The following is a 56,910-nucleotide window of genomic DNA, read 5'->3' as shown; positions in this document are numbered from 1 at the left end:
TCTGATCGGCACTCACAAGCTGCTGCAAAGCGACGTGAAGTGGAAAGATCTGGGGCTGCTGATCGTGGATGAAGAGCACCGCTTCGGGGTGCGCCATAAAGAGCGCATCAAAGCGATGCGCGCCGACGTCGACATTCTGACCCTGACCGCAACGCCGATCCCGCGCACCCTGAACATGGCGATGAGCGGCATGCGCGATCTGTCGATAATCGCCACCCCACCGGCGCGCCGTCTGGCGGTGAAAACCTTTGTTCGCGAGTACGACAATCTGGTGGTGCGCGAGGCGATCCTGCGCGAAGTGCTGCGCGGCGGCCAGGTGTATTACCTGTATAACGACGTTGAAAATATTCAGAAAGCCGCCGACAGGCTGGCAGAACTGGTACCGGAAGCGCGCATCGCCATTGGTCACGGCCAGATGCGCGAGCGCGAGCTGGAGCGGGTGATGAACGATTTCCACCACCAGCGTTTCAACGTGCTGGTGTGTACCACCATCATTGAGACCGGGATCGACATTCCGACGGCGAACACCATCATCATCGAACGTGCGGATCACTTCGGCCTGGCCCAGCTGCACCAGCTGCGCGGGCGCGTCGGGCGCTCGCACCATCAGGCCTACGCCTGGCTGCTGACGCCGCATCCGAAGGCGATGACCACCGACGCGCAAAAGCGTCTGGAAGCTATCGCCTCACTGGAAGATCTGGGTGCTGGCTTTGCGCTGGCGACCCACGACCTGGAGATCCGCGGCGCCGGTGAGCTGCTGGGTGAAGACCAGAGCGGCTCCATGGAAACCATCGGTTTCTCGCTGTATATGGAGCTGCTGGAAAATGCCGTCGACGCGCTTAAAGCCGGACGTGAACCGTCTCTGGAAGATCTCACCAGCCAGCAGACCGAAGTGGAACTGCGCATGCCTTCTCTGCTGCCGGATGATTTTATTCCTGACGTGAATACCCGTCTGTCGTTCTACAAACGCATTGCCAGCGCGAAAAGCGAAGGCGAGCTGGAAGAGATCAAAGTCGAACTGATTGACCGTTTTGGGATATTGCCCGATGCGGCGCGCAACCTGCTGGATATTGCCCGCCTGCGTCAGCAGGCGCAGAAGCTGGGCATTCGCAAGCTTGAAGGCAATGAGAAAGGCGGCGTCATTGAGTTTGCCGAGAAGAACCACGTCGATCCGATGTGGCTGATTGGCCTCCTGCAAAAACAGCCGCAGCATTTCCGTCTTGATGGCCCGACGCGTCTGAAATTCACTCAGGATCTGACGGAACGTAAAACCCGCATGGACTGGGTGCGTAACTTTATGCGTCAGCTGGAAGAGAACGCCATCGCATAACGGTTTCCCCCGCCAGCGCCCGGCTGGCGGGGGGACAATTTACAAACTCTTTGCACTTCGCCCGAACTTCCCGACTATACATTCGCCATAATTATCATTAACGCCTTATAAAACAATAACCTTATCATTTGTATGGATTATGATAATGATGATTTCTTCGCGTTTTACCCGCTGGTTAACTCTGTTTGCGCTGGCCGCGACGGTTGCCGTCGCGCTCCCTGCTCGCGCCAATACCTGGCCTCTTCCGCCTGCCGGCAGCAACGTCGTAGGTGAAAACCGCTTTCACGTGGTTGAAAACGATGGCGGTTCGCTGGAAGCGATTGCCAAAAAATATAACGTCGGGTTCCTGGCGCTGTTGCAGGCCAACCCGGGCGTAGATCCATACGTGCCCCGGGCAGGCAGCGTACTGACGATTCCGCTGCAAACCATCCTGCCGGACGCTCCGCGTCAGGGCATTGTGATTAACCTCGCCGAGCTGCGTCTGTATTACTACCCGCCGGACAAGAACGAAGTGACCGTCTACCCTATCGGTATTGGTCAGCTGGGGGGCGATACGCTCACGCCTACCATGATCACCACCGTCTCTGATAAGCGCGCTAATCCAACCTGGACCCCGACGGCAAACATTCGCGCCCGTTATAAAGCTCAAGGTATCGACCTGCCTGCCGTGGTGCCTGCTGGCCCGGATAATCCGATGGGGCACCATGCGATTCGCCTGGCGGCATACGGTGGGGTTTATCTTCTGCACGGAACGAATGCGGATTTCGGGATCGGGATGCGCGTCAGCTCCGGCTGCATTCGCCTGCGCGATGACGATATCAAAACGCTCTACCGCGTGATCGCCCCTGGCACGAAAGTGAATATCATTAATACGCCGATTAAAGTGTCTGAAGAGCCGGGTGGCGTCCGTCTGGTTGAGATCCACCAGCCGCTATCGAAAAACATCAATGACGATCCGCAGACGCTGCCGATTAATCTGAATGCCTCGATGGTGAGCTTTAAAACGAATGCCAATACCGATGGCGCGGTGATGGAGCGGGCGATGGAAGCGCGCTCGGGGATGCCAACCGATGTCACGCGGCATCATGAGGTTGCTCAGCAATCAATGTAAAGCAGTAATAACGACAAACGCCCTGCATCAGCAGGGCGTTTTTTATTGCAGTGGCATAACGGAGGGTTGCGTTACGCTTATTTGTAGATAACAGCGGTACCGTGCAGGGTGTTAGGACCGGTCACAGAGGTGATGCGGAATGATTTCGCACCCATTTCGTCAGCTTTTTGTGCCAGCTGATCTTCCAGAGAGCCCAGATTAGTCCCGGCAGTGGCAGAGATGGTACCGACTTTCTGCTGGTCTGCTGGCGTGGATTGCACTTCAACAGCAGCGAAGCTTGCGAAAGAGAGTGAACTCAGAACGGCGGCAGCGATGAGGGTTTTAACGTTTTTCATGATTTTATACCTTTAGGCAGATGATGTAGTGGTCGTTAGTTATTTAGTTAACGATCGATAGGTAAATAATAGATGTGATCCAGGTCACACGTCAACCCATTTTTATAATGGTCGTTAAATTAATTTCATTTGCCTTATATTTCATAAAGATAAAATTAAATTATTTTTCAGAAATCACCGCTGGTCGTTGCAGACGTTTATTTTTATAATGACTATTCAACAAAACAACAGAGGACCAACGGCACATGACAACCGATGTCACGCGTTGCGCGAAGAAAAGCCGTGGCCGACCAAAAGTGTTCGACAGGGATGCGGCGCTCGATAAGGCCATGACGCTCTTCTGGCAGCATGGGTATGAAGCCACGTCGCTTTCCGATCTCGTGGAAGCAACGGGCGCGAAAGCCCCTACCCTGTACGCAGAGTTCACCAACAAAGAAGGCTTATTCCGGGCCGTTCTGGACAGATACATCGCGCGCTTCGCGGCAAAACATGAAGCCCAGCTGTTCTGCGAAGAAAAAACGGTTGAGCAGGCATTGCAGGATTATTTCACGGCAATCGCGACCTGCTATACCAGCAAGGACACGCCTGCGGGCTGTTTTATGATCAACACCTCCGCGACCCTCGCGGCATCGTCTAAAGAGATTGCCAACACGGTCAAATCGCGACATGCGATGCAGGAGGAGACGCTCAGCACGTTTCTGGCTCAGCGTCAGCAGCGCGGCGAAATACCGGCGCATTGCCGTCCGCAGGAGCTTTCCCAGTATCTGAGCTGTATTTTACAGGGGATGTCCATCAGCGCCCGTGAAGGCGCGACGCTGGAAAAATTGCAGGGGATTACGCAAACAACGCTGCGCCTGTGGCCTGAACTTCTTAAACTCTGACGCAAAAAAAAAGCTCCTCAGCCTGAGCGCATGAGGAGCTAAGTTCAGAGAACATCTTTTTTACACTTTGTTATTCAGTATCAGCTGACCGTTGCTGTCGAGAGGGATCTGCGTGCCAGGATCTTTATCCATGCGGATTTTGCCCTGCTGATCGCCAATTTTGTAGGTTACGTCGTAGCCCAACATTTTTTCAGACTTGTCATACACGGTTTTACAGCGCTGCTGCGTTGTGGTGTAGGTATCATTTTCCTGCATCGCGCCCTGTACCTGGTTACCGGCATAACCGCCACCCAGCGCACCAACCACCGTCGCGACATCCTTACCACGGCCGCCACCAAACTGATGACCAATCACCCCACCAGCAACCGCGCCCAGCACGGAGCCAGCGATACGGTTTTCATCCTGAACCGGACGACGGTGGGTGACAGAAACATTACGGCACTCCTGACGAGGCGTCTTGACCGTCTCTTTGATCGGTGTAGCGGAAACCACCTGCGCATACTGCGGGCCACGATCAAGTACGTTCAGACTGGCAACGGCAGCCACACCTAACGCAGCTGCGACGCCAATCCCTATACCCGCCAACATTGATTTATTCACGGGACTTCCTCCTTTGTTGCAATTGGTAGCAATTTTGCAGCGCAATAAACGCTTCGCCAATAAGATAAAGGATCAAAATCAGGGCTGTTGACCGGGACAACGTGGGTTTAAGAGAACTCTTAAGCGTCAGGAGGGAAATGCACAGCATGATGTGCTAAGAATTCCCTCCGGAGGGCCCGGAGGGAGAGAGAAATTAGTGCAGCTTCAGGCGTGGACGGATCACGCGGTTGATGCGGCCAACCAGCATCATCAGGCCGGTTTTGAAGTAGCCGTGCAGCGCAATCTGGTGCATACGGTACAGAGAAATGTACACGAAGCGGGCGATGCGCCCTTCCACCATCATGGAGCCGCGCATCAGGTTACCCATCAGGCTGCCCACGGTGGAGAAGTTTGAGAGCGACACCAGAGAGCCGTGGTCTTTGTAGACATAGGCTTTCATCGGTTTGCCTTTCATCTGCGCCAGGATGTTATGCAGCACGAGGCTTGCCATCTGGTGCGCGGCCTGGGCGCGAGGCGGTACAAATCCGCCTTCCGGACGTGCGCAGGAGGCACAGTCGCCAATGGCGAAGATGTCCGGATCGCGCGTGGTTTGCAGCGTCGGCTCTGTCACCAGCTGGTTAATGCGGTTCGTCTCCAGCCCACCGATATCTTTCATGAAATCAGGCGCTTTGATCCCCGCAGCCCAAACCATCAGGTCGGCCTGGATATATTCGCCGTCTTTGGTATGCAGGCCGCCCTCATCCGCGCTGGTCACCATGGTCTGGGTCAGCACGCGCACGCCCAGTTTGGTCAGCTCGTTGTGCGCCGCGCCGGAAATACGCGGCGGCAGCGCAGGCAGAATACGTTCACCTGCTTCCACCAGCGTCACATTCAGCGCTTCGTTAGTCAGCCCTTTGTAGCCGTAGCTGTGCAGCTGTTTGACCGCATTGTGCAACTCCGCCGATAATTCAACGCCCGTTGCGCCGCCGCCCACGATAGCAATGTTGACCTTGCCGTTAGCACCCATGTTATTGGTGTACTTCAGGAACAGGTTAAGCATCTCCTGATGGAAACGACGCGCCTGATGCGGGTTATCCAGGAAGATGCAGTGCTCTTTTACGCCTGGGGTGTTGAAATCATTGGAGGTACTGCCCAGGGCCATCACCAGCGTGTCATAGGCCAGCTTGCGCTCAGGAACCAGCAACTCGCCTTTATCATCACGCAGCTCAGCCAGCGTGATGGTTTTGTTTTCACGATTGATATCCACCACCGAACCCAGCTGGAACTGGAAGTGGTGGTTACGCGCATGCGCCAGATAGCTCAGCGCATCCACGCCCTCATCCAGCGACCCGGTCGCCACTTCGTGCAGTAACGGCTTCCACAGATGACTGTGGTTACGATCCACCAGCGTGATTTTGGCTTTCTTACCGCGACCCAGCTTCTTACCCAGCTGTGTCGCCAGCTCCAGTCCGCCAGCACCACCGCCGACAATCACTATCTTTTTCAATGGCGTAGTCAACGTGACCCCCTCAAATTATTAACCAATTGTTAATTAAAAGTTATATAAATAACCCTTAATTAACAACAGGTTACTGCGCTGAAACCATTCAGATTCATTGAGAATAGCACGTCAGGCGCATTGGTCATACCAAAATTGATATGTATCAAGTTTTGATGGTTTAAAAGTAGACAACTCTGACAAAAAAGAGGCCCGGTACGCTTTCACGTACCGGGCCTTTATCAGGTTCAGGGAGATCAGCCCAGCGTTTTAAAGGCTTTAATACGCTGCAAGTGCGGGGAAATGTTTTTGAACTTGTGGGTCTGCTCTTCGTCCCAGACAATTTCGTAGTAATGGTGCAGAAGCTCGGCGGCGCGGGAGCTGTTCAGCGCTTCATCGTTGCGGGAGAGGATCACCAGACACCGATCGCGGTTCTTTTCACGGAAATTGCTCACGCATTTAGTTGCGATGTCGGCGTACTCCTCCGGGCGATCGATTTTGCCTTCCATGTTTTCGTTCGGAAAGAGGTTAGGATTAAAAATGACCTGACGGATATCGCACAAAAAACCGATGCGCTCTGCCCAGTATCCTCCTAACCCCACGCCGCAGATCAGCGGGCGATCGTCGATATTGAGCTGCAACATTTTATCCACTTCTTTAAGCAGATGCTGCATGTCATGCTTCGGATGACGTGTGCTGTAACTGATCAGCCGGACATCCGGATCGATAAACTGCAATTGCAGCACTTTCTCATGATTACCAGGACTGTTTGAGTCAAAACCGTGTAAATAAATGATCATCGTCTCACCACGCTACGCCTTCCGGGATGAATTAAAGGGCTGCTTTATGTGCCTGCCAGCGCTCGTTCAGGGCTTCAAGCCGGGCGTTTACCGTTTTCCAGCGCGCCGAGTCCATCAGCTCCTGACGACTAAATGAACCTTTATGATACAATTGTGTAACACGTTCAGCATTGATCGGCGACAGGTTATCCAGCACGCTCACCGCCCCTTTACGATTATTGCAGACGAGGATCATATCGCAACCCGCATCCAGCGAAGCCTGCCCACGTTCGGCATAGCTACCCATAATTGCCGCCCCCTCCATGGATAAATCGTCAGAGAAAATTACGCCATTGAAGCCTAATTCCTGACGCAGTACGGTTTTCAGCCAGTGCGGAGAGCCGCTGGCCGGACGCGGATCGATCTCACTGTAGATGACGTGCGCAGGCATGATGGCATCCAGCTTGTTATCAGCGATCAGCGAGCGGAAAACCGACATGTCTTTAGCGCGAATGTCTGCTTCCGGGCGCGGATCGCGCGGGGTTTCTTTATGGGAATCCGCCGTCACCGCCCCGTGGCCCGGGAAATGTTTGCCGGTGGTTTTCATGCCCGCAGCGTGCATACCGTCGATGAAGCGCGTCGCCATCGCCAGCGCAATACGCGGATCGTCATGATACGAACGCTCACCAATTGCCGCGCTAATGTGTCCTACGTCCAGCACCGGGGCGAAGCTGATGTCGATATCCATGGCGATCATCTCGCTGGCCATCAGCCAGCCGGCGTCCTGCGCCAGTTGACCGCCCTCTTCGATCCCCAGCAGCGCAGCAAAAGATTGCGCGGCGGGTAAACGGGTAAACCCTTCGCGGAAACGCTGCACACGCCCACCTTCCTGGTCTACGGCCACCACCAGGTGATTGCGCGACGCCGCACGGATCTGGCGAACCAGCTCACGCAACTGCTCCGGATCATGATAATTGCGGGTGAAAAGAATCAGCCCCCCTACCAGCGGATGCGCCAGAATTTCGCGCTCTTCCGCATCCAGCTCAAACCCTTCGACATCCAACATTACTGGACCCACACCTACCTCTCTTATCCTTTCGTTTGTAACTGACGCCAGGCATCATTTGCCAGCGCAATAAATTGTTTGTCATCTGTCTGCTGAAGGCGCATTTCAAACCATCCCGCCATCAGCATCAACACCCACGGACGCCAGCGCGCGACCTGCCGCGCAAGGGTGAGCGCATTGATGTTGGCGTTTCGGGCATAGGCGGTTATCAGCTGCTCGCGCGACGCCTCATCAGGCATCCAGACCGCAGCGAGTTCGAGCGCCACGTCACCGTCTCCGGCATATTCCCAGTCGATAAGTTTCTCGCCTGCCGTGGTATGAACGATATTACCCGCGTGGACATCCATATGCAGCGGCGCCAGACGTAACGCCTGCGGCTCTCCCGCTCTGCGTAGCCGCTTAAGCTGCGCCAGCCAGTAGGGCGTGCGTCGTCCAGGCGCAGCCTGCTGCCAGTAGTGATCCAGCAAAGGAAGTAACGTTACCCGCCAGCCCAGACGCGGCTGGCGATGCAGATGATACAGCATGGCTGCAAGCGCAGGCGTATCGGGAAGCTCGCTTTTGATCTCACCCGTAATAAACGCCACCGCCATCCAGTCTCTGATAAAGAGATGAGGTTGTGGCGCAAGGTCGGCGGGCAGGCGCTTCAGGGCGCGGAACTGGCGACGAAAATGGGAGGCAGGCGCGGCGGCATCGTGATGCTGACGTAAAACCAGCCGATGGTCGCCACGCTCAATAATGCAACTCGCGCCGCCAAGCCCGGCGGGGGGTTGCGGCGCGATAACACGGTACTGAGGGAAATAACGCGTCAGGACGTCATGACGCGTGCGCTTATTGTTGCGTAACGGCACCTTTACCTGACCAGATAATTTCGCCGGTCTGAACCAGCATTAACTGCATCTGCAACGACGGCGTGTTCACGTTGCCTGTCGCGTTAGAATAAAGGACATACTGCGCGCCAACGTTGCGGGCAATACCCATCGCTTTACTGCGCGAACCCAGGCTGTCCTGAGGCGACAGACCAAGCTGCTGCTTGGCGACCGCGAGCTGCTGAGCTGAGACCAGCGTAAATTTACCGTTGTTTGCCAGCGCGTTGCGCAGGGTTTCCGTCGCTTCTCCCGCATTCAGGGAACCGTTTGTACGGTTGTTCACGCTGTCCACCAGCAGCACGCTGCCGGGCGTAACGCCCTGTGCCTGCAACATTTTGCCCACCATCGGCTGCATCGCGCCGTTCCAGTCATAGTGGCGTACTCGCGGCGCAGGCTGTGCGGTGTCGTCCGGATGTTCGATCGGGCCAGGCTGCGCCGGAATGGTCGGTACAGACGGCACGGTTGGAACAGGCTGCGCTGGTGTTGTTGGCTGTTCCGTTCCCGGCTTCGCCTGATCTACCGGTGCTGGTTCTTCCGTTCGCGTCACACAACCCGCCAGAAAGAGTGCAAAAGCACTCAGGAGCGCATAACGGCTCATTGTTTTAATCAAGGTTCACTCCTTACAAATAAAGATAAAGTCTCACCTTATGTGCACCCAGATAGCTGGCGCTGCCGTAGAGCGTGACTGACGATCTTGCCGGGATGGTCACGCTGCGCGGCGCCTCAAGCGGGTGCATCTCAAGACCTCTCACGTCATACCAGTAGAAGCGATAATGCACCGTCACTGGCTCTTGCCTTTCGTTATAGAGCGTAGAGGAGGCTGAAGACTGGATTTCGCTTATGGTCAGCGAAGGTTTCTCCGCCGTGATGCCCGCAGCAAGCACTGAGGACTCCATCACCAGCGTCTGTTCTTCACTGACCGGGATGGCGGGACGCGCGCTGCACCCAACCATTACCAGCGTCACGATCAGCGCTGCAATACGCCCAGTTAACATATTAAAGACCTTTATGTGCCAGCATCGGTCCCAGTGGACGTCCACCCAGCAGATGCATATGAATATGATAGACTTCCTGGCCGCCATGGCGATTACAGTTCATGATCAGACGGTATCCGTCTTCAGCAATCCCTTCCTGCTCTGCGATTTTCGCGGCTACCGTAAGCATACGGCCCAGCGCCACTTCATGCTCGGTTTTAACGTCATTGACGGTCGGGATCAGAAGATTGGGAATAATAAGGATGTGCGTCGGCGCCTGGGGAGAAATGTCGCGGAAAGCCGTGACCAGTTCATCCTGATAGACAATATCCGACGGAATTTCGCGGCGGATAATTTTACTGAAAATCGTTTCTTCAGCCATGACCTTTTCCTTTTAAGTTTAATCTGGCGTCGTGCGTCCGTTGTTAACACACATTGTCTGATTTACTGCGTGACACAAGACAAGAGTATGAGCGAGTTTCTCCTGTCCTTTCAACCTTCTCCCGTGATTTCTTTCCTGATTGTCCGCCATCTGGCTTAAGAGGCATCGCTTTAGGACATTTCTTTTCAGAAACCTTATTTCAGTTCATCCCGAAACATCTGTTTACAGCGTTAATCACAATGCGTATATTTCGCATTTGCATTTTCATGCGCATTTTTAACATAGAAAACGACGTCAGCCCGTGCTAGCGGGACTGTCGCGAATTACCTTCACCATTCACTAAGGGTTTGATGATGTCTTTCATTAATCACACCAGGGATGGGCAACATCAGCCTGCCGCAACACCTTCGTTGCTGGCCGCCTGCATTGCTATGGCATTGACGCCAACCGCTGCTTTCGCTGCTTCAACCACCGAAGATACCGTCGTCGTAGACGGGGGTTTTGACAACACACAGGATCTTTCTGCCAGCCAGGATCAGGATTACAGCGTAAAAACCACCACCACCGGCACCAAACTGTTGCTGGTTCCCCGCGACATCCCACAGTCCGTCAGCGTTATCAGCCAGCAACGTATGGCTGACCAGAATCTGCAATCCATCGGACAGGTGCTGACGAATACCACGGGCATTACGGCCCAGGTGCAGGACAGCGACCGTACCGTGTTTTACTCACGCGGCTTTTTCGTCAGCAACTACGCCTATGACGACCTGCCAACCTCCATCAGTGAAGTGTGGAACTTTGGTGATACCGCCGCGGATACCGCGATTTATGACCGCATCGAAGTGGTTCGCGGCGCCACCGGCCTGATGTCCGGCACGGGCAACCCGGCGGCGTACGTTAATATGGTGCGTAAGCACGCGGACAGCCCGGAATTTAAAGGTAACGTCTCCGCCAGTTACGGCAGCTGGGACAAGCAGCGCTACGTGCTGGATCTCCAGGCGCCGCTGGTAGAGTCAGGTAAGGTACGAGGCCGTCTGATCACCGGTTATCAGGACAACGACAGCTTCGTGGATAACTACCACTACCGGAAGAAATTCCTCTACGGCGTGATGGACGCGGATGTCACCGACAGCACCACCCTCTCGGTAGGGTATGAATATCAGGAAAGCCATACCGCCGACCCGACCTGGGGCGGGCTGCCGACCTGGTACAGCGACGGAAGTAAGACCCACTACAATCGTAGCCAGACTGTCGCACCTGACTGGGCTTATTCAGATAAAGACAGCACCCGCATCTTCGCTAACCTGACTCAGCGTTTCGATAATGGCTGGGAAGCGCACATCAACGGCATGCATGCTGAAACCAATTTCGACTCCAAACTGATGTATATGTCCGGCTATCCGGATAAAGAGACCGGTGCGGGCCTGGTAGGTTACGGCGGCTGGAACCGTGGGGAACGTAAACAGGATGCGGTTGACGCCTTCCTGCGCGGCGGCTTCGATCTCTTTGGCCGTCAGCACGAAATGATGTTCGGCGGCAGCTTCAGCCGTCAGCGTAACCATTACGACAACTCCATGCCGGATGCGGTATACGGCATGGTTGATGTCGGCAACTTTAAGAACTGGAACGGGAACATCGCCGATCCCCAGTGGACGCCGTGGAAACTCTACAGCAAGGATGATATTCGCCAGTCTTCAGCCTATTCGTCGGCTCGTTTCTCGCTGGCCGATCCGCTGCACCTGATCCTGGGCGCGCGCTACACCCAATATAACATTCGTTATAACCCGGCAGGATCGCCGAATACCCGTCTGGAAAGCACCAAAGATGATGTCACGCCGTACGCCGGCCTGGTGTATGACATCAATGAGGACTGGTCGACCTACGTCAGCTATACCTCTATCTTCCAGCCGCAGGATAAGCGCGATGCCAGCGGACGTTATCTTGACCCTACCACGGGTAAAAGCTACGAAGCCGGGGTGAAGGCGGACTGGTTTAATACCCGCCTCACCACCTCGCTGGCGATTTTCCGCATTGAGCAGGATAACGTCGCCAGCAACACCTATACCTACATGCCGAGCGGTGAGTCGATCTATGAATCGCTGGACGGGGTGGTCAGCAAAGGGGTCGAGTTCGAGCTCAACGGTGCCCTGACCGATAACTGGCAGCTGACCTTTGGCGCGACGCGTTACATCGCAGAAGATAAGAATGGCAACGCCGTCAGCTCCGATCAGCCGCGCACAACCATGAAGCTCTTCACCCGCTATCAGTTGCCAATGCTGCCGGAACTGACCGTGGGCGGTGGCGTAAACTGGCAGAACAAAGTGTGGACGGACGTGGAAGGCGGCCCGGCAGGACGTTCCCGCGCGGATCAAGGCAGCTATGGGCTGGTGAACCTGTTCAGCCGTTATCAGGTCACCAAAGATTTTGCGGTGCAGGCTAACGTCAACAACCTGTTCGACAAAGAGTATTACGATTACGTCGGCTCTTATGTAGTGTATGGCGCGCCGCTGAACGTCTCGGTGAGCGCGAGCTACGATTTCTGAGTGACAGAAGCCCGGTGGCGCTGCGCTTACCGGCCCTACCCATCACGTAGGCCGGGTAAGACGCAGCCGCCACCCGGCACCACAAACCGCAGTAATAAAAAAGGCAGCCATTCGGCTGCCTTAGTCTCCCCAGGTCACAGCTTAGTTGTTGCGGATGTACTCATCCATTTCGGTTTTCAGGTTATCGGATTTCGTACCGAAGATTGCCTGAACACCAGAACCTGCAACAACGACGCCCGCTGCGCCCAGTTTTTTCAGACCCGGCTGGTCTACTTTCGCAACGTCGGCAACGCTCACACGCAGACGAGTGATACACGCGTCCAGGTTAGTGATGTTCTCTTTACCACCGAAGGCAGCTACCAGAGCAGGCGCCATTTCGCTGGTCACACCGGCTTTGCTGTCTTCCGTAGCATCTTCACGACCCGGCGTTTTCAGGTCCAGTGCTTTGATCAGCACGCGGAAGACGGTGTAGTACACCACTGCGTAGCCCGCACCCACAATTGGGAACAGCCACAGCTTGCTGCTGTTACCGGACAGAACGATGAAGTCGATCAGACCGTGAGAGAAGGACGTACCGTCACGCATACCCAGCAGGATACAGATTGGGAATGCCAGACCTGCCAGTACCGCGTGGATGATGTACAGGATCGGCGCAACGAACATGAAGGAGAACTCGATCGGCTCGGTGATACCGGTCAGGAACGAGGTCAGCGCTGCGGAGATCATGATACCGCCCACTTTTGCACGGTTCTCTGGTTTAGCAGAGTGCCAGATCGCAATTGCGGCGGCCGGCAGACCGTACATTTTGAACAGGAAGCCACCAGACAGTTTACCTGCCGTTGGGTCACCCGCCATGTAGCGTGGGATGTCGCCGTGGAACACCTGGCCTGCTGCGTTGGTGTATTCACCAATCTGCATCTGGAATGGAACGTTCCAGATGTGGTGCAGACCAAATGGTACCAGGCAGCGCTCAATGAAGCCGTAGATACCGAACGCCACAACCGGGTTCTGGTAAGCCGCCCACTGAGAGAAGGTCTGGATTGCTGTACCGATTGGTGGCCAGATGAAAGACAGAACCACACCGGTGAAAATCGCGGCCAGACCAGAAATGATCGGCACAAAACGTTTACCCGCGAAGAAGCCCAGATACTCAGGCAGCTTGATGCGATAGAAGCGGTTAAACATATACGCTGCAATCGCACCGGAGATGATACCACCGAGAACACCGGTGTCCGCCAGATGCTTAGCGGCAATCTCTTCAGCAGGTAAGTGCAGTACCAGCGGCGCAACCACAGCCATGGTTTTCACCATGATGCCGTAAGCAACAACGGACGCCAGCGCGGATACACCGTCGTTATTGGTGAAGCCCAGAGCAACACCGATAGCGAAGATCAGCGGCATGTTAGCAAAAACAGAACCGCCTGCTTCGGCCATCACGTGGGAAACTACGGCTGGCAGCCAGCTGAAGTTTGCAGAACCGACACCCAGCAGGATACCTGCGATAGGCAGTACGGATACTGGCAGCATCAGCGATTTACCGACCTTTTGCAGGTTAGCAAATGCATTCTTAAACATAATTGAGAGTGCTCCTGAGTATTTGTGCTTTTTTTACGTTTTCACGCATTGGCCCGGGGGGAGTACCGCGCCGTGGACAGGACATCTAAGCGCCCTTTATTTATTACACAGAGTAAAATAATTCCCTCTGAGTTTGTTTGACGGCTATCACGTTTCAGTTCAAGACGGCCAAAAAACTTGCAGATATTTACATAAAGCATGTCTGGATGTGTCTAAAAACGCCATCACCGCCCCAAATGAGGCGGTGAACTTTACTCGTTTTACTTATTAATTACGAGCCTAAAAATAACAGGCGTATCAGACAGATTGCAGGTGGGCGGGGTCGATATGGAACAGACTGGCGAAGTTTTCCGTTGTCACGCGAGCCAGCTCTTCAATACTGACACCTTTCAGAACGGCCATATACTCAGCGACATCCCGGGTCATCGCTGGCTGATTTTCTTTGCCGCGATGAGGCACCGGTGCCAGGTACGGGGAATCGGTTTCCACCAGAATACGATCCAGCGGAACATATCGCGCCGCATCACGCAGTTGCTCAGCATTCCGGAACGTTACAATCCCCGAGAACGAGATATAAAAGCCTAAATCAAGCAGCTTACCCGCCGTTTCTCTGCCTTCAGTGAAACAGTGTAGTACGCCACCGCAATCCGTCACCTTTTCTTCCCGCAGGATCGCCAGCGTGTCGGCGCGCGCATCGCGGGTATGAACGATAACAGGCTTATTCAGTTCACGGCCAATACGGATGTGGTTGCGGAAGGATTCCTGCTGGCGAGGTTTCGTTTCCGGGGTGTAGAAATAGTCGAGACCGGTCTCGCCCATCGCCACTACGCCCTCTTCTGCGGCAAGACGGCGTAAATCCTCAACGTCGTACGCTTCATCCTGATTCAGCGGATGCACGCCGCAGGAGAAGACGACATTATCGCGCTCGCCTACCAGTTCACGCATGGCGCGGTAACCCGGCAACGTGGTCGCCACGGCCAGGCAAAATTTCACATCGCGCGCGGCGGCTTTCGCCAGCACGTCGTCCACATTTTTATGCAGGGACTGATAATCCAGGCCATCGAGATGGCAGTGTGAGTCGACTAAAAACATAATGTCTCTCTCAGAGGTGGGAAACCGGCGGTATGACGCCCGGTTGCAGGTAGTGTTCGATACGCAGTAACTGGTCGGTCAGTAAAAGCTCGCGATTGAGACCGGTCACTGTCAAAAGTTGTTCACGGCTCTGGCAGATATCATGAAGGATAGCGTGCAGCGACTGCCCTGACAGGCGATTCGCCAGCGTGGTGACCAGCGCCCACACGTCAGGGTTAGTCAGAAGCGTCGCCCCCTGCTGGATTTTGAGCGCATCCAGCAGCAGTGCGGCCAGCCAGTGCAGCCGTTCCGGTGCCTGATCGCTGTTCAGCGCTGGCAGCACGCTCAGCCAGTCATGGCTATCGAGGGCTGATTCAACCGCACGACATAGCGTTTCACGCTGGGACCACACCTCCGGCTGCAATAAGGCCAGCGCAGCCGCAGGCGCACCGCTGCACAGGCGCAACGCCGAGCGCGCCGCATCTTGTGACACCGTCACTTCTCGCTCAAGCCAGGCGAGCGCCCAGGATTCCTGAGGGACAGCGAGGTGGTGAAGAAGGCAGCGACTGCGCAGCGTCGCCAGCAAGCGTTCCGGCTCGCGGCAGGAGAGGAAAAACCAGGTATTCTCTGGCGGCTCTTCCAGGGTTTTTAACAGGGCGTTGGCTGCGGCTTCCGTGAGTAGCGCGGCGTCATTCAGCCACACCACTTTCGCCCCCCCCAGACGCGCATATTCGTACAGTTTCTCACTGACCTCACGCACCGCGTCGATACCGAGCGTATTTTTGCCCTTCTCGGGTTCGAGGGTGTAATAGTCAGGATGCGTGCCCGCCTGCATGAGCTGGCAACCCCGGCATTTACCGCAGCTTTTATGTCCTTCCGGCTGTTGGCACATCAGAAAGCGGGTGATGGCGTAAATCAACGCATCATCACCCATTCCCGGCAGCGCCTGGATCAGTAACGCATGATGCCCCCGACCAACCTGATAGCTGCCGATCAGCTGTTCAAAGTGTGGGCGCAACCATGGATACCATTTCATGCCTGCTGCTCCTGTAGCCACTGCGTAACGGTCTGCTGAATATCACGCGTAACGTCTTCAAGGGATTGCGTCGCATCGATGGTACGAATGGTCTTGTCCTGCCCGGCCAGTTCCAGATAACGCGCACGGGTGCGGTTAAAGAAATCAAAAGACTCCTGTTCAATGCGGTCCAGTTCGCCGCGGGCACGGGCGCGCTTCAGGCCCACCTCAGGAGTTACGTCCAGATACAGCGTCAGGTCAGGACGGAAATCGCCCAGAACCGCGTCGCGAAGCGTAGCCAGCATGGCCTGATCGATACCCCGGCCCCCGCCCTGATACGCCTGGGTTGAGAGATCGTGGCGATCGCCAATCACCCATTTCCCTTCTGCCAGAGCGGGTTTGATCACCGTCTCCACCAGCTGAACGCGCGCAGCATAGAACATCAGCACTTCCGCTTTGTCGGTAATAACTTCATCGCCAACGGATTTGATATCCAGAACCAGGCTGCGCAGTTTTTCCGCCAGCTGCGTACCGCCCGGCTCGCGGGTAAAGACCATGTCGGCAACGCCAAGCGACGTAAGCGTATCCACCACCACGTTACGGGCAGTTGTTTTGCCCGCCCCTTCGAGTCCCTCAATGACAATGTATTTACTGCGCATTTTTTTCCTTAAGTGCCTTCAGATAGTCCTGAACGGAGCGATTGTGGCTGGCCAGGTTGGTATTAAACGTATGCCCCCCTTTTCCGTCAGCCACAAAATAGAGATACGGCGTTTTGGCCGGGTGCGCGGCGGCCTTCAACGATGCTTCACTCGGCGTCGCGATCGGTCCAGGCGGCAGGCCGCTAATCACGTAGGTATTATACGCCGTTGGCGTCTCCAGATCTTTTCTGGAAATCCTGCCGTTGTAGTTTTCGCCCATGCCGTAGATGACGGTAGGATCGGTTTGCAAACGCATGCCGATGCGCAGACGGTTAATAAACACCGAGGCAACCTGGTCACGTTCGGCAGCAACGGCCGTCTCTTTCTCGATGATCGAGGCCATCGTCATGAACTGGTTTTGATCTTTATAAGGCAGGCCCTCTGCTCGCCCTTTCCAGGCAGCGTCTACCGCCGCGACCATTTTGTTGTGCGCGCGCTTCAGAATGGCCACATCCGTCGTGCCTGCCGTATACATCCACGTATCGGGCCAGAACCAGCCTTCCACCCACTCGGGATGTTCGAATTTTAAGGCGTCTGCCACGGTCTGGTAGCGGTCATCTTTCAGCGTATGCTTAATGTATGGCGCGTCCCGCAGCTGCCTGAGGTAATCGCTCAGACGCATACCTTCCACAAAACGCAGCGGGAACTGGGCTTCTTTACCACTCTCCAGCAGTTGCAGCATCTCGCGCACGGTCATGCCAGGGGTAAAGCGATAGGTGCCGGCCTTGAAATGGGACAGGTCCGGTTCAATACGCAGCAGCCACTGGAATACGCGTGGGCGATTGATAATTTTGTCGTCATACAGCTGCTGACCAAGCGCCTGCCGCCCGGTACCCGCTTTCAGGGTAAAAATCGTCTCGTCTTTAATCAGGATCTGACTCTCCGCCAGCTGACGGACTTTCCACACTCCCGCTCCGCCAGCGATACCGAACGCAACGATAAGAAGGAGGACAAAGCGTAACATTTTCTTCATGACTACCTGGTTTGCTCACATAACGGGGCCAGAAACTGGAACAGCTCGCGGGATGACCAGCATTTGCGGCCATAAGCGCGAACGGGGACAACGGGCATCAGCGCATTGCAGATAACAACTTCATCGGCAGACAGCAGCGCCTCTTCCTTAGCGTTGACTTCGACAACGCGAAAGCCTGCACGTGCCAGCTGGTGCATACAAAACTGCCGCATAATGCCGTTGACGCCGGCCTGCTCCAGCGAAGGCGTGAACACATCACTGCCCTTCCGCCAGAGTAAATTAGCCGCACAGCATTCCGTAATGTACCCTTCGCTGTCAAGAACCAGCGCCTCCCCGGCCTCCGTCTGCTCAAGATGAGTACGAATAAGCACCTGTTCAAGGCGGTTGAGATGTTTTATGCCAGCGAGCATCGGGTTTCGCCCCAGACGTACCGGACTTAACGCCAGGGCTACGCCCTCTTCACGCCAGTGCGCATAATGGGAAGGATAATCTGAAACGGAAAGGATCCGCGTAGGATGCAGACAGGCAGAACCGCTATAGCCCCGGCCACCGCTCCCGCGGCTAATAATGACTTTCAGGACGCCGCTTGCTTTATCTGACGCCAGCCGACGCATTTCACTTTCAAGAATGTCCCACTGCGAGAAGGGGATCAGTAATGCTTCGCAGGCTTTTTGTAAACGAAGGATATGGGCCCCGAGCAGACACACGCCACCGTCGAGAATACGCGCAGTCGTGAAACAGCCATCGCCAAACTGGGTCGCCCTGTCGCTTGCCGGCAGCGTGTCTTGCTCAAGGCCATTAATTAAAAACATGGTGGCTCCTTATGCGTGGAGGCTCAGTCTGGCAGGATGTGGACAGCCGGACAAGGGGATTTCACCTAATAAAAAAGGCCCGGCAAGCGGACCTTTTTTATCGTCAGCGACTAACCAGACTCAGACCTTTTTGAAGATCAGAGAACCGTTAGTCCCACCGAAGCCGAAGGAGTTACACAGGGTATACTCCATACCGCTAACCTGGCGTGCTTCGTGAGGAACGAAGTCCAGATCGCAACCTTCATCCGGATTATCCAGGTTGATGGTTGGCGGTACCGCCTGATCGCGCAGCGCGAGAATTGAGTAGATCGACTCTACCGCCCCCGCAGCACCCAGCAGGTGACCGGTCATGGATTTCGTGGAGCTTACCATTACGCGGCTGGCAGATTCGCCGAAGATAGACTTAACAGCCTGCGCTTCTGCTTTATCGCCCGCAGGTGTAGACGTCCCATGCGCGTTAACGTAGCCAATCTGTGCCGGCGTAATGCCCGCATCGCGAATGGCGTTTTCCATCGCCAGCGCAGCGCCTGCGCCGTTCTCTGGAGGAGACGTCATGTGATAAGCATCGCTGCTCATGCCAAAGCCAACAACTTCAGCATAAATTTTCGCGCCACGTTTTTTCGCGTGTTCGTACTCTTCCAGTACGATCATACCTGCACCGTCACCCAGCACGAAACCATCACGGTCTTTATCCCACGGACGGCTCGCCGCCTGAGGATTATCGTTTCGGGTAGAGAGCGCACGCGCTGCACCGAAGCCACCGACGCCCAGCGGGGTACTGGCTTTTTCAGCGCCGCCCGCAACCATAGCATCTGCATCGCCGTACGCAATGATACGCGCGGCCTGGCCGATGTTATGCACGCCAGACGTACAGGCTGTCGCGATTGAGATGCTTGGGCCACGCAGGCCGAACATAATGGTCAGGTGACCTGCCACCATGTTGACAATCGTAGACGGAACGAAGAACGGGCTGATTTTACGCGGGCCGCCATTCATCAGAGATGTATGGTTTTCTTCAATCAGACCAAGACCGCCAATCCCGGAGCCGATAGCGGCGCCGATACGGGTCGCGTTCTCTTCCGTAATCTCAAGGCCAGAATCCTGCATGGCCTGAACGCCAGCGACAATTCCATATTGAATGAAGGCATCCATCTTGCGCTGTTCTTTGCGCGAGATGATCTCTTCACAGTTAAAATCCTTTACTAAGCCAGCAAATTTCGTTGCATAGGCGCTAGTATCGAAATGGTCGATTAGGCTGATGCCGCTCTGACCGGCAAGGAGAGCTTTCCAGGTGGACTCTACGGTATTGCCGACAGGAGACAACATGCCAAGTCCGGTCACAACTACACGACGCTTAGACACGCTTGTCCTCCAGGGAGGGATAAAAAAAGAGATTCGTGGGACAACAAAAGATAAAACTCAGGCGGTCGAATGACCGCCTGGAGATGTTCACTTACGCCTGGTGACCGTTGATGTAATCAATGGCAGCCTGAACGGTGGTGATTTTCTCAGCTTCTTCGTCCGGAATCTCAGTATCAAACTCTTCTTCCAGAGCCATTACCAGCTCAACGGTGTCAAGAGAATCTGCGCCCAGGTCTTCAACAAAGGAAGCGGAGTTCACAACTTCTTCCTGCTTAACGCCCAGCTGTTCGCCGATAATTTTCTTAACGCGTTCTTCGATAGTGCTCATACTCTTAAATTTCCTATCAAAACTCGCTTTCGCGATGGTTTTCGTAGTGTATAAAATGTTGAAAAATTTGCAACTAAATCCCGGCAGGTCTTACCACGATTTTACGTTATTTTGAGGCCATTTGCCCAAATAACGCAAATATTTTCGATCGTGATTAAACCATGTACATCCCGCCGTTGACGTGGAGGGTTTCACCAGTGATGTAACCCGCTTCGTCAGAGGCTAAAAATGCAACCGCGCTGGCGATTTCTTTAGGGTCGCCAAGACGACCCGCCGGAACTGCCGCCAGCGTACCCGCACGCTGCTCATCAGTCAGCGCACGCGTCATGTCCGTTTCAATAAAGCCCGGAGCAACAACGTTTACAGTAATTCCGCGGGACGCGACTTCACGCGCCAGCGACTTACTGAAACCGATCAGACCTGCTTTCGCCGCAGCGTAGTTAGCCTGACCAGCATTTCCCATGGTACCAACCACAGAACCTACAGTGATAATACGACCATGACGCTTTTTCATCATAGCGCGCATTACCGCTTTTGACAGACGGAATACAGATGACAGGTTGGTTTCGATAATATCGTTCCACTCGTCGTCTTTCATTCGCATCAGCAGGTTGTCGCGAGTGATCCCGGCATTATTGACCAGAATATCCACTTCGCCAAACTCTGCGCGAATATTTTCCAGAACAGATTCGATAGATGCTGGTTCAGTCACATTCAGTACCAGACCTTTACCGTTCGCACCCAGATAGTCGCTGATGGCCTGTGCGCCATTCTCACTGGTCGCAGTCCCGATCACCGTCGCGCCGCGCGCAACCAGTGTTTCAGCAATAGCGCGCCCAATACCGCGGCTTGCGCCGGTCACCAGGGCAATTTTTCCTTCAAAACTCATGGTATTCCTCTTTTATTGCGAGAGTGCCGCTTTCATGGCTTCCGGCTCGTTAATCGCCGAGGCAGTCAGGGTGTCTACAATACGTTTTGTCAGACCGGTAAGTACCTTACCTGGACCAACTTCATACAGATGTTCAACGCCCTGAGACGCCATAAATTCAACGGTTTTAGTCCACTGAACCGGGCTGTAGAGCTGGCGAACCAGCGCGTTACGGATAGCCTCCGGCGCGGTTTCGCACTGCACATCGACGTTATTCACAACGGAAATCGTCGGTGCGTTAAAGGTCATTTTTTCCAGCTCAACCGCCAGCTTATCGGCAGCGGGCTTCATCAGCGCGCAGTGAGACGGTACGCTCACCGGCAGGGGCAGTGCACGTTTTGCGCCCGCAGCTTTACAGGCAGCACCTGCACGCTCAACCGCTTCTTTATGACCCGCGATAACCACCTGACCTGGCGAGTTATAGTTTACCGGAGAAACGACCTGACCTTCAGCAGATTCTTCACAGGCTTTAGCGATAGACGCATCATCCAGACCGATGATGGCAGACATGCCGCCCGTGCCCTCTGGCACCGCTTCCTGCATGAATTTACCACGCAATTCAACCAGGCGTACCGCGTCAGCGAAGGCAATCACCCCTGCGCAGACCAGCGCAGAGTATTCACCCAGGCTATGACCCGCCATCAGCGTCGGCGCTTTGCCGCCCTGCTGCTGCCATACGCGCCACAATGCGACGGAGGCTGCCAGCAGTGCCGGTTGAGTCTGCCAGGTTTTGTTCAGCTCTTCAGCGGGGCCCTGTTGGGTCAGCGCCCACAGATCATAACCCAGCGCGTCAGAGGCTTCACGGAAAGTCTCTTCAATAACCGGATAATTTGCTGCCATTTCAGACAACATCCCAACAGTTTGCGAGCCCTGTCCCGGGAACACAAAAGCAAATTGCGTCATTTTTTAATCCTTATCCTAGAAACGAACCAGCGCGGAACCCCAGGTGAACCCGCCACCAAAGGCTTCAAGCAAGACCAGTTGGCCCCGTTTAATTCGTCCATCGCGTACCGCTTCGTCAAATGCGCACGGTACCGATGCCGCAGAGGTGTTGCCGTGGCGATCAAGCGTCACCACAACGTTATCCATAGACATGCCCAGCTTCTTCGCCGTCGCGCTGATGATACGCAGGTTCGCCTGATGCGGCACCAGCCAGTCGAGTGCGGTGCGTTCAAGGTTATTGGCTTCCAGCGTCTCATCGACAATATGCGCAAGCTCAGTCACCGCCACCTTGAATACTTCATTACCTGCCATGGTGAGGTAAATGGAGTTATCAGGATTAACGCGATCGGCGTTAGGCAGCGTTAACAGCTCGCCGTAGCGGCCATCGGCATGCAAGTGCGTGGAGATGATGCCCGGCTCTTCGGACTGCCCCAGCAGCACCGCGCCCGCGCCATCGCCAAAAATAATGATCGTGCCGCGATCGGTTGGATCGCAGGTACGCGCCAGCACATCAGCGCCGATCACCAGCGCATATTTTACGGCGCCCGATTTTACATACTGATCGGCGATGCTCAGCGCATAGGTGAAACCCGCGCACGCTGCTGCAACATCAAATGCCGGGCAGCCTTTGATGCCGAGCATGTTCTGCACCTGGCACGCTGCGCTTGGGAAGGCATGCGTGGCAGAGGTTGTCGCCACCACAATAAGCCCGATCTGTTCTTTATCAATGCCAGCCATCTCAAGCGCTCGCTGAGCGGCTTCGTAGCCCATGGTGGACACAGTTTCGTCTGGCGCGGCGATACGACGTTCACGGATACCTGTGCGCGTGACAATCCACTCGTCAGACGTATCTACCATTTTTTCAAGATCGGCGTTGGTACGCACTTGTTTTGGCAGGTAGCTGCCGGTACCTAAAATCTTCGTATACATGTACGCTCAGTCACTTTTAGCTAATACAGATCCCAGGCGAGCGGCAATCCTCTGAGGGACTTGTCGCTGCACCGCCTGCACTGCCTGTTCAATCGCGACGGTAAATGCTCGCTGATTGGCGGCGCCATGACTCTTAATCACGATGCCGCGCAATCCTAACAGACAGGCGCCATTATACTGGTCGGGGTTGAGGTGACTGAATCGCCGCGTCAGGCTTTTTTGTAACCAACGCTTTAATAAAATCAGCCACCAGGACCTTTTTTTACCTTCTCCCTGCGATTTCAGCAGAGAAAGGAACATTCGTACGACCCCTTCCATGGTCTTCAACGTCACGTTTCCGGTGAAGCCATCACACACTAATACATCCGTTTTGCCCGTCAGCAACTCATTGGCTTCGAGATAACCAATATAGTTGATGGAGGGGACCTGTTTGAGTATTTCCGCAGCGTCGCGGATACTGTCCAGGCCTTTAGTCTCTTCTTCACCAATATTCAGTAAAGCAACGCGGGGATTGTTAATCCCGACCACGTCTTCAGCCAGCACCGACCCCATAACGGCAAACTGAGCCAGCATTGTACTATCACAATCCACGTTAGCGCCCAGATCCAGCACCACCGTTTTGCCCTTCTGCTGATGCGGTAATACCGTCACCAGCGCCGGACGCTCAATGCCCTCAATCGGCTTGAGCAATAATTTCGACAGCCCCATCAGCGCGCCAGTATTTCCCGCGCTGACGCAAGCCTGCGCTCGCCCTTCTTTCACCAGCTCCAGCGCCATTCGCATAGAGCTGCCACGGCTATTACGAATAGCCTGCGATGGCCGGGCATCACTGGCAATAACTGACTGCGCAGGAATAATCTGCAGACGCGAACGTTGTTCAAAGTCAGCTTTTGCAAGTAATGGCGTGATTGTGTCGGGATTACCGACTAAAAGAAGTGTGAGTTGCGAATTAGAATTCAGTGCCTGCAATGCTGCAGGCACTGTCACGGTAGGGCCAAAATCTCCCCCCATGACATCTAACGCCAGGGTTAGACGTGTCAAGGTATCGTCGCAGCCTGGTTCGGTAAACTCCCCGTTTGCACGGGGAAGTTCCTCACTAAGCCTAATCACGCTGACGCGTGATTACTTAGTGATAACCTTGCGGCCGCGGTAGAAACCGTCAGCGGTGATGTGGTGACGCAGGTGTTTCTCACCAGAAGTCTTGTCTACAGACAGGCTGGTAACTGCGGTCAGCGCGTCATGGGAACGACGCATGCCACGTTTGGAACGGGTTGGTTTATTCTGTTGTACGGCCATGGACCTTACTCCTCAATTACTTACGCTTTAAGCTGGCTAATACGGCAAATGGGTTTGGTTTTTGCGCTTCATCAGGCAGTTCCCCAAAGACCATGTCCGCCTCGGACACTTCACAGTGTTCAGAATCATGCACCGGAACGACTGGCAGGGAGAGGATGACTTCATCTTCAACCAGCGCCAGAAGATCGATTTCACCGAATTCGTTAACCTCAATCGGCTCATACGCTTCCGGGAGTGCTTCAGCCTGTTCGTCAGAACGAACCGGACTAAAACAATACGTTGTGTGAACATGCTGTACAAACGGTTTCCCGCAACGCTGACATTCGAGCGTTACCGTCACCTTTGCATCACCGGTTAACACGGCGAGACGCTGGTTGTCGATAGCGAACGACATGGAGCATTCTACATCACTGTCCACACTGACTACAGATTCGGCAATACGCTCAGCCTGATCGGAAGAATAGATTCCTTCGTAATCGAGGCGTTTTTGAGCCGTACGAACCGGATCAAGAGTCAGGGGTAATTTTACCTTTTGCATAGGGCGCGCATATTAACTTTGTAACGTCATAGAGTCAAAGAAAAAGGCAACCAGAGCTGCCTTTTGCCAATTATTCGCACACATTGCGGCCTGTAGTTTAAAATGGCTGGCATCGATACGCTATATCTGGTGATAAAAATATGCCAAATCTCGTCCTTGCTTCCACTTCACCTTATCGCCGAATGCTGCTGGAAAAGCTCGGGATCCCGTTTGAATGCGCTGCGCCGGAGGTGGATGAAACGCCACAGCCGGGCGAGTCACCGCGTCATCTGGTTACCCGTCTCGCGAAAGAGAAAGCACAGTCGCTGGCCGTACGCTACCCCGCACATCTGATTATAGGCTCCGATCAGGTTTGTGTGCTGGACGGCGAAATTACCGGCAAACCGCATACGGAAGAAAACGCCTGCCAGCAGCTTTTGCGTGCGCGTGGCAGTATCGTGACCTTTTATACCGGCCTGGCGCTTTATAATTCGGCTTCCGGTCATCTGCAAACCGAGTGCGAGCCGTTTGATGTGCACTTCCGTCATCTTAGCGAGCAAGAGATTATGGATTATGTTCGTCGGGAACGTCCGCTGAACTGTGCAGGGAGCTTTAAAAGTGAAGGACTAGGGATTGCGTTGTTCGACAAGCTCGATGGCCGCGATCCCAACACGCTGGTGGGGTTGCCGCTGATTGCGCTGTGTCAGATGTTAAGGCGAGAAGAGTGTAATCCGCTGACGATGTGACCGTTGCGGCCTGATGCCCACAGGGAGAGGGAGAAAAACATGTAGGCCGGGTAAGCGCAGCGCCACCCGGCACAAAATCAGCCGCGCAGAACTTTCAGACAGCGTTTGAGCTGCTCATCCAGCGGCGCTTCAATACGGATAACTTCGCCGGTATTAGGATGGGTAAATTTCAGCGCTGCCGCGTGCAGGAACAGACGCGACAGCCCTGTTCCCGCCAGCTGCTTATCAAATTCGCGATCGCCATAGCGGTCATCAAACGCAATCGGATGGCCCGCAAACTGGGTATGGACGCGAATCTGGTGGGTACGCCCCGTCACCGGACTACAGCGCACCAGCGTGGCGAATTCGTAGCGCTCTTCAACTTTAAAGCGCGTCTCAGACGGTTTCCCTTCCTGATTAACACGAACAATGCGCTCGCCGCTTTGCAGAATATTTTTCAGCAGCGGCGCCTGCACCACTTTCACGTGGGACTGCCACTGGCCGCGCACCAGCGCCAGGTAATCTTTCTGCATCCCTTTTTCGCGCAGCTGTTCATGCAGTGAACGCAGCGCAGAACGTTTTTTCGCCACCAGCAGCACGCCAGAGGTATCGCGGTCAAGACGGTGAACCAGTTCGAGGAAACGCGCTTCCGGGCGCAGCGCGCGTAACCCTTCAATCACGCCGAAGCTCAGACCGCTCCCCCCGTGTACCGCCGTTCCGGACGGTTTATTCAGCACCAGAATGTGGTCGTCCTCATAAAGGATAACGTCGCTCAGGGCCGCGACTTTTTGCAGCTTCGGAGAAACGACCTCTTCTTCACGCTCTGCAACACGTACCGGTGGGATCCGGACTTCATCGCCCGCCTCGAGCTTATACTCTGGCTTCACGCGTTTTTTGTTCACCCGCACCTCGCCCTTACGCAAGATGCGATAAATCATACTTTTTGGCACGCCCTTCAACTGGGTGCGCAAAAAATTATCGATACGTTGCCCCGCCTCGTCGTCGGCGATGGCAACCATTTTTACGGCTGGAGTCTCTGTTTTCATGGTTGGCGATTCTAAATAGCGTCAGACATTAGCGCCACTCATTTTTCTATGCTTATATTTACTTTTATCCGGACCACTCCCCTTTCGCGCAATCGATTTGGTGGTTATTAAACCAATCACCCCGTTGAAGTGAAGAAACTGTGAGTAACCGGGTGATAATTGGTAAAAGTCATCTTGCTATAACCCGGCGAGCAGTGGAATAATGAATCCGTTTTCCGCGTTAAATCCGGGTTTTGTAAGGATGTCGACGGAATGACCAATTTTGTCTGACCGATCATCCACGCAGCAATGGCGTAAGACGTATTGATCTTTCAGGCAGTTAGCGGGCTGCGGGTTGCAGTACTTCCCGGTATAAGGATTGTTCTCTGGAGAGTTTTCCCAGGCAATTCCCCTGATAATTGCGCTGTGTTTCCGTATGAAACACAGGCAACCGACACTCTGCGCCTCTTAAGCGAGCGACAACCGTGAGGTTGGCGACGTGAATAGACACGAGGCCATCGGTTCATACCCCGGAAAGCGTCACCTTGCCCGCAGCTTTGTCGTCAATGTAAGAATAACGAGTAAGTTACGATGAAAAGAATGTTAATCAACGCAACTCAGCAAGAAGAGTTGCGTGTCGCCCTTGTGGATGGGCAGCGCCTGTACGATCTGGATATCGAAAGTCCTGGACACGAACAGAAAAAAGCGAACATTTACAAAGGCAAAATCACCCGCATTGAACCAAGCCTTGAAGCTGCATTTGTCGATTACGGTGCTGAGCGTCACGGTTTCCTTCCTCTCAAAGAAATCGCCCGCGAATATTTTCCTGCAAACTACAACTCCCATGGCCGTCCGAACATTAAAGATGTTCTGCGTGAAGGTCAGGAAGTTATCGTCCAGATCGATAAAGAAGAGCGTGGCAACAAAGGTGCCGCACTGACCACCTTTATCAGCCTGGCAGGAAGCTATCTGGTATTGATGCCAAACAACCCGCGTGCGGGTGGCATCTCTCGCCGTATCGAAGGCGATGACCGTACCGAGCTGAAAGAAGCGCTGGCAAGTCTCGAGCTGCCAGACGGCATGGGCCTTATCGTGCGCACCGCAGGCGTCGGCAAATCTGCCGAAGCGTTGCAGTGGGACCTGAGCTTCCGTCTGAAGCACTGGGAAGCCATCAAGAAAGCGGCTGAGAGCCGTCCTGCTCCGTTCCTGATCCACCAGGAAAGCAACGTTATTGTGCGTGCCTTCCGTGATTATCTACGTCAGGACATCGGTGAAATTCTGATTGATAACCCGAAAGTGCTTGAGCTGGCTCGCCAGCACATCGCCGCGCTGGGTCGCCCGGATTTCACCAGCAAAATTAAACTGTACACCGGTGAAATCCCGCTGTTCAGCCACTATCAGATTGAATCCCAGATCGAGTCTGCCTTCCAGCGTGAAGTGCGTCTGCCGTCCGGCGGTTCTATCGTAATTGATACCACCGAAGCGCTGACCGCTATCGACATCAACTCCGCGCGTGCAACCCGTGGCGGCGACATCGAAGAGACCGCCTTCAACACCAACCTTGAAGCCGCTGATGAAATCGCCCGCCAGCTCCGCCTGCGCGACCTGGGTGGTCTGATTGTTATCGACTTCATCGACATGACCCCGGTTCGCCATCAGCGTGCGGTTGAAAACCGTCTGCGTGAAGCGGTGCGCCAGGATCGCGCACGTATCCAGATTAGCCATATCTCGCGCTTCGGCCTGCTGGAAATGTCCCGTCAGCGTCTGAGCCCGTCACTCGGCGAGTCCAGCCATCACGTCTGCCCGCGCTGTTCCGGTACGGGTACCGTGCGTGACAATGAATCGCTCTCCCTCTCTATTCTGCGTCTGATTGAAGAAGAAGCGCTGAAAGAGAACACCAAAGAGGTTCACGCCATCGTTCCGGTGCCGATTGCCTCCTACCTGCTGAACGAAAAACGTGCAGCGGTAAGCGCAATCGAAGCGCGTCAGGGCGGCGTTCGCTGCATCATCGTGCCAAACGACGAGATGCAAACCCCGCACTATCACGTGCTGCGCGTGCGTAAAGGCGAAGAGACAAGCACCCTCAGCTACCTGCTACCGAAGCTGCATGAAGAAGAAATGGCGCTGCCATCGGATGAAGAGCCTGCCGAGCGTAAACTGCCTGAGCAGCCTGCATTAGCAACCTTCATCATGCCGGAAGCCCCGCCGGAAGCGACGCTGGAAAAACCAGCGGCAAAACCTGCCGTGCAAAAGGCGGCCCCTGCCGCGCCAAAAGCGCAGCCTGAGCAGCCGGGTCTCCTGAGCCGCATCTTCGGCGCGCTGAAAAAAATGTTTGCTGGCGAAGAAGTTCAGCCTGAGCAGCCGAAAGAAGCGCCAAAAGAAGCGAAACCAGAGCGTCAGCAGGACCGTCGTAAGCGTCAGAACAATCGTCGCGATCGTAATGACCGCAACGACCGTAGCGATCGTAACGAGCGCCGTGATAATCGTTCCGAGAACAACGAAGGTCGTGAACAACGCGAGGACAACCGTCGCAACCGTCGCGAGAAGCAACAGCAGAACGTTGAAGATCGTGAAATTCGCCAGCAGGCGGGCGATGAGTCCGAGAAGAGCAAACAGCGTGACGAGCAGCAACCTCGCCGCGAGCGTAACCGTCGTCGTAACGACGAGAAACGCCAGGCCCAGCAGGAAGTCAAAAACCTGAACCGCGAAGCGCCTGTTGAACAGCAGGACACGGAGCAGGAAGAGCGTACTCAGGTTATGCCGCGTCGTAAGCAGCGTCAGCTGACCCAGAAAGTACGTGTGGGTGCTGTTCAGACGGAAGAAAACGATGTTATCGCGGTTGAAGCAGCAGAAAGCACAACGGGTACCCAGGTTGCAAAAGTTGACCTGCCAGCCGTAGTGGAAAATCAGGTTGAGCAGGACGAAAGCAGCGAAAACCGTGACAACGCAGGTATGCCGCGTCGCTCCCGTCGTTCTCCGCGTCATCTGCGCGTGAGCGGTCAGCGTCGTCGTCGTTACCGTGACGAGCGTTACCCGACTCAGTCGCCAATGCCGCTGACTGTGGCGTGCGCCTCACCTGAGATGGCATCCGGTAAAGTCTGGATCCGTTATCCGGTTGCTCGCCCGGAGCAGGCTGTTGAAGAACAGGCTGTGACCGAAGAGGTGATTGCACCGGTAGCAGCGGTGGAAGACGTCGTGACTGAAGCGGCAACCGTGGTTGAACCGCAGGTTGTTGACACGGTGGCACCGCAGGCTGTGGAAGTGGAAACGACCCATCCTGAAGTGATTGCTGCGCCGGTTGATGCCGCCCCGCAGATCATTGCCGAAGAAGATACCGTGGTGGCTGAAGAAGTCGCGGAGGAAGCTGAACCAGTCTCCGCAGCAGAAGAGCCCGCAGACGTTGCCGTCGAAACGGTGACGGAAGAGGTTGTTCAGGACGTCGAGATTCAGGTTGAGCCTGTTGTCGAAGAGGTCAATGAGGCTGAAGTGAAATCCGAGCCGGTTGAGGTCGTTGCCGCTCCAGCGCCTGCTCACGTTGCTACCGCGCCGATGACTCGCGCCCCGGCACCTGAGTATGTACCTGAAGCGCCACGCCATAGCGACTGGGTTCGTCCGGCATTCAACTTCGAAGGCAAAGGTGCTGCCGGTGGTCACAGTGCAACGCACATGGCTACTGCGCCAGCGACCCGTCCTCAGCCTGTTGAATAACGCACGCTAAGACTGAAAGCCGACCTTCGGGTCGGCTTTTTTATGGCTGTTGCAGGGGCTTTCTCATCCCGGTGACCTCCGGCATTATCTGCCGCATCAGCTCCAGAAAACGCCGCAAGCGCGCCGGATAATAACGAGACCAGGGGTAAACCAGATGTACCGGTAACGCTGCCGGCAGCCACTCTGGCAGTAGATGCACCAGTCTTCCTTCCTGAATATCATCCTGTACCGTCCAGCTGGATACCACCGCCACGCCAAGCCCGGTGAGTGCCGTATTGCGCGCCACATACAGGCTGTCTGTACTCAGCCGTGGCGTAATGGTAACCCGCGCCGGGGCGGATGATGCATCGTGGAAAAGCTCCACATGGCGTTGATAAAAAGAGCTGATGGCGATCCAGGGAAGCTGCTGCAAATCTTCCGGCGTTTTAACCGCGGGATAACGGGCCAGTAATTCCGGTGAAGCCACCACCGAGCGCGGCACTTCAGCCAGCAGCACGGACACGGTTGCCGGATCGACTTCCACACCCACCCGAATAGCACAGTCAAGGTTGTCGCCGAGGAAATCAACCGAGCGATCGTTGAGCATCCACTCAACAGAAAGCTGGGGATAGCGCTGTAAAAATTCGGTTAACGGTTTCAGAAGCTGATCCTGGCCAAACGCGTGCGGGGCGCGCACCCTCAGCACCCCAACCGGTTCATCTTCCGTCTGCCCTACCTCGTCTTCCAGCGCCAGCCAGCTGTCAATCACCCGTCGGGCATGCTGATAGCAGCGTTCGCCGTCATCGGTCAGCCGGGTCGTATGGGTTGTGCGCAGCATCAGGCGTACTCCCAGCATGGTCTCAAGCGACTGCAACCGTCGGCTCACCGTGGCCTGGGTTGTTGCCAGCTGACGTGCCGCCGCAGAAAGAGACCCCGCCTCCACAATGCGAACAAACGTTCGCATCAGTTCTACCCGATCTATACGCTCAGACCTTTTCATACCATTTTTACCCATACGCCACACGTATAAGCGTTTTACCACCGCGCCCGCTACCGTCGCAAGGCGTACTGATAAAAAATAGCCGCACACGACGAATGAGGAACATCTTATGAACACAACCACCACCCGGGCCGTAAGCCGCTGGGTAATCTTAATGCTGGCGCTCGGTGCGGGCTTTAGCGTGGCATCCATCTATTATGCCCAGCCTCTGCTGCCGCTGATGGGCTCAGACCTGCATCTGAGCATCGAAGGCATGGGCATGGTCCCGACGCTCACCCAGGCGGGTTATGCCCTGGGCATCCTGTTTCTGCTCCCGCTCGGCGATCGTCATGACCGCAGAACGCTGATCCTGATAAAAAGTGCGGCCCTGGCGCTGTTCCTGCTGGGTTGTAGCCTGACCGGACAACTGCACTCCCTGCTGCTCACCAGCCTGCTGATTGGCATGGCCGCCACCATGGCGCAGGATATTGTCCCGGCCGCAGCGATCCTCGCGCCGGAAGGTAAACAGGGAAAAACGGTCGGCACGGTGATGACCGGCCTGCTGCTGGGGATTTTGCTCTCCAGAACCGTCAGCGGCGTGGTCGGTGAAGCCTTTGGCTGGCGGGTGATGTATCAGCTGGCTGCTGCAAGCATTGCCTTTGTCGGCGTGGTGATGTGGGCCGTACTCCCACGTTTTGCTATTCACTCCACGCTGAGCTATCCCGCGCTGATGCGTTCCATGGAGCACCTGTGGCGTCGTTACCCGGCACTGCGTCGCGCGGCGCTGGCTCAGGGTTTTCTGTCGATTGCCTTTAGCGCATTCTGGTCAACGCTGGCGGTCATGCTGCTGGAACGGTATCACCTTGGCAGCGCCGTAGCGGGTGGATTTGGTATTGCCGGAGCCGCTGGTGCGCTGGCTGCACCGCTGGCAGGGGGTCTGGCAGATAAGCTGGGCGCCGGTAAAGTGACCCAGCTGGGTGCCGCGCTGGTGACCCTCTCGTTTGCCCTGATGTTCATGATGCCGGCACTGGGTGTACACGGTCAGTTGATCCTGATTGCCCTCTCCGCGGTCGGTTTCGATCTCGGCTTGCAGTCCAGCCTCGTGGCCCACCAGAACCTGGTCTACAGCCTTGAGCCGCAGGCCCGCGGACGCCTGAACGCCCTGCTGTTTACCGTCATTTTCATCGGAATGGCGCTGGGTTCGGCATTAGGCAGCAATATCTATACGCTGGCAGGCTGGTCTGGCGTGCTGGCTCTGGCAACCCTGTGTGGTGCCATTGCGCTGGCTATCAGAGTGATTGAAAGCGCCCGGGTGCTGTCCGCACAGGCAGAAAGTGTGTAAAAAAAATGCCCAACCCGGACGGGTTGGGCAGTCAAAACATGCCCAGTTTCAAGACATGTCAAACAGGTCAGAGTCTTATTTGTTCATCTGGAACAAAGACATACCCTGCATATCGCTAAAGGCTTTATACGAGGCCTGCAACGCCGCCTGCTGCATGGTGTAGGACGAAATCACCGAGTTCCAGTCCACGTCAACCAGGTTACTCATCTGCTGCGTCTGACCCAGCGCGCGGTCTTCACCCAGAGCGTCCAGCTTGCCCAGCTCATCCAGCTTGATGCCGAGGTCGGCGCGCACGGTCAGCACGTTGTTGAGGGAGTTGCTCAGGCCACGGTTGGCTTTATCAATAGCCGCCGTAAACGCCTCGGCTTTCGTTTCGTCCTCCCCAATCGGCGTATTCAACGCTTCAATTGCGGAGTCGAGGATCTTAAACAAATTCGTTTCCGGCGCACTACCATCTGGCTCTGGCTTGGCATTGCTGGTGAAGCTATCGAAAACTTCAGTGCCCGTATGGCTAATTTGCATCGTGCGCGCGGAGTCAACCTGCTGGCTGATTGGCGTTCCGCCGCCCTTATAATCACCCGTCGCCTGGTCGAAAGCCGCCGCTTCGGTCTTGTAACCGGAAAAAATATAGCGACCGTTACCGTCCGTGCTGTTAGCCAGGTTCATGAGCTGATCGCGAATACCTTGCAGGTTTGTGGCCAGCGAAGCGCGGTCATCGTCACTTAACGTACCGTTGCCCGCATTGACAATCTTTTCCTGAGCAGCCTGGATGGCGGTTGTCACTTGCGATAACACGTTCTCTTCCAGCGAGACTTTCGTCGTAGCGAAAGAACGTGCCAGCGCATACTGGCTGTTTTGCGTTTGGGCCTGAGAGAGCACAACGGCCTGCGAGGCGGCAATCGGATCGTCAGACGGACGGTTGATACGCTTCCCCGTAGACATCTGCTCGCCGTAGCTGAGCCAGAGACTTTGGGAGTTCGTCACGCCGCGCATGCTTTGCTCATACATCATTTGAGTACTAATACGCATTTTTTATGCCTCAGCCTTAGCGGATATTGATCAATGCATCAAACAGCGTGCTCGCCGTTTGCAGCACCTGCGCATTCGCCAGATAGTACTGCTGATAGCGTTGCAGGTTGCCATACTCTTCATCCAGGTTAACCCCGGAGATTGACTGCTGTTGTTTGGTCAGCTGCGTCACCACGTTAACTTTGGTTTCGCTGCTGGTTTTCAGCGACGCCGTGGTGCTGCCCACCGTACTGACCAGCGCGGCATAAGCATCGTTAAAGGTTTTGTTCCCTCCCACCAATTTGGCGCTCTGTAAATCCAGCAGCTTCTGGCCATTGGTATTGTCGCTTTCGCCGCTTCCTTTCGCGGAGGCCATCGCCAGTTTGGATTCGTCGCTGATCGCTACGTCCATATTCACAATGACGTCATTCACCGGTTTGACGATGAAACTGTCTTTATTATCGGCTGAGCCGCTAATCTTAACGTTGAGACCATCAAACGACAGATTACCGCTGGCGTCAGGCTTGGCCGTGAAGCTGGTGTTGTCCGACAGACGCGTGATTGTCCAGTCAGTACCGTTGTACTCGACTTTATAGTTTGTCGCCTGGACCTTTGTACTGTCCGTCATCGTGGCCGTAACGGACGCGCTTCCGGTGTTTTTACCGTTACTCAGCACTGCCGGCGAGCCAAAATCAAACAGCTTGCCGCCTGCATCCCCGTTGGCATCAAAGCCAGCCTGGTGCTGGGTATTCATGGCATCCGCAAACGCCAGCGCCATCTGGTTAAGGGTGTTTCGCGCCTGATCCAGATCCTGAGAACGGAACGTTAACAGCCCCCCAAGCGACCCCGTGGTGATCTGTTTTTCTGAGATCTCCACGTTGCCCGCTGCGGTATCCACATACGCAATTGTTGTACGCGCTGGGTCCGCACTGGATTTCACCGCCGCCAGCTGGCTGGCGTTGCTGCCCTGTACCAGGGTGTAACCGTTGGCGATAGAGATGTTGTAGGTGCCGCTGTCCTGTACGGTGACGTCCACACCGACAATCTTGTTCAGTTCACTCACCAGCTGATCGCGCTGATCGAGCAGTTCATTCGGGGATGCGCCCGCACCGACGCCAGTCAGCCGGGAGATCTGATCGTTAAGATTGGCAATCTGTTTCGCGTAGTTATTGATCTGATCGACGCTGGTAGAAATCGCCGTATTGACCTGCGCATCCTGATCGCGGAGATATTGATCGTTGGTTTTAAACTGGTTTACCAGACCATCCGCCTTCCCGAGTACCGTCTGGCGAGCAGCCGGATCTTCTGCGTTACTCACCAGCGTTTGCAGGCTTTTAAAGAAATCCTGGAGGTTGGCAGAAAGCGAGTTCGTGGTATCAGAAAGCACGTCGTCAATTTTTGACATCTGCTGGTAGCGCGTGGTCAGCCCACTGCTCTGGTTCTGCGCCGCGCGCAGCTGGTTGGTGATAAACGCATCATATTCACGCTGAACACCGGAGACATAGACCCCGTTACCCACCCAGCCACCGCCGGTCAGGGTGCTGTTTGATGCCCCCAGAATGGTGGTCTGGCGGGTATAACCTGCCACGTTGTAGCTTGAAATATTATTACTGACGGTATTGAGTGCCGACTGCGCAGCACTGAGGCCACTCATGGCGCTGTTAATCAAACTGGACATGGGGGTTCCTTTTATACGTTCAGACACGAGTCCTGATGAAGGTTATCGGCAACCTCCACCGGGACTTGAGAACTTTCAGAACAGATTTTCGAGATCTGTGCTATACGCTTTGCTGACCTTCTCAGACATGGATTTCAGCTGCTGGATCATGCTGGTCAGCTTGCGCGCATAGTTTGGATCGGTCGCGTAGCCAGCATTCTGCAATGCCTGAGCGCCCTGCTCTGGCGTGGCGGCCTGGGTCACGGCGGTGTAGCGCGGATTCCGGCTCAGCAGCCCGACATAATCCGACAACGCTTCCAGATACGAGCTGTAGACGCGGAATTTGGCTTTCACCTTCACTGCCGCACCGTTCTCATATTCGGTGGTGGTGATCTCGGTGGTCGGCCCTTTCCAGCTGGAGGTGGCCTTCACGCCAAAGATGTTGAAGCTCGGCTCACCGTTCTCCCTGCGGATCTGACGTTGCCCCCAGCCCGACTCCAGCGCCGCCTGCGCCAGAATCAGATGGTGCGGCACGCCGCTCTCTTCACTGGCAAGACGCGCCGGCAGGGAGAGCTGCGCCAGGAAGTCTTTGCTGTCGCCGGAGAGCGGCTCGTCACGCGTTTCTGCCGGCTTCGGCATCGCCTTACGCACCATCTGCGTCAGCGCCTGATTTTGATAACTGGTCACCTTTTCCAGATCAAACTTCAGCGGCACCTGCGGCGGGGCCTCTTCAGGCGGGAGCCCCTGAGCGGCTGCGGTCTGCTTCACAATCATGTCCGCCAGGCCGAGCCCCTTTCCGGCGGTCATTTGCTGGGCAATCTGCTGATCGTACATGCTGGTGTAAAGCCGCGTGGAATCGCTGCTGAACATGCCATCTTTCGGCAGGGTTTCACGCATGCTTTTCAACATCATTTGTACGAACATGCCTTCCACCTGACGGGCCACCGGGCGGATATTCGCCGCCGGATCCTTGCCCGCTTTGGTTTTCAGCTCGTTGAGCGACTGGGCATCCCAGGCGGCACTGGTCAACAGTTTGCTATCGGTCAGCATTTAGATGATTTCCAGTCTGGCGCGCAGGCAGCCTGCACTTTGCATGGATTGCAGAATGGACATCAGATCCATTGGCGTTGCACCCAGCGCATTCAGAGCACGCACCACGCTGTTCAGGTTGGCGCTGGAGCGCACGCTCTGCAACGAACCGCCGCTCTGTCGTAAATCAATCTGCGTTTGCGGGGTCACTACCGTCTGACCGCCACCAAACGGGGTATCCGGCTGGCTGACGTTGGCCGAGCGGTTAACCGTGACGGAGAGATTGCCCTGCGCCACGGCGCAGCTGTCCAGCGTCACTTCGCGGTTCATCACCACCGAGCCGGTACGGGAGTTGATAATGACTTTCGCATCCTGCACCGGCACGTTCACTTCCATATTCTGGATATCGGCCAGCAACCGCACCTGGTTGCTGCTGCCGGTTGACGTGCGGATCTGCACGGTACGGGCATCCAGCGCGGTGGCGCTGCCGTAGCCCCGGCTGCGGTTGATGGTGTCAGCGATCTGCTGCGCCATCGTAAAGTCTTCGTTATTCAGTTGCAGGTTAATGGTGTTGCCGGTGCCGAACTGGGTCGGCAGCTCACGTTCGATGATCGCGCCGTTGGTAATACGTCCCCCGTTCAGCTGGTTCACCTGCACGCTGCTGCCGCCCGCCGACGCGCCTGCTCCGCCAACCAGAATGTTGCCCTGCGCCAGAGCATACACCTGGCTGTCGACCCCTTTCAGCGGCGTCATCAGCAACGTACCGCCGCGCAGGCTTTTGGCGTTACCCATCGACGAGACAACCACGTCGATGGTCTGCCCCTGACGCGCAAAGGCCGGATAAGACGCGGTCACCATCACGGCCGCCACGTTTTTCAGCTGCATGTTGGTCCCGGCCGGTACGGTAATACCGAGCTGCGAGAGCATATTGTTCAGGCTCTGGGTGGTGAACGGCGTCTGGGTCGTCTGGTCACCCGTCCCATCCAGCCCCACCACCAGGCCGTAGCCAATCAGCGAGTTTTCGCGCACGCCCTGCACGCTGGTGAGATCGCGTATGCGATCGGCCTGCGCAACGGTAGCGACCAGCGACAGCGCCACGGCGAAGAGAAATTTATACATAGGTCACCTCGCTTACATCGGCGATAAGTTAAGGAAGAAGCGTTGCAGCCAGCCCATATTTTGCGCTTCGTTAATGTAGCCGTTGCCGACGTACTCAATGCGCGCATCCGCCACCTGGGTGGACGGTACGGTGTTGGTGCCGCTGATAGTGCGAGGGTTAACCACACCGGAGAAGCGAATGAATTCCGTACCCTGGTTAATGGCGATCTGTTTTTCGCCCACCACGTGCAGGTTGCCGTTCACCAGAACCTGGTCAACCGTAACCGTCAGCGTTCCGCTGAAGGTGTTGCTGGCGTTCGCACCACCTTTACCGTTAAAGGTGTTGCCGCCGGAGGCTTCCACATCCGCACGGGCGTTGCCGAACAGCCCTTGCAGATAGCGCGGCACGGTGTCGAAGCCAAAATTGGTTTTGCCGTCGCGGCTGGCGTTCGCCGACGAGCTCTTACTCGCACTGACGTTTTCCTGCAACACAATGGTCAGCGTATCGCCAACGTTACGCGGACGACGGTCTTCAAACAGCGGCTGATAACCGTAGTTAATCGGCTGCGCGGTCTGGAAAATAGAGCCGTTCACCACCGGCGCGGGGCCGGGAACGGGTTGGGCGGTAGTCGCACCCTGTACCAATGGTTTAGACGGGATCCAGGCACACCCGCTGAGGGTGACGGCCAGAACAGTCAGGATCGGATAACGAAACGCCGCGTTTTTTTGCATTGCCTTCATCTTCGAAAACAGGGAGCCGGTGCGACGTTTACCGCACCGGGCTACACCTTAGAGTTGCGTCAGTTTTTGCAGCATCTGGTCGGTCGTCGACACTGCTTTACTGTTAATTTCATAGGCGCGCTGGACCTGGATCATATTCACCAGCTCTTCCGCCACGTTAACGTTCGAGGTTTCCACATACCCCTGATACAGCAGCCCCGCCCCGTTCAGGCCCGGGGTACTTTCATTTGGCGTGCCGGAAGACTGCGTTTCGGTGTAGAGGTTCTCGCCGATGCTTTCCAGTCCGGTATCGTTCATGAAGGTGGTCAGGTTGAGCTGTCCAACCTGGACCGGCGCGGCCTGACCTTGCTGAGTGACGCTGACGATACCGTCACGACCAATGGTGATACTCAGCGCGTTCGCCGGTATGGTGATCGCAGGCTGAACCTGGAAACCGCCCGCCGTCACCAGCTGGCCGTTCTGATCCACCTGGAACGAACCATCGCGGGTATAGGCGGAGGTCCCGTCAGGCAGCTGCACCTGGAAGAAACCCTGACCTTTAATGGCAACGTCTTTACTGTTGTTGGTCTGGGACAGGTTGCCCTGGCTGTGCAGACGCTCGGTGGCGACCGGGCGCACGCCGGTACCAATTTGCAGACCGGACGGCAGCGTGGTTTGCTCAGAAGACTGCGCCCCTGGCTGACGAATCGTTTGATAAAGCAAATCTTCGAAAACCGCACGCTGGCGCTTGAAACCATTGGTGCTGACGTTTGCCAGGTTGTTGGCAATCACATCCATATTGGTTTGCTGTGCGTCCAGACCGGTTTTCGCGATCCATAAAGAACTGATCATAGGGAGTCCTGTTAACTCATAGCCAGAAGTTGGTTAGCCTTGCCTGCGTTTTCATCGACGCTGCTGATGATTTTCATCTGCATTTCGAAGCGGCGGGCGCTGGCGATCATGTCGGTCATGGCTTCCACCGGTTTGACGTTACTGCCTTCCAGCACGCCGGACATCACGCGGATGGTCGGGTCGGCCTGTAACGTGGCGCCACGCGTGGCCTGCGCCGCCTGGGTCAGACGGAACATCCCGTCATCGCCACGCTGCACTTCGTTGCCTTCCGCTTTCACCAGCTTCAGACGACCGACAGGCGCAACGGTGTTCGCCGGGTCGCCCGGGTTTAACGCCGAGATCGTCCCGTCTGCCGCAATGGTCAGCTCTGACCCTTCCGGCACCGTCAACGGACCGGCTTCGCCCATAACCGGATGCCCCTGAATCGTCAGCTGCCCGGTGGCGCTCACCTGGATATTACCGTTGCGGGTATACCCTTCCCCGCCGTCAGCCGTTTGCACCGCCAGCCAGCCGTCCTGCTGAAGGGCAACGTCCAGCGGACGCGCGGTGTAATCCATCTGACCTGGCGTCATGTCGGCGCCCGGCGTGGAGGCGGTGACCAGCGTACGCGTGGGCAATGACAGCCCTTCTACCGGCACCGCACGCAGCGCGTTGAGCTGCGCACGAAAACCTGGCGTGGAAGCGTTCGCAAGGTTGCTGGCGGTAACAGCTTGCTGATTGAGCGTCTGGCTTGCTGCGCCCATCGCTGTATATATTGCGTGATCCATTGCGCTTTCCCGTCAGCTGCTTAACGCAGGTTAACCAGCGTGTTGAGGATCTGATCCTGGGTTTTGATGGTCTGCGCGTTGGACTGGTAGTTACGTTGCGCGACGATCATGTTCACCAGCTCTTTACTCAGATCGACGTTGGAGGCTTCCAGCGCACCGTTAGTCAGCGTGCCGAAGTTACCGGAACCCGCGGTTCCCAGCAGGGCAACCCCGGAAGACTGCGTGGCAGACCAGACGTTATCCCCTTCGGATTTCAGGCCTTCGTTGTTGGCGAAGTTTGCCAGCACGATCTGGCCCAGCACCTGGGTCTGTTCGTTCGAATAGTTACCGACAACGGTACCGTCATCGTTGATCTGGTAGCTCACCAGATCGCCCGGCTTATAGCCGTTCTGGCTCGTCGCCACGATGTTGTTCGCACCGGTGTTTTGCTGCATGGAGTTGGCGAAACTCATGTCAAACGTGGCTGGCGTCGCGCCCGGAACGGTGCCCGTTGTGATCTTGATATCATCGCCACCCGTCAGCACACCACTCTCGTTAAAGGTCAGCGTGGTTGCCAGTTTCGCTGCATCTCCCGCTACGCTGCCGTCCTGCGAATACACTTTCCAGGAGTTAGCTGGCGTCTCGTTTTTGACATAAAACAGGTTCATGTTGTGCGCATTACCCTGGCTGTCAAACACCGTCACGGTGCCTTTCTTGTTGTAAGAGTCAGGGTTGGACGGATCGAAGGCGACGGTTGGCGCGGTATCGGTGGAGTTCAGGTTGATCTGCTGAGAGGCCGTGGTGGTGGACTTCGCCGCCATCAGCGTCGTTGGGATGGAGATCGCCTGCGGATTCGCACCGGTTTGCACCGTAGGCGGCGTGCCGGCAACCGGATAACCGGTTAACTGAAGCCCCTGCATGTTCACCAGGTTACGGTTTTCATCCAGCTTGAACTGGCCGTTGCGGCTGTAGAACACGGAACCGTTGGCATCCACCATACGGAAGAAACCGTTCTGGCTGATGGCGACGTCCAGACCGCGACCGGTGTTGGTGGTCGTCCCGTCGGTGAAGTCTTGGGTGATACCCGCAACCTTCACGCCCAGGCCCACTTTAGAGCCTGCAAACATATCTGCAAAAGACGCAGAACCGGATTTAAAACCATAGGTCGCGGAGTTGGCGATGTTGTTGCCAATGACGTCCAGGTTGGTGGCCGCAGCATTCAGGCCGCTGACCGCTTGAGAAAAGGCCATGACTTACTCCTGATAAGTATGAAGGCTTAGATAATCTGCCGAACTTCGTCGAGTGTGGTGGTACCGGAGGTACCCAAATCCAGTTTGTTGCCATCGCTACCCTTGATGACGCCCTGAACCAGGGCAAACTGTAGCGGCTGAGCCACCAGCTGAGTGGTGCCGTTGCTGGCGCTAATCGCAACCTGATACGAGCCGTTAGGCGCTTTAGTGCCGTCGGTCAGGCTGCCATCCCAGGTAAAGGTATGAACGCCCGCTTTAAGCTCGCCAATCTCAATCGTGCGCACCACGTTGCCGCTGGCGTCTTTGATTGTGGCGGTGACTTTGTCGGCCGGCTGCTGCAACTCAACGCCAAACGGCGTCGTGGTGGTGGTGGACGTGCCATCGGTAGTGCTGGTGCCCGCCAGAATCGTGGTCCCCGGGATCATCACCCCGTGACCGATCAGGTTGGCGGCCTGCAAGGACTGGCTGTTATCGATTTGACCGGAGACCGAGCCGAGCGTGGTGTTCAGTTTCTCAATGCCGCTGACGGTACTGATCTGCGCAAGCTGCGTGGTCAGTTCGTTGTTCTGCATCGGATTGGTCGGGTCCTGATTTTTCAGTTGTGCCACCAGCAGGGTCAGAAAGCTGCTCTGTAAATCGGAGGCATTGCTCCCGGTGAGAGAGCTGGAACCGGTCGCACTGCTGGTGCTGTTGACGCCGGTATTTGTCGGGTCATTCACGTTTACGGCGATGGACATGCGTGTCTCCTTTACTGGCCGAGAGTGAGTGTTTTGAGCATCATGCTCTTCACGGTATTAAGCACTTCGACGTTTGCCTGGTAGCTACGCGACGCGGACATGGAGTTCACCATCTCCCCGACCACATCCACGTTCGGCATTTTCACGTAGCCGCTGGCATCCGCGAGCGGGTTGCCAGGCTCGTAAACCAGCTTGTCGGGTGCCTGGCTCTCAACCACGTCCGCCACTTTTACGCCGCCCGTTGCCGCACCCGGTGCAGCATCAACCTGGAAGACAACCTGTTTAGCGCGATACGGTTGCCCGTCAGGGCCGGTCACGCTGTCGACGTTGGCCAGGTTACTGGCGGCCACGTTCAGTCGTTTGGACTGCGCCGTTAATGCCGAACCGGCGATATCAAAAATATTCAGCAAGGCCATTTACTAATTGCCCCCCTGTAGAACGGTCATCATGCCTTTAATTTGCCCGCCGAGTAGCGTCAGACCTGTCTGGTATTGCAGGCTGTTATCGGCAAACTGTGTGCGCTCCCGGTCCATGTCGACGGTGTTACCATCAAGTGAGGGCTGATCGGGAATACGGTAAAGCAGGTCGGTCGTTGGCGCGGTCATCGCCTGAGCGGGAATATGACGTGAGGATGTCAGGGCCAGTGAGACACCCGTTCCTTCGGCACGTCCACGCTCCATCACTTTTTTGAGTTCACTGGAAAAATCAATATCGCGCGCCTGATACCCGGGGGTATCCGCGTTGGCGATATTGGCGGCTAAAATCTCCTGCCGCTGGGCGCGTAAATTGAGCGCTTCCTGCTGAAAACGTAACGCGGCGTCGAGTTTATCGAGCATGTCTCCTCCGCTGATGAGAAAATTTCAGTTCACAGCTTAAATCTCACCCCGTCTCCCCTATCGACGGAATAAGCGCAAAATGCGTCGCTATTTGTTGCGTTGATGGAAAACCACTGCGGGTAGAATTTGCTAAATTCTGGACATGGTGGAACGTGCGATGCGGACTTTTAAACGTGGCCTGGCGGCGACCCTACTGCTTTTAAGCCCTCTGGTGCAGGCTGAGGGGTTAGAGGACCAGCTCAATGCATTCTTTGCGCAGAAGCTGGCCGGTTTCAGCGATGACGTACGCGTGACCGTGCGCACCCCGCCTAACCTTTACCCTTCCTGCGAAGCCCCGTCATTTAGCGTGACCGGCAGCACCCGCTTATGGGGCAACGTGAACGTGCTGGCGCGTTGCGCCAATGAAAAGCGCTACTTACAGGTTGCGGTTCAGGCGACGGGCAATTATGTTGTCGCCGCCGTTCCCATTCCCCGGGGCAGCCTGCTGCAACCTGACAGCGTAACGCTGAAGCGAGGCCGTCTGGATCAGCTTCCACCGCGGACGATGCTGGATATCAACCAGGCTCAGGAGGCGGTCAGCCTGCGCGATGTCGCTCCTGGACAGGCGATACAGCTATCCATGCTGCGCCAGGCGTGGCGGGTGAAAGCGGGACAACAGGTGATGGTGGTCGCCAATGGCGAAGGCTTTAGTATCAACAGTGAAGGAAAAGCGCTGAATAATGCCGCAGTGGCGCAAAATGCCCGGGTCAGAATGTCCTCAGGCCAGGTGGTCAGCGGCACGGTCGGTCCTGATGGGAATATTCTGATTAACCTGTAATCTTTTTAAAGATTTCGCGGCGACTGCCGATAAATATTCAACAAATGATGATGTCAGGCGCAAACGCCGCGAACCCTCGATGAGGACAACACTATGAGCATTGATCGTACATCAGCCCTGAAGCCGGTTAGCACTGTACAACCTCGCGAAACGAATGAGGCTGCCCCGCAAAAAACGCGTCTGGAAAAAACGTCGACGGCTAACAGCACCAGCGTCACGCTGAGCGATGCGCAGTCGAAGCTGATGCAGCCAGGCAGCAGCGATATCAATATGGAACGTGTTGAAGCGCTGAAAACGGCTATCCGTAACGGCGAACTGAAAATGGATACCAGCAAAATCGCTGATGCGCTGATTCAGGACGCACAGAGTTTCCTCCAGAGTAACTAACCGTATGAGTCGACTGTCAGAAATACTGGATCAGATGACGGTGGTCCTGAACGACCTGAAAACGGTGATGGATGCAGAACAGCACCACCTCTCTTCTGGTCAAATCAACGGCAGCGCGTTGCAACGCATAACTGAAGATAAAAGCTCGCTGCTGGCGACCCTGGATTATCTGGAAAAACAGCGACGCGCTGAGCAAGACGCGAAACGCAGCGCCAATGATGAGATCAACGAACGCTGGCAGACCATTACAGAAAAAACCCAGCATCTTCGCGATCTCAACCAGCATAACGGCTGGCTGCTGGAAGGACAGATTATCCGTAATCAGCAGGCGCTTGAAGTGTTAAAGCCCTATAAAGAGCCGGGGCTGTACGGTGCGGATGGTCAGACGGCCACGGCACGTATCACGGGTGGGAAAAAGATTTCGATTTGACGCAGTAGCGGCACGTCATGAAGCGGGGAGCACCTTCTGGTGAACTCCCCTTTTGGCGTTTATACCGTGCGGCGGGTGAACTCTTTCACTTTGAAGCCAAGCACTGCCAGCGTGGCAAAGTACGCCACCACACCGACCACCACCACGGCCATCAGACGCATCAGGCGGTAAGGCATGGTGCCCTGCGCCCACTCAGGCATGACATACAACATGCCAACCAGCGCGGCCGCCATCACCACTACCGCAATCGCCAGACGCAGCAGGAAGCTTGCCCAGCCCGGCTGCGGTGTGAAGATATCCTGCTTGCGCAGCTGCCAGTACAGCAGCCCGGCGTTCAGACAGGCCGCCAGACCAATCGACAATGACAGCCCCGCGTGTTTCAGCGGTCCAATAAACGCCAGGTTCATCAGCTGCGTCATGATCAGCGTCACAATGGCAATCTTAACCGGCGTTTTGATGTCCTGACGTGAATAGAAACCGGGCGCAAGCACCTTCACGACAATCAGCCCCATCAGCCCCACCGAGTAGGCTACGAGCGCACGCTGGGTCATGGCGGCATCAAAGGCGGTGAATTTTCCATACTGGAACAATGAAACCGTCAGCGGTTTTGCCAGGATCCCCAGCGCCACCGCGCTTGGCAGCGCCAGCAGAAAACAGAGACGCAGGCCCCAGTCCATCAGGCGGCAGTATTCATCGTGGTTGCCGCTGGCGAAACTTTTCGACAGCGACGGCAGCAGAATAGTCCCCAGCGCCACGCCCAGCACCCCGGATGGAAACTCCATCAGACGATCGGCGTAGTACATCCAGGACACCGAGCCCGACACCAGGAAAGAGGCGAAGATGGTATTGATGATCAGCGAGATCTGGCTAACGGACACGCCGAGTATCGCCGGTCCCATCTGTTTGATAACGCGCATTGCGCCCGCATCTTTGAAATTAATGCGCGGCAGAACCAGCATGCCGATTTTTTTCAGGTGCGGAAGCTGGTAAGCAAGCTGTAACACGCCGCCGACGGTCACGGCCCAGGCCAGCGCCAGCACCGGTGGGTTAAAATGCGGCGCGGCGAACAGCGCAAAGCCAATCATGCTGACGTTGAGGAACGTGGGGGCAAAGGCCGGAACGGAGAAGCGGTTCCAGGTATTCAGGATGGCACCCACCAGCGACGCCAGCGAAATCAGCAGAATATAGGGGAAGGTTATACGCAGCAGTTGGGTGGTCAGGGTAAATTTATCCGCTGTGTCAGCAAAACCCGGCGCCGTCACCATGATCACCCAGGGCGCTGCCAGCATCCCCAGGACGGTCACGATCGCCAGCGCCAGCGTCAGTAATCCGGAAACGTAGGCCACAAAGACGCGGGTGGCATCTTCGCCCTGTTTGCTTTTATATTCTGCGAGGATCGGAACAAATGCCTGTGAAAAGGCCCCTTCGGCAAAAATACGGCGCAGCAGGTTCGGCAGCTTAAAGGCGACGAAAAAGGCGTCAGTCGCCATCCCGGCGCCAAAGACCCTTGCCACAATGGCGTCGCGCGCAAAGCCAAGCACGCGGGAAAACATGGTCATCGAGCTGACGGCCGCCAGCGATTTTAATAAGTTCATTAACGTGAAGTTCCACAACCCTACGGATTTCCAGGACGGGCAAGCGTTAGCGCCACCCGGCAAAGCCAACAAGCGGCGCTTAGTCTAACCGGATTTCAACGAATTACTATGGGCAGATGTTACAACGCGTTATTCCGACATGGCTTCGCGCCAGAGTCGTTCCACAATGCGCTGCGCCAGAATAGCCTGCTCCCCGGACGTTTCAGGAACCGTCTGATTCTGCACGCAGGTGATGAAGTGACGCGCGCAGCCCACAAAGCCACGCTGCTCCAGGGTGCTTTGCCAGCCGGGAACCGGTAACGCGACCACGCCATTGCCCTTCTCTTCCCGCCACTCTCGCATATCGGTGACGTCATACAGCGCGCCATCCGTAACGGCCTGCACGGACTCGCGCTGGCTGCCCGCCCGACGATGCATGCTGGTCGTCACCTGCAAATGCTCAACGGCAAAATGATGTTCGGCGTAAACCATCTCACCCTGCTCGTTGGTCAGCAGCGTGCCGCTTTGCAGTTGGGCTTTTCCGTTACTCAGCCACAGGGCCGTATCCACGACGTGGAGATAATCATCCAGCAGCGTGAAGCGCAGATCGTTAGGCCCCACGCTGTCGGTACGGTGCTTATCCATACGCAGAGAGGCGAACGAGCCGGACTGCGCTTTAAGCTGCTGATAGAGCGGCGCAAAACGGCGGTTGAAGCCGACCATCAGCGTCAGCTTTTTACGCGCGGCCAGCTCAATCAGTCGTTCAGCATCCTGTACATTTTCCGCCAGGGGTTTATCCACGCAGACGTGAACGCCTGCGTTCAGCAACTCGCTCACCACCTGGTAGTGCGTCGCGGTTGAGGTATGCACAAATACCGCATCACATTCACGGGCTAAATCCTGTAGCGAACCGGCATAAGGGATGCGCCAGGTTTTGCAGATGCGCTCTGCTTTCTCGCGGGTGGGCGACCACGCCCCTTGCAGCGTCCAGTCGGACGCGGCGCCTAAAACGGGCAGCCAGGCTTTTTGCGCGATCCCTCCCAGCCCCACAACACCAATGCGTAATGTTGTCACGATTAATCTCCCAGATGTGCGAGTAACGCATCCAGACGCTGCTTCAGCCCGGCAACCTCGTCTTCCAGGGCCGCCACGCGCGCGTTCAGGCTGTCGTTTGATGCTGGCGTGTCGGATTCTACGGCCAGCGCAGAGGGCTCAACGTCGCCGCTAAAAAGGTGCATGTAGCGGCTTTCACGCTTGCCCGGCTCGCGTGGCAGACGCACCACGTAAGGACCGTCCTCGCGTGAGGCTAATCGCTCCAGCGTCTGTTCAACGTCCTGCATATCCTGAAACTCATGCATGCGGGAGGCGCGCGTGCGCAGTTCACCCGGCGTCTGCGCCCCGCGCAGCAGCAGCGTGGTGATCACTGCCACTTCCGCGGCACTGAGTTTTAAATCGCCAAATTCGGAATTACAAAAGCGCTGTTCATATTTAGTGACGCGATTACCGAAGCCGCTGACGGTGCGCAGGTAGTGGCGCTTCACCAGCTCATCAAGGATATCCTGCACCTCGTGCTCGCCAAGGTTCATCACCGGCTCACGGTTCGTCTTCTGGTTGCAGGCCATCGTGACGGCATTCACGGACAGAGGATACTGTTCCGGCGTGGTGACCTGCTTTTCCAGAAGGCAGCCGACCACGCGCGCTTCGGCGCCATTTAACTGATATTTCATTTTTTCTCCTTAACGACCCGCGGTCCACTCCTGGGTGGTGAGCGCGGTGAGCACATGGTCCCGCCACTCGCCGTCAATCAGCAGATAATCTTTGGCATAGCCCTCTTTCTCAAACCCCAGGCGGGCCAGCAGATCGCCGCTGCGCTTATTGTGCGGCATGTAGTTGGCCATAATGCGATGGATATGTTGCGTGCGCTGCATGTAGCGAATCGCCGCCGTCAGCGCCTCAAACATGAGCCCCTGCCCCTGCCATTTCTGACCGATGGAATACCCGAGGTAACAGGCGTGAAACGACCCGCGTACCACGTTTGAAAAATTGGCAATGCCAACGATCTCTTTCTCTTCCGGATCGAGAAGCGCGAAATAAAACGCACTTCCCTGTTTATGAAATTCCGCAATCATACTGAGGCGCGCCTGCCAGCCAGAGGGGTAGCAGTGGCTCTCGTCCCGAACGGGTTCCCAGGGTTTTAAAAACTGGCGATTCTCGGCGTAATAATCCGCCAGACGCCAGGCATCACGCTCATGCACCAGACGAACGACCAGCCTGTCCGTCGTCAGACGCACTTTTGGCACATTACTGCGATAGCCAAACATCGTTACCACTCCTTCCCGTCGCTTCTGCTCTGCCTGTTAGCTTTACTATACCTGCGCCTGTGCCTTCTGTGAAAACAGTGACATACCATTTTGATCGCTTTTCACATTTTTCGATGAGAACTCTCTATCAAAGCACCTTTTTGATAAAAAAATATTGTCGCCAGCGGGTATGGGAAAAAGCCCGGCGACACCGCAGAATGTTAGCGTGCTCACCTTTTATTTTCCCTGGAGGGAAAATGTCCCGCGTATCACAGGCCAGGAGCCTGGGTAAATATTTCCTGCTCGTCGATAACATGCTGGTCGTGCTCGGCTTTTTTGTCGTTTTTCCGCTTATATCGATTCGTTTTGTCGATCAAATGGGCTGGGCGGCATTGATGGTCGGGATCGCGCTGGGTCTACGCCAGTTTGTACAACAGGGTCTGGGCGTGTTTGGCGGCGCAATAGCCGACCGCTTCGGCGCGAAACCGATGATCGTCACCGGCATGCTGTTACGTGCGGCGGGATTCGCCACCATGGCAATCGCTCATGAACCCTGGCTGCTGTGGTTCTCCTGTTTCCTTTCCGGGATTGGCGGCACCCTTTTCGACCCACCGCGTACCGCGCTGGTGGTTAAGCTTATCCGTCCGCAACACCGGGGGCGCTTCTTTTCGATTTTGATGATGCAGGACAGCGCTGGCGCGGTGGTGGGCGCCCTGCTGGGAAGCTGGCTGCTGCAATACGATTTCCGCCTGGTCTGCGCCACCGGCGCGGTGTTGTTTATTCTCTGCGCGCTGTTTAACGGTCTGTTTCTGCCCGCGTGGAAGCTGTCGACGGTGAAGGCGCCTGTGCGGGAAGGGCTTGACCGCGTGCTGAGCGATAAACGCTTCGTCACCTATGTGTTAACCCTGACCGGCTACTACATGCTCGCCGTGCAGGTCATGCTGATGCTGCCCATTATGGTTAACGATATTGCCGGCACGCCGGCAGCGGTGAAATGGATGTATGCCATTGAGGCCAGCCTCTCTCTGACGCTGCTCTATCCGATTGCCCGCTGGAGCGAGCGCCGTTTCCGGCTTGAGCACCGTCTGATGGCCGGGCTGTTGCTGATGACGCTGAGCATGATGCCCATCGGCCTGGTGAGTTCGCTTCAGCAACTGTTTATGCTCATCTGCACCTTCTATATTGGCTCAATCATTGCCGAGCCAGCCCGTGAAACGCTGAGCGCGTCACTTGCCGACGCCCGGGCCCGCGGCAGCTACATGGGCTTCAGCCGTCTCGGGCTGGCGCTTGGCGGCGCACTGGGTTACACCGGTGGCGGCTGGCTGTTTGATGCCGGAAAAGCGCTCCATCAGCCGGAGCTGCCGTGGGTCATGCTCGGCATGGTCGGCTTTATGACGCTGATTGCCCTCTGGTGGCAGTTCAGTGATAAACGCAGCACCCGCGGGATGCTGGAGCCTGGCGCCTGACCCTCTTTCACTATCAGTTTTTTCTGCTGGTTTCTGTTGGATCACCCTGACATACTGGCGTATCAGGACAGATGCGCCGATTTTATGTTGAGGAACGCCATGAAAAAGATCGTTATTGCCGCTGCGTTAATTGTCAGTGGTCTGCTGGTGGGATGTAACCAGCTTACGCAGTACACCGTCAGTGAGCAGGAAATTAATCAGGCGCTGGAAAAACATAATAACTTTTCAAAAGATATCGGCGTGCCCGGCCTTGCGGATGCGCATATCGTCCTGACGAATCTCGCCAGCCAGATTGGGCGCGAGGAGCCTAACAAAGTCACCCTTTCCGGCGATGCCAGCCTCGATATGACCTCGCTCTTCGGCAATCAGAAAGCGGATATCAAGCTGAAGCTCAAGGCGCTGCCGGTCTTTAATAAAGAGAAAGGGGCAATTTTCCTGCAAGAGATGGAAATCGTCGATGCGGTTGTGACGCCGGAAAAAATGAAACCGGTGCTGCAAACGCTGATGCCGTATCTCAACCAGTCGTTGCAGAACTACTTTAACCAACAGCCTGCCTATGTTCTGAGCGAAGACAAGAGCAAAGGCGAATCTCTGGCGAAAAAATATGCCAAAGGGATAGAGGTGAAACCGGGTGAAATCATCATCCCTTTCACCGACTAAACACTCCGGGCGCTCAGGCGCCCGTTTTTTTTAACGGAATAGTGTGCAAACGAAAACGTTTCCGCTTATGATTTGTGTCCGGCAAAAACAGCCCTCTTATGACTGATCTCTTTCAAGCCGGAGCTTCCATGACTGTACAATCCCAGGTTCTCAAAATCCGCCGCCCAGACGACTGGCATATCCATCTTCGTGATGGCGACATGCTGAAAACCGTCGTGCCGTATACCAGCGAAATTTATGGCCGTGCGATTGTTATGCCTAACCTGGTTCCGCCAGTCACTACCGTCGAGGCCGCGATTGCCTATCGCCAGCGTATCCTTGACGCCGTTCCGGCCGGACACGATTTTACCCCATTGATGACCTGCTACCTGACGGACTCGCTGGATCCGAATGAAGTTGAGCGCGGGTTTAACGAAGGTGTATTCACCGCCGCGAAGCTCTACCCGGCGAATGCCACCACTAACTCCAGCCATGGGGTGACCAGTATTGATGCCATCATGCCTGTTCTGGAGCGTATGCAAAAACTGGGCATGCCGCTGCTGGTGCACGGGGAAGTGACCCACGCTGACATTGATATTTTCGATCGCGAAGCACGTTTTATCGAAACGGTCATGGAGCCGCTGCGCCAGCGTCTTCCGGGGCTGAAAGTGGTGTTTGAACACATTACGACTAAAGATGCCGCAGAGTATGTCCGGGATGGAAACGAGCTGATTGCCGCCACCATCACCCCGCAGCACCTGATGTTTAACCGTAACCACATGCTGGTGGGCGGCGTTCGCCCACATCTGTATTGTCTGCCGATCCTCAAGCGCAACATCCACCAGCAGGCGCTACGTGAGCTGGTCGCCAGCGGCTTCCCGCGCGCGTTCCTCGGCACGGATTCCGCCCCGCATGCCCGTCACCGTAAAGAGGCGAGCTGCGGCTGTGCAGGCTGTTTTAACGCCCCGACCGCCCTGGCAAGTTACGCAACCGTGTTTGAAGAGATGAATGCGTTAGACCATTTCGAAGCCTTCTGCTCCCTTAACGGCCCGCGTTTCTACGGTCTGCCGGTTAATGACACGTTCATTGAGCTGGAGCGCAAAGAAAGCCAGGTTGAAGCGTCGATTGCGCTCACCGACGATACGCTGATCCCCTTCCTGGCCGGTGAAACCGTAAACTGGACGGTAAAACGCTAAAAAAATCGCGCCCCCTGTTGTCAAACCGACAATATAACTGTATAAATAAACAGTATATTACACAGGGGGCATTTATGCGTATCGAAGTCACCATAGCCAAATCCACCGTCCTGCCTGCTGGCGCACTCGACGCTCTGGCGGGTGAACTATCCCGACGTATTAACAGCACTTTTCCTGAAAACGATGGTGCCGTAACGGTACGTTATGCGACAGCAAACCATCTTTCCGTCATCGGCGGCGCGAAAGAAGACAAAGAACGCATCAGCGAAATTTTGCAGGAAACATGGGAAAGCGCCGACGACTGGTTCATCACTGATTAAAATTTGCTCCCTCATTGTGTTTTTTTGCCGGGTCGCCCCGGCTTTTTTTCGTTTCGTCTCCTGAAAGTTCAAAATATTTCAGCATCTTCTTAGAAAATCGTGAACAAGATGGCGTTTTATTGTTCGAACAATCCTAAAAAGCATAAAAATGTGTTGCTACCCGTTTATTTTTTCCTTCTGAACCCTTATTAATTGATATACTGAAATTGCTTTCAGAAAAACATGCATTGAACCTCAAAGTCGTTGTCTTCTAACACGCATTAAGGGGGTTATAATGGAAAAGAATAGTGAAGTCATCCAGACCCATCCGCTTGTTGGCTGGGATATCAGCACCGTAGACAGCTACGATGCGCTGATGCTGCGTTTGCACTACCAGACCCCAAATCAGCAAAACCGTGATGAAGCGGAAGTTGGACAGACGCTGTGGCTTACAACAGACGTCGCCCGTCAGTTTATCTCTATTTTAGAAGCAGGCATCGCAAAAATAGAATCTGGCGACTATCAGGAAAATGAGTATAAACGGCATTGACCTTATGCCCCTTTTCACTCAACAGGCACCCTCGCGGTGCCTTATTTATTTCGCTCTTGTATAAGCCCACTTAGTTAATTACTCTGCTAACAAAGCGTTAGTAAAGAGAAGCCTATGAAATACGATTTAATCATTATCGGAAGCGGCTCCGTAGGATCTGCCGCCGGTTATTACGCCACGCAGGCGGGTCTGAAAGTGCTGATGATTGACGCCCACCTTCCCCCCCACTCTGAAGGAAGCCATCACGGCGATACCCGTCTGATCCGTCACGCTTACGGTGAAGGTGAACGTTATGTACCGCTGGTGCTTCGGGCTCAGACGCTGTGGGATGAGCTGGCCGCCCTCACCGTAGATCGCATTTTTGAGCGCACCGGGGTCGTTAACCTGGGGCCAGCCAGCTCCACGTTTCTGGCGACCGTCGAGGAGAGCGCGAAAGCCTACCGCCTGGACGTCGAGCGTCTGGATGCAAACGGCATCATGGCGCGCTGGCCGGAAATTTCTGTTCCTGAAGACTACATTGGATTGTTTGAAGCCAATTCCGGGGTACTGCACAGCGAAACGGCCATTAAGACCTGGATTGATCTCGCCGCCAAAGCGGGCTGCGCGCAGTTGTTCAACTGTCCGGTCACGGGCATCACCCACCATGCAGAGGGTTCAACCGTCACCACCTCTGAAGGTGAATATACCGCCACGCGTCTGCTGGTGAGTGCGGGAACGTGGGTGACGAAACTGCTGCCGGACCTACCCATCCAGCCGGTGCGAAAAGTCTTCTCCTGGTTCCAGTCTGACGGGCGTTACAGCAGCCAGAACAAATTCCCGGCGTTTACAGGCGAGTTACCCAATGGCGACCAGTTCTACGGTTTCCCCTCGGAAAAAGACGCGCTCAAGATTGGCAAACATAACGGCGGACAGGTAATTTCCTCTGCGGAAGAACGCAAGCCTTACGGTGCTTATCCGCAGGATGGTTCCGAAGCCTTCACGTTCCTGCGTAATATCCTGCCGGGCGTAGGCGGGTTGCTTTACGGCGCAGCGTGCACCTACGACAACACCCCGGATGAAGATTTTATCATCGACACCCTTCCGGGACACGATAACACCCTGCTCGTAACCGGACTCAGCGGTCACGGGTTTAAATTTGCCTCTGTGTTAGGTGAAATCGCCGCCCAGTTTGCGCAGGGGATCGCGCCTTCGTTTGATCTCAAGCCCTTCGCGCTCTCGCGCTTTAACCGATAATACCTCTACAGGCTCCGAATAACCGGGGCCTGTTTAGCGATAGAGGCATGATGCGCAGACTGGTGAATTACCTTATCAATAACATCCGCGAGCATTTTATGCTCTACATTGTTCTTTGGTCGCTGCTGGCGATCATTGACGTTATCTATATTGTATTCTTCTGAAAATTCTCGCTGACGTTTATTGACACTCCTTTAAATTTATTTAACTTAAATTTTTTAAAAAACGTCACCTCAAATTTATTGAACGAAGCGATTGAAATACATTGCGGAAACACATTCAAATTCGCTGAAATAAATTAAATAAAAAACATTATTCATTTTTTTCAGTTGCATTATTTATTTAACCCGTCCATTTTTATTGCTCAGTCATTTGAGAACGGAAATTCATATGCAATGGCGTAACTCCTCCCGTCGCTACGGAATAATATCCATGTGTTTACACTGGCTATTTGCACTTGCCGTCTATGCCATGTTTGGTCTCGGCCTCTGGATGGTGACATTAAGCTATTATGACGGTTGGTATCATCAGGCCCCCGAATTGCACAAAAGCATTGGTGTTCTGCTGATGATGGGTCTGGTTTTTCGCGTGATCTGGCGACATATCTCTCCGCCCCCTCCAGCACCCAAAAGCCATGGCCGACTTACCCGCATAAGCGCTGTTGGCGCACATATCGCACTCTATGCCCTGCTGTTTGCCATTCTGATCAGCGGCTATCTTATTTCGACCGCAGACGGTAAACCGATCAGCGTGTTTGGGCTTTTTGACGTCCCAGCCACGCTGGCTGACGCCGGTTCACAGGCTGACACCGCAGGTGTGGTTCATCTGTGGCTGGCATGGAGCGTGGTGATCCTGTCTGTCCTGCATGGCCTTGCGGCCCTGAAACATCACTTTATTGATAAAGACGATACGCTGAAGCGCATGCTTGGCCGTTCGTCAGTTGACTCTGGAGCATAAAATGAAAAAACGCCTGTTGGGTATCGCATTAGGTTCGCTGCTATTTACCACCGGTTCGGCCATTGCCGCTGACTATAAAATTGATAAGGAGGGCCAGCATGCCTTTGTCAATTTCCGTATTCAGCATCTGGGTTACAGCTGGTTATATGGCACATTCAATGATTTCGATGGCACATTTACTTTCGACGAGAAAAACCCTGCTGCCGATAAAGTGAACGTCACCATTAATACCAACAGCGTCGACACTAATCACGCCGAGCGTGATAAACATCTGCGCAGCGCTGAATTTCTGAACGTGGGCAAATTCCCGCAAGCTACTTTCGCGTCGACAGAGGTGAAGAAAGACGGTGATAAGCTCGCTATTACCGGTAATCTGACGCTGAACGGCGTAACAAAACCGGTCACACTGGATGCCAAATTAATTGGACAGGGCGACGATCCGTGGGGTGGCAAACGTGCTGGCTTTGAAGCCGCAGGCAAAATTCATCTGAAAGATTTTAATATCACCACGGATTTAGGCCCGGCATCGCAGGATGTTGAGTTGATTATTTCGGTGGAAGGCGTTCAGCAGAAGTCATAAACAGGCCCGGCAGGCTTTCGCGCCGCCGGGCAGTGTTTTACTCCGGGTCCGGAATACCCAGTTTGGTATTCAGTCGGCCCCGGGATTTATTAAAGATCTTATTCCCGTTCTCGCGTCCGGCACGGCGACGACGTTGCTCTTCTTCAGGCAAGATACTCTCTTCACTGCACAGCTCGCTACAGCAGCCATTAAACTTCTCGGCACATGCAGGGCACTGAATAAACAGCAGATGACATCCGTCGTTTTTGCAGTTGGTATGCGTATCGCACGGCGTACCGCACTGGTGGCAGTGCGCGATCACGTCCTCTGAAATTCGCTCGCCCATACGCTCGTCAAACACAAAGTTCTTACCGATAAAACGCACCGGTAAACCCTGCTCACGGGCGCGACGGGCATACTCAATGATCCCACCCTCAATGTGCCAGACTTTATTAAACCCGTTGTGCTTCATCCAGGCGCTGGCTTTTTCACAGCGGATCCCCCCGGTGCAGTACATAACGATCTTTTTGTCTTTATGCTCCTGCATCATCTCAACGGCTTTTGGCAGTTGCTCGCGGAAGGTGTCGGCAGGAATTTCCATCGCATTCTCGAAGTGCCCCACTTCATATTCGTAGTGGTTACGCATATCAATGAACACCGCATCCGGATCGTCGAGCATCGCGTTCACTTCAGCGGCCTTCAGGTACTCCCCCACATTAGCGGCATTGAAGCTCGGATCGTCAATGCCATCCGCCACAATACGCTCGCGCACCTTCATGCGCAGCACCCAGAATGATTTACCGTCATCATCCAGCGCAATGTTCAGGCGTAAGCCGTTAAGCGCCGGATCAAACCCGTAAAGGAGGTCGCGGAAGGCGCTGACCTTGCTTTCCGGCACGCTGATCTGCGCGTTAATCCCCTCACGCGCCAGATAGACGCGACCAAACACGTTCAGGGCGGTAAAAGCCTGGTAAAGCGCATCGCGGGTCGCCTGGGGATCATCGATGGTGAAATACTTATAGAAAGAGATCGTTGTGCGCGGTTCGGTTTCGGCCAACATACGCGCTTTCAACATCTCATTCGAAACGCGGTTGTGTAACACTGGCATGGTGTACAAGTCCTGCAATCGTTGAGAAATAAAAATCGGTCGGCATGATATAGCAAACAAAGACAATTTACATCCACACAATTTACGCTACATTTCAGTCAACCTGATTAATCAGACTTAACATTTGCATATTCTTTCATGTTTCGATGACAGACATTTTGGCTATGCCTTAAAAAATGAGACAATATCCTTTCAGGACGTTAGAACACAGGACAGACATGACCCAGTTACCGAAATTTACTGCCGCGCTTTTGCATCCCCGCTATTGGTTAACATGGTCAGGCATTGGCTTGTTGTGGCTAATTGTACAGCTGCCTTATCCCGTCATTTTCCGCATGGGTAAAGGACTGGGCCGCATTGCTCAGCAGTTTATGAAGCGTCGCGCCAGGATCGCGTATCGTAACCTTGAGCTTTGTTTTCCTCAGATGAGTGAATCTGAGCGCCACGACATGGTGATTAAAAACTTCGAATCTGTCGGCATGGGGCTGATGGAGACCGGTATGGCCTGGTTCTGGTCGGATAAACGCATGGCGCGCTGGACGGAAGTGGCCGGGACCGGCATGGAGCCGGTGCATACTCTTCAGGCCAACCAGACTGGCGTCCTGCTGATTGGCGTTCATTTCCTGACGCTCGAAATTGGCGCGCGCATGTTCGGCATGCAGGCGCCGGGTATAGGCGTTTATCGTCCTAACGATAATCCGGTGATCGATTTGATCCAGACCAACGGACGCATGCGCTCCAATAAAAGCATGATCGATCGCAAAGACCTGAAAGGGATGATCCGCGCCCTGAAAGCAGGTGAAGTGGTCTGGTATGCCCCGGATCATGACTATGGCCCGCAATCCAGCGTGTTTGTCCCGTTCTTTGCGGTGGAAGATGCAGCGACGACCACCGGGACCTGGATGCTGGCGCG

The 56,910-nt window shown here is 55.2% G+C and carries 61 protein-coding genes (2 of these 61 only partly in view); 20 read left to right on the top strand and 41 right to left on the bottom strand.

Annotation, left to right across the window (positions count from 1 at the left end; all coding sequences use genetic code 11):
• Positions 1-1,330: the 3' portion of a transcription-repair coupling factor gene (gene mfd / locus L379_RS13985; protein ID WP_017693631.1), read on the top strand. It extends 2,117 nt beyond the left edge of the window; 1,330 of the gene's 3,447 nt are visible here — the last part of the coding sequence; its start codon lies beyond the left edge, outside the window; its stop codon occupies positions 1,328-1,330.
• Between the two features lie 145 nt (positions 1,331-1,475).
• Positions 1,476-2,441: a L,D-transpeptidase LdtC gene (locus L379_RS13990; protein ID WP_032653226.1), complete on the top strand. Its 966-nt coding sequence runs from the start codon at positions 1,476-1,478 to the stop codon at positions 2,439-2,441.
• A gap of 77 nt (positions 2,442-2,518) precedes the next feature.
• Here L379_RS13990 and bhsA read toward each other — a convergent pair whose 3' ends face one another.
• Complete coding sequence (gene bhsA / locus L379_RS13995) at positions 2,519-2,776, bottom strand: multiple stress resistance protein BhsA (protein WP_006809234.1); 258 nt, start codon at positions 2,774-2,776, stop codon at positions 2,519-2,521.
• A 245-nt stretch (positions 2,777-3,021) separates the two neighbouring features.
• On the opposite strand from bhsA, the gene L379_RS14000 reads away from it, so the two are divergent.
• The gene (locus L379_RS14000; RefSeq protein WP_015570813.1) at positions 3,022-3,657 is read left to right on the top strand and encodes a TetR/AcrR family transcriptional regulator; all 636 of its coding nucleotides are present in this window, start codon (positions 3,022-3,024) and stop codon (positions 3,655-3,657) included.
• 60 nt (positions 3,658-3,717) lie between these two features.
• Here the strand turns inward: L379_RS14000 and L379_RS14005 are convergent, their stop codons facing one another.
• From L379_RS14005 to hinT, 8 genes are all read right to left on the bottom strand, one after another.
• Complete coding sequence (locus L379_RS14005; protein WP_017384715.1) at positions 3,718-4,257, bottom strand: glycine zipper 2TM domain-containing protein; 540 nt, start codon at positions 4,255-4,257, stop codon at positions 3,718-3,720.
• 193 nt (positions 4,258-4,450) lie between these two features.
• Positions 4,451-5,755 (bottom strand): NAD(P)/FAD-dependent oxidoreductase, encoded by a 1,305-nt coding sequence (locus tag L379_RS14010; RefSeq protein ID WP_017693633.1) that lies wholly within the window; start codon positions 5,753-5,755, stop codon positions 4,451-4,453.
• A gap of 236 nt (positions 5,756-5,991) precedes the next feature.
• On the bottom strand, positions 5,992-6,534 hold the full coding sequence (gene ycfP / locus L379_RS14015; RefSeq protein ID WP_006809239.1) for an alpha/beta hydrolase YcfP: 543 nt from the start codon (positions 6,532-6,534) through the stop codon (positions 5,992-5,994).
• Between the two features lie 31 nt (positions 6,535-6,565).
• Complete coding sequence (nagZ, locus tag L379_RS14020; protein WP_032653224.1) at positions 6,566-7,591, bottom strand: beta-N-acetylhexosaminidase; 1,026 nt, start codon at positions 7,589-7,591, stop codon at positions 6,566-6,568.
• 11 nt (positions 7,592-7,602) lie between these two features.
• Positions 7,603-8,427: a thiamine kinase gene (gene thiK, locus L379_RS14025; protein ID WP_032653222.1), complete on the bottom strand. Its 825-nt coding sequence runs from the start codon at positions 8,425-8,427 to the stop codon at positions 7,603-7,605.
• A complete protein-coding gene (gene lpoB / locus L379_RS14030; protein ID WP_085939398.1) occupies positions 8,408-9,052 on the bottom strand; it encodes a penicillin-binding protein activator LpoB in 645 nt (214 codons plus the stop codon). The genes thiK and lpoB overlap by 20 nt, the downstream gene beginning before the upstream one ends.
• 13 nt (positions 9,053-9,065) lie before the next feature.
• The gene (locus L379_RS14035) at positions 9,066-9,440 is read right to left on the bottom strand and encodes a YcfL family putative periplasmic lipoprotein (RefSeq protein ID WP_003857939.1); all 375 of its coding nucleotides are present in this window, start codon (positions 9,438-9,440) and stop codon (positions 9,066-9,068) included.
• A gap of 1 nt (position 9,441) precedes the next feature.
• The gene (gene hinT / locus L379_RS14040) at positions 9,442-9,801 is read right to left on the bottom strand and encodes a purine nucleoside phosphoramidase (protein WP_032653220.1); all 360 of its coding nucleotides are present in this window, start codon (positions 9,799-9,801) and stop codon (positions 9,442-9,444) included.
• Between the two features lie 353 nt (positions 9,802-10,154).
• Between hinT and fhuE the strand changes: the two genes are divergently transcribed.
• Positions 10,155-12,344 carry a ferric-rhodotorulic acid/ferric-coprogen receptor FhuE gene (gene fhuE / locus L379_RS14045; RefSeq protein ID WP_032653218.1) on the top strand — a complete coding sequence of 730 codons (2,190 nt, stop codon included), beginning with the start codon at positions 10,155-10,157 and terminating at the stop codon, positions 12,342-12,344.
• A gap of 141 nt (positions 12,345-12,485) precedes the next feature.
• Here the strand turns inward: fhuE and ptsG are convergent, their stop codons facing one another.
• The 14 genes from ptsG to yceD all read right to left on the bottom strand — a co-directional run bounded on the left by ptsG (position 12,486) and on the right by yceD (position 24,812).
• Positions 12,486-13,919 carry a PTS glucose transporter subunit IIBC gene (ptsG, locus tag L379_RS14050; protein ID WP_006809245.1) on the bottom strand — a complete coding sequence of 478 codons (1,434 nt, stop codon included), beginning with the start codon at positions 13,917-13,919 and terminating at the stop codon, positions 12,486-12,488.
• Positions 13,920-14,216: 297 nt separating this feature from the next.
• Complete coding sequence (locus L379_RS14055) at positions 14,217-15,011, bottom strand: metal-dependent hydrolase (RefSeq protein ID WP_032653216.1); 795 nt, start codon at positions 15,009-15,011, stop codon at positions 14,217-14,219.
• A 10-nt stretch (positions 15,012-15,021) separates the two neighbouring features.
• Positions 15,022-16,026, bottom strand: a complete 1,005-nt coding sequence (holB, locus tag L379_RS14060; RefSeq protein WP_017384721.1) for a DNA polymerase III subunit delta' — start codon at positions 16,024-16,026, stop codon at positions 15,022-15,024.
• Positions 16,023-16,664: a dTMP kinase gene (tmk, locus tag L379_RS14065; protein ID WP_015570821.1), complete on the bottom strand. Its 642-nt coding sequence runs from the start codon at positions 16,662-16,664 to the stop codon at positions 16,023-16,025. Before tmk ends, holB begins: the two co-directional genes overlap by 4 nt.
• Positions 16,654-17,676: a cell division protein YceG gene (yceG, locus tag L379_RS14070; protein ID WP_017384722.1), complete on the bottom strand. Its 1,023-nt coding sequence runs from the start codon at positions 17,674-17,676 to the stop codon at positions 16,654-16,656. Before yceG ends, tmk begins: the two co-directional genes overlap by 11 nt.
• Positions 17,677-17,678: 2 nt before the next feature.
• Positions 17,679-18,488: an aminodeoxychorismate lyase gene (gene pabC, locus L379_RS14075; RefSeq protein ID WP_032653214.1), complete on the bottom strand. Its 810-nt coding sequence runs from the start codon at positions 18,486-18,488 to the stop codon at positions 17,679-17,681.
• Between the two features lie 120 nt (positions 18,489-18,608).
• Positions 18,609-19,850 (bottom strand): beta-ketoacyl-ACP synthase II, encoded by a 1,242-nt coding sequence (gene fabF / locus L379_RS14080; RefSeq protein ID WP_032653212.1) that lies wholly within the window; start codon positions 19,848-19,850, stop codon positions 18,609-18,611.
• A 91-nt stretch (positions 19,851-19,941) separates the two neighbouring features.
• Positions 19,942-20,178, bottom strand: coding sequence for an acyl carrier protein (gene acpP, locus L379_RS14085; RefSeq protein WP_003857954.1), 237 nt, complete (start codon positions 20,176-20,178; stop codon positions 19,942-19,944).
• 154 nt (positions 20,179-20,332) lie between these two features.
• Entirely contained in the window at positions 20,333-21,067 is a 735-nt protein-coding gene (gene fabG, locus L379_RS14090; protein WP_003857956.1) for a 3-oxoacyl-ACP reductase FabG, read from the bottom strand.
• Positions 21,068-21,079: 12 nt separating this feature from the next.
• Complete coding sequence (fabD, locus tag L379_RS14095) at positions 21,080-22,009, bottom strand: ACP S-malonyltransferase (protein WP_032653210.1); 930 nt, start codon at positions 22,007-22,009, stop codon at positions 21,080-21,082.
• Positions 22,010-22,024: 15 nt separating this feature from the next.
• Complete coding sequence (locus tag L379_RS14100) at positions 22,025-22,978, bottom strand: beta-ketoacyl-ACP synthase III (protein ID WP_017384725.1); 954 nt, start codon at positions 22,976-22,978, stop codon at positions 22,025-22,027.
• 6 nt (positions 22,979-22,984) lie between these two features.
• A complete protein-coding gene (plsX, locus tag L379_RS0123985; RefSeq protein ID WP_017693638.1) occupies positions 22,985-24,019 on the bottom strand; it encodes a phosphate acyltransferase PlsX in 1,035 nt (344 codons plus the stop codon).
• Between the two features lie 81 nt (positions 24,020-24,100).
• Positions 24,101-24,274 (bottom strand): 50S ribosomal protein L32, encoded by a 174-nt coding sequence (gene rpmF / locus L379_RS14105; RefSeq protein ID WP_003857964.1) that lies wholly within the window; start codon positions 24,272-24,274, stop codon positions 24,101-24,103.
• 16 nt (positions 24,275-24,290) lie between these two features.
• The gene (gene yceD, locus L379_RS14110) at positions 24,291-24,812 is read right to left on the bottom strand and encodes a 23S rRNA accumulation protein YceD (protein ID WP_003857966.1); all 522 of its coding nucleotides are present in this window, start codon (positions 24,810-24,812) and stop codon (positions 24,291-24,293) included.
• A gap of 140 nt (positions 24,813-24,952) precedes the next feature.
• Here yceD and L379_RS14115 point away from each other — a divergent pair, with 140 nt between their 5' ends.
• Entirely contained in the window at positions 24,953-25,537 is a 585-nt protein-coding gene (locus tag L379_RS14115; RefSeq protein ID WP_032653209.1) for a Maf family protein, read from the top strand.
• A 77-nt stretch (positions 25,538-25,614) separates the two neighbouring features.
• Here L379_RS14115 and rluC read toward each other — a convergent pair whose 3' ends face one another.
• Positions 25,615-26,562 carry a 23S rRNA pseudouridine(955/2504/2580) synthase RluC gene (gene rluC, locus L379_RS14120; RefSeq protein ID WP_003857970.1) on the bottom strand — a complete coding sequence of 316 codons (948 nt, stop codon included), beginning with the start codon at positions 26,560-26,562 and terminating at the stop codon, positions 25,615-25,617.
• A gap of 570 nt (positions 26,563-27,132) precedes the next feature.
• Here rluC and rne point away from each other — a divergent pair.
• Positions 27,133-30,249: a ribonuclease E gene (gene rne / locus L379_RS14125; protein WP_032647988.1), complete on the top strand. Its 3,117-nt coding sequence runs from the start codon at positions 27,133-27,135 to the stop codon at positions 30,247-30,249.
• Positions 30,250-30,289: 40 nt separating this feature from the next.
• On the opposite strand, the gene L379_RS14130 is transcribed toward rne, so the two are convergent.
• A complete protein-coding gene (locus L379_RS14130; protein WP_032650005.1) occupies positions 30,290-31,243 on the bottom strand; it encodes a LysR family transcriptional regulator in 954 nt (317 codons plus the stop codon).
• A gap of 94 nt (positions 31,244-31,337) precedes the next feature.
• On the opposite strand from L379_RS14130, the gene L379_RS14135 reads away from it, so the two are divergent.
• Positions 31,338-32,549 (top strand): MFS transporter, encoded by a 1,212-nt coding sequence (locus tag L379_RS14135; protein ID WP_032653206.1) that lies wholly within the window; start codon positions 31,338-31,340, stop codon positions 32,547-32,549.
• Between the two features lie 75 nt (positions 32,550-32,624).
• Here the strand turns inward: L379_RS14135 and flgL are convergent, their stop codons facing one another.
• The 11 genes from flgL to flgB form a co-directional block, all read right to left on the bottom strand.
• Positions 32,625-33,578, bottom strand: a complete 954-nt coding sequence (gene flgL / locus L379_RS14140) for a flagellar hook-associated protein FlgL (protein ID WP_017384730.1) — start codon at positions 33,576-33,578, stop codon at positions 32,625-32,627.
• Positions 33,579-33,594: 16 nt separating this feature from the next.
• The gene (flgK, locus tag L379_RS14145; RefSeq protein ID WP_017384731.1) at positions 33,595-35,235 is read right to left on the bottom strand and encodes a flagellar hook-associated protein FlgK; all 1,641 of its coding nucleotides are present in this window, start codon (positions 35,233-35,235) and stop codon (positions 33,595-33,597) included.
• A 75-nt stretch (positions 35,236-35,310) separates the two neighbouring features.
• A complete protein-coding gene (flgJ, locus tag L379_RS14150) occupies positions 35,311-36,264 on the bottom strand; it encodes a flagellar assembly peptidoglycan hydrolase FlgJ (RefSeq protein ID WP_017384732.1) in 954 nt (317 codons plus the stop codon).
• Positions 36,265-37,362, bottom strand: a complete 1,098-nt coding sequence (locus L379_RS14155) for a flagellar basal body P-ring protein FlgI (RefSeq protein WP_017384733.1) — start codon at positions 37,360-37,362, stop codon at positions 36,265-36,267.
• A gap of 12 nt (positions 37,363-37,374) precedes the next feature.
• Positions 37,375-38,073, bottom strand: a complete 699-nt coding sequence (gene flgH / locus L379_RS14160; RefSeq protein ID WP_003857987.1) for a flagellar basal body L-ring protein FlgH — start codon at positions 38,071-38,073, stop codon at positions 37,375-37,377.
• Between the two features lie 57 nt (positions 38,074-38,130).
• Positions 38,131-38,913, bottom strand: a complete 783-nt coding sequence (gene flgG / locus L379_RS14165; protein ID WP_000625853.1) for a flagellar basal-body rod protein FlgG — start codon at positions 38,911-38,913, stop codon at positions 38,131-38,133.
• 11 nt (positions 38,914-38,924) lie between these two features.
• Positions 38,925-39,680 carry a flagellar basal body rod protein FlgF gene (locus tag L379_RS14170; RefSeq protein WP_003857990.1) on the bottom strand — a complete coding sequence of 252 codons (756 nt, stop codon included), beginning with the start codon at positions 39,678-39,680 and terminating at the stop codon, positions 38,925-38,927.
• A 20-nt stretch (positions 39,681-39,700) separates the two neighbouring features.
• Positions 39,701-40,909 (bottom strand): flagellar hook protein FlgE, encoded by a 1,209-nt coding sequence (gene flgE / locus L379_RS14175; RefSeq protein ID WP_015570832.1) that lies wholly within the window; start codon positions 40,907-40,909, stop codon positions 39,701-39,703.
• Positions 40,910-40,935: 26 nt separating this feature from the next.
• Complete coding sequence (flgD, locus tag L379_RS14180; protein ID WP_003857994.1) at positions 40,936-41,646, bottom strand: flagellar hook assembly protein FlgD; 711 nt, start codon at positions 41,644-41,646, stop codon at positions 40,936-40,938.
• Positions 41,647-41,657: 11 nt separating this feature from the next.
• Positions 41,658-42,062: a flagellar basal body rod protein FlgC gene (gene flgC, locus L379_RS14185; protein WP_032653203.1), complete on the bottom strand. Its 405-nt coding sequence runs from the start codon at positions 42,060-42,062 to the stop codon at positions 41,658-41,660.
• A gap of 3 nt (positions 42,063-42,065) precedes the next feature.
• Entirely contained in the window at positions 42,066-42,482 is a 417-nt protein-coding gene (flgB, locus tag L379_RS14190; RefSeq protein ID WP_003857999.1) for a flagellar basal body rod protein FlgB, read from the bottom strand.
• A 157-nt stretch (positions 42,483-42,639) separates the two neighbouring features.
• On the opposite strand from flgB, the gene flgA reads away from it, so the two are divergent.
• The 3 genes from flgA (at position 42,640) to flgN (ending at position 44,116) form a co-directional block, all read left to right on the top strand.
• Complete coding sequence (flgA, locus tag L379_RS14195; protein ID WP_023296301.1) at positions 42,640-43,299, top strand: flagellar basal body P-ring formation chaperone FlgA; 660 nt, start codon at positions 42,640-42,642, stop codon at positions 43,297-43,299.
• Positions 43,300-43,392: 93 nt separating this feature from the next.
• Positions 43,393-43,686, top strand: a complete 294-nt coding sequence (gene flgM / locus L379_RS14200; protein ID WP_003858002.1) for a flagellar biosynthesis anti-sigma factor FlgM — start codon at positions 43,393-43,395, stop codon at positions 43,684-43,686.
• A 4-nt stretch (positions 43,687-43,690) separates the two neighbouring features.
• Positions 43,691-44,116: a flagella biosynthesis chaperone FlgN gene (gene flgN / locus L379_RS14205; protein ID WP_003858003.1), complete on the top strand. Its 426-nt coding sequence runs from the start codon at positions 43,691-43,693 to the stop codon at positions 44,114-44,116.
• A 59-nt stretch (positions 44,117-44,175) separates the two neighbouring features.
• Here flgN and murJ read toward each other — a convergent pair whose 3' ends face one another.
• The 4 genes from murJ to rimJ all read right to left on the bottom strand — a co-directional run bounded on the left by murJ (position 44,176) and on the right by rimJ (position 48,011).
• Complete coding sequence (gene murJ, locus L379_RS14210) at positions 44,176-45,711, bottom strand: murein biosynthesis integral membrane protein MurJ (RefSeq protein WP_023303424.1); 1,536 nt, start codon at positions 45,709-45,711, stop codon at positions 44,176-44,178.
• A 129-nt stretch (positions 45,712-45,840) separates the two neighbouring features.
• Positions 45,841-46,764 (bottom strand): Gfo/Idh/MocA family protein, encoded by a 924-nt coding sequence (locus L379_RS14215; RefSeq protein ID WP_017384736.1) that lies wholly within the window; start codon positions 46,762-46,764, stop codon positions 45,841-45,843.
• Between the two features lie 2 nt (positions 46,765-46,766).
• Positions 46,767-47,417: a YceH family protein gene (locus L379_RS14220; RefSeq protein WP_032653202.1), complete on the bottom strand. Its 651-nt coding sequence runs from the start codon at positions 47,415-47,417 to the stop codon at positions 46,767-46,769.
• 9 nt (positions 47,418-47,426) lie between these two features.
• A complete protein-coding gene (rimJ, locus tag L379_RS14225) occupies positions 47,427-48,011 on the bottom strand; it encodes a ribosomal protein S5-alanine N-acetyltransferase (RefSeq protein ID WP_003858007.1) in 585 nt (194 codons plus the stop codon).
• Between the two features lie 236 nt (positions 48,012-48,247).
• On the opposite strand from rimJ, the gene mdtH reads away from it, so the two are divergent.
• The 9 genes from mdtH to L379_RS14270 all read left to right on the top strand — a co-directional run bounded on the left by mdtH (position 48,248) and on the right by L379_RS14270 (position 54,910).
• Positions 48,248-49,456, top strand: coding sequence for a multidrug efflux MFS transporter MdtH (gene mdtH / locus L379_RS14230; RefSeq protein ID WP_023303422.1), 1,209 nt, complete (start codon positions 48,248-48,250; stop codon positions 49,454-49,456).
• Between the two features lie 99 nt (positions 49,457-49,555).
• The gene (locus tag L379_RS14235) at positions 49,556-50,116 is read left to right on the top strand and encodes a lipoprotein (protein ID WP_017384739.1); all 561 of its coding nucleotides are present in this window, start codon (positions 49,556-49,558) and stop codon (positions 50,114-50,116) included.
• A gap of 128 nt (positions 50,117-50,244) precedes the next feature.
• Positions 50,245-51,291, top strand: a complete 1,047-nt coding sequence (gene pyrC / locus L379_RS14240; protein WP_017384740.1) for a dihydroorotase — start codon at positions 50,245-50,247, stop codon at positions 51,289-51,291.
• A 74-nt stretch (positions 51,292-51,365) separates the two neighbouring features.
• Entirely contained in the window at positions 51,366-51,611 is a 246-nt protein-coding gene (dinI, locus tag L379_RS14245; RefSeq protein ID WP_003858011.1) for a DNA damage-inducible protein I, read from the top strand.
• A 274-nt stretch (positions 51,612-51,885) separates the two neighbouring features.
• Entirely contained in the window at positions 51,886-52,140 is a 255-nt protein-coding gene (gene bssS, locus L379_RS14250) for a biofilm formation regulator BssS (RefSeq protein ID WP_015570838.1), read from the top strand.
• 114 nt (positions 52,141-52,254) lie between these two features.
• Positions 52,255-53,373, top strand: a complete 1,119-nt coding sequence (gene solA / locus L379_RS14255) for an N-methyl-L-tryptophan oxidase (protein WP_032653200.1) — start codon at positions 52,255-52,257, stop codon at positions 53,371-53,373.
• Positions 53,374-53,423: 50 nt separating this feature from the next.
• Entirely contained in the window at positions 53,424-53,537 is a 114-nt protein-coding gene (locus tag L379_RS14260) for a YceO family protein (RefSeq protein WP_003858014.1), read from the top strand.
• A gap of 226 nt (positions 53,538-53,763) precedes the next feature.
• Positions 53,764-54,330 carry a cytochrome b gene (locus L379_RS14265; protein ID WP_017384743.1) on the top strand — a complete coding sequence of 189 codons (567 nt, stop codon included), beginning with the start codon at positions 53,764-53,766 and terminating at the stop codon, positions 54,328-54,330.
• Between the two features lies 1 nt (position 54,331).
• Positions 54,332-54,910: a YceI family protein gene (locus L379_RS14270; protein WP_017384744.1), complete on the top strand. Its 579-nt coding sequence runs from the start codon at positions 54,332-54,334 to the stop codon at positions 54,908-54,910.
• A 37-nt stretch (positions 54,911-54,947) separates the two neighbouring features.
• Here L379_RS14270 and L379_RS14275 read toward each other — a convergent pair whose 3' ends face one another.
• Positions 54,948-55,997, bottom strand: a complete 1,050-nt coding sequence (locus tag L379_RS14275) for an oxygen-dependent tRNA uridine(34) hydroxylase TrhO (RefSeq protein WP_015570841.1) — start codon at positions 55,995-55,997, stop codon at positions 54,948-54,950.
• Positions 55,998-56,215: 218 nt separating this feature from the next.
• Between L379_RS14275 and L379_RS14280 the strand changes: the two genes are divergently transcribed.
• Positions 56,216-56,910 carry the 5' portion of a Kdo(2)-lipid IV(A) acyltransferase gene (locus L379_RS14280; protein ID WP_017693649.1) on the top strand. It continues 232 nt past the right edge of the window, so only the first 695 of its 927 coding nucleotides appear in the window; it begins with the start codon at positions 56,216-56,218; its stop codon lies off the right edge, out of view.

The organism is Enterobacter sp. MGH 33 (assembly GCF_000534535.1).
GTDB lineage: Bacteria > Pseudomonadota > Gammaproteobacteria > Enterobacterales > Enterobacteriaceae > Enterobacter > Enterobacter hormaechei_C.
Note: the sequence above shows the minus strand (reverse complement) of the source record. Positions and strands in the feature narration are given on the sequence as shown.

Coding starts and splice junctions, on each gene's coding strand:
- L379_RS13990 (WP_032653226.1), top strand. CDS start 1,476: ATGATGATTTCTTCGCGTTTTACCCGCTGGTTAACTCTGTTTGCGCTG.
- bhsA (WP_006809234.1), bottom strand. CDS start 2,776: ATGAAAAACGTTAAAACCCTCATCGCTGCCGCCGTTCTGAGTTCACTC.
- L379_RS14000 (WP_015570813.1), top strand. CDS start 3,022: ATGACAACCGATGTCACGCGTTGCGCGAAGAAAAGCCGTGGCCGACCA.
- ycfP (WP_006809239.1), bottom strand. CDS start 6,534: ATGATCATTTATTTACACGGTTTTGACTCAAACAGTCCTGGTAATCAT.
- L379_RS14035 (WP_003857939.1), bottom strand. CDS start 9,440: ATGTTAACTGGGCGTATTGCAGCGCTGATCGTGACGCTGGTAATGGTT.
- hinT (WP_032653220.1), bottom strand. CDS start 9,801: ATGGCTGAAGAAACGATTTTCAGTAAAATTATCCGCCGCGAAATTCCG.
- fhuE (WP_032653218.1), top strand. CDS start 10,155: ATGTCTTTCATTAATCACACCAGGGATGGGCAACATCAGCCTGCCGCA.
- ptsG (WP_006809245.1), bottom strand. CDS start 13,919: ATGTTTAAGAATGCATTTGCTAACCTGCAAAAGGTCGGTAAATCGCTG.
- L379_RS14055 (WP_032653216.1), bottom strand. CDS start 15,011: ATGTTTTTAGTCGACTCACACTGCCATCTCGATGGCCTGGATTATCAG.
- holB (WP_017384721.1), bottom strand. CDS start 16,026: ATGAAATGGTATCCATGGTTGCGCCCACACTTTGAACAGCTGATCGGC.
- tmk (WP_015570821.1), bottom strand. CDS start 16,664: ATGCGCAGTAAATACATTGTCATTGAGGGACTCGAAGGGGCGGGCAAA.
- yceG (WP_017384722.1), bottom strand. CDS start 17,676: ATGAAGAAAATGTTACGCTTTGTCCTCCTTCTTATCGTTGCGTTCGGT.
- pabC (WP_032653214.1), bottom strand. CDS start 18,488: ATGTTTTTAATTAATGGCCTTGAGCAAGACACGCTGCCGGCAAGCGAC.
- acpP (WP_003857954.1), bottom strand. CDS start 20,178: ATGAGCACTATCGAAGAACGCGTTAAGAAAATTATCGGCGAACAGCTG.
- fabG (WP_003857956.1), bottom strand. CDS start 21,067: ATGAGTTTTGAAGGAAAAATTGCCCTGGTGACCGGCGCAAGCCGCGGT.
- fabD (WP_032653210.1), bottom strand. CDS start 22,009: ATGACGCAATTTGCTTTTGTGTTCCCGGGACAGGGCTCGCAAACTGTT.
- L379_RS14100 (WP_017384725.1), bottom strand. CDS start 22,978: ATGTATACGAAGATTTTAGGTACCGGCAGCTACCTGCCAAAACAAGTG.
- rpmF (WP_003857964.1), bottom strand. CDS start 24,274: ATGGCCGTACAACAGAATAAACCAACCCGTTCCAAACGTGGCATGCGT.
- yceD (WP_003857966.1), bottom strand. CDS start 24,812: ATGCAAAAGGTAAAATTACCCCTGACTCTTGATCCGGTTCGTACGGCT.
- L379_RS14115 (WP_032653209.1), top strand. CDS start 24,953: ATGCCAAATCTCGTCCTTGCTTCCACTTCACCTTATCGCCGAATGCTG.
- rluC (WP_003857970.1), bottom strand. CDS start 26,562: ATGAAAACAGAGACTCCAGCCGTAAAAATGGTTGCCATCGCCGACGAC.
- rne (WP_032647988.1), top strand. CDS start 27,133: ATGAAAAGAATGTTAATCAACGCAACTCAGCAAGAAGAGTTGCGTGTC.
- L379_RS14130 (WP_032650005.1), bottom strand. CDS start 31,243: ATGGGTAAAAATGGTATGAAAAGGTCTGAGCGTATAGATCGGGTAGAA.
- L379_RS14135 (WP_032653206.1), top strand. CDS start 31,338: ATGAACACAACCACCACCCGGGCCGTAAGCCGCTGGGTAATCTTAATG.
- flgL (WP_017384730.1), bottom strand. CDS start 33,578: ATGCGTATTAGTACTCAAATGATGTATGAGCAAAGCATGCGCGGCGTG.
- flgK (WP_017384731.1), bottom strand. CDS start 35,235: ATGTCCAGTTTGATTAACAGCGCCATGAGTGGCCTCAGTGCTGCGCAG.
- flgJ (WP_017384732.1), bottom strand. CDS start 36,264: ATGCTGACCGATAGCAAACTGTTGACCAGTGCCGCCTGGGATGCCCAG.
- L379_RS14155 (WP_017384733.1), bottom strand. CDS start 37,362: ATGTATAAATTTCTCTTCGCCGTGGCGCTGTCGCTGGTCGCTACCGTT.
- flgH (WP_003857987.1), bottom strand. CDS start 38,073: ATGCAAAAAAACGCGGCGTTTCGTTATCCGATCCTGACTGTTCTGGCC.
- flgG (WP_000625853.1), bottom strand. CDS start 38,913: ATGATCAGTTCTTTATGGATCGCGAAAACCGGTCTGGACGCACAGCAA.
- L379_RS14170 (WP_003857990.1), bottom strand. CDS start 39,680: ATGGATCACGCAATATATACAGCGATGGGCGCAGCAAGCCAGACGCTC.
- flgE (WP_015570832.1), bottom strand. CDS start 40,909: ATGGCCTTTTCTCAAGCGGTCAGCGGCCTGAATGCTGCGGCCACCAAC.
- flgD (WP_003857994.1), bottom strand. CDS start 41,646: ATGTCCATCGCCGTAAACGTGAATGACCCGACAAATACCGGCGTCAAC.
- flgC (WP_032653203.1), bottom strand. CDS start 42,062: ATGGCCTTGCTGAATATTTTTGATATCGCCGGTTCGGCATTAACGGCG.
- flgB (WP_003857999.1), bottom strand. CDS start 42,482: ATGCTCGATAAACTCGACGCCGCGTTACGTTTTCAGCAGGAAGCGCTC.
- flgA (WP_023296301.1), top strand. CDS start 42,640: ATGCGGACTTTTAAACGTGGCCTGGCGGCGACCCTACTGCTTTTAAGC.
- flgM (WP_003858002.1), top strand. CDS start 43,393: ATGAGCATTGATCGTACATCAGCCCTGAAGCCGGTTAGCACTGTACAA.
- flgN (WP_003858003.1), top strand. CDS start 43,691: ATGAGTCGACTGTCAGAAATACTGGATCAGATGACGGTGGTCCTGAAC.
- murJ (WP_023303424.1), bottom strand. CDS start 45,711: ATGAACTTATTAAAATCGCTGGCGGCCGTCAGCTCGATGACCATGTTT.
- L379_RS14220 (WP_032653202.1), bottom strand. CDS start 47,417: ATGAAATATCAGTTAAATGGCGCCGAAGCGCGCGTGGTCGGCTGCCTT.
- rimJ (WP_003858007.1), bottom strand. CDS start 48,011: ATGTTTGGCTATCGCAGTAATGTGCCAAAAGTGCGTCTGACGACGGAC.
- mdtH (WP_023303422.1), top strand. CDS start 48,248: ATGTCCCGCGTATCACAGGCCAGGAGCCTGGGTAAATATTTCCTGCTC.
- L379_RS14235 (WP_017384739.1), top strand. CDS start 49,556: ATGAAAAAGATCGTTATTGCCGCTGCGTTAATTGTCAGTGGTCTGCTG.
- pyrC (WP_017384740.1), top strand. CDS start 50,245: ATGACTGTACAATCCCAGGTTCTCAAAATCCGCCGCCCAGACGACTGG.
- dinI (WP_003858011.1), top strand. CDS start 51,366: ATGCGTATCGAAGTCACCATAGCCAAATCCACCGTCCTGCCTGCTGGC.
- bssS (WP_015570838.1), top strand. CDS start 51,886: ATGGAAAAGAATAGTGAAGTCATCCAGACCCATCCGCTTGTTGGCTGG.
- solA (WP_032653200.1), top strand. CDS start 52,255: ATGAAATACGATTTAATCATTATCGGAAGCGGCTCCGTAGGATCTGCC.
- L379_RS14260 (WP_003858014.1), top strand. CDS start 53,424: ATGCGCAGACTGGTGAATTACCTTATCAATAACATCCGCGAGCATTTT.
- L379_RS14265 (WP_017384743.1), top strand. CDS start 53,764: ATGCAATGGCGTAACTCCTCCCGTCGCTACGGAATAATATCCATGTGT.
- L379_RS14270 (WP_017384744.1), top strand. CDS start 54,332: ATGAAAAAACGCCTGTTGGGTATCGCATTAGGTTCGCTGCTATTTACC.
- L379_RS14275 (WP_015570841.1), bottom strand. CDS start 55,997: ATGCCAGTGTTACACAACCGCGTTTCGAATGAGATGTTGAAAGCGCGT.